This window comes from Faecalispora sporosphaeroides DSM 1294, assembly GCA_000383295.1.
GTDB classification, from domain to species: Bacteria; Bacillota; Clostridia; order Oscillospirales; family Acutalibacteraceae; genus Faecalispora; species Faecalispora sporosphaeroides.
Map to the genome: position 1 here is coordinate 1 of KB911067.1, position 57,671 is coordinate 57,671.

At 54.9% G+C, this 57,671-nt stretch carries 53 protein-coding genes and 3 pseudogenes (1 of these 56 running past the window's edge); 25 read left to right on the top strand and 31 right to left on the bottom strand.

What is annotated here, in order from left to right; translation table 11 throughout:
* From G340_RS18365 to G340_RS0103625, 8 genes and pseudogenes are all read left to right on the top strand, one after another.
* Nucleotides 1-224, top strand: a pseudogene (locus G340_RS18365) (IS110 family transposase); the annotation flags it as partial.
* A 266-nt stretch (nucleotides 225-490) separates the two neighbouring features.
* The gene (locus tag G340_RS17765) at nucleotides 491-661 is read left to right on the top strand and encodes a hypothetical protein (protein ID WP_154653084.1); all 171 of its coding nucleotides are present in this window, start codon (nucleotides 491-493) and stop codon (nucleotides 659-661) included.
* 130 nt (nucleotides 662-791) lie between these two features.
* Complete coding sequence (locus G340_RS0103585; RefSeq protein ID WP_020072290.1) at nucleotides 792-1,148, top strand: hypothetical protein; 357 nt, start codon at nucleotides 792-794, stop codon at nucleotides 1,146-1,148.
* A complete protein-coding gene (locus tag G340_RS0103590; RefSeq protein WP_020072291.1) occupies nucleotides 1,145-1,555 on the top strand; it encodes a peptide deformylase in 411 nt (136 codons plus the stop codon). Before G340_RS0103585 ends, G340_RS0103590 begins: the two co-directional genes overlap by 4 nt.
* Before the next feature lie 142 nt (nucleotides 1,556-1,697).
* Nucleotides 1,698-2,447 (top strand): GNAT family N-acetyltransferase, encoded by a 750-nt coding sequence (locus G340_RS0103600; RefSeq protein ID WP_020072292.1) that lies wholly within the window; start codon nucleotides 1,698-1,700, stop codon nucleotides 2,445-2,447.
* Between the two features lie 523 nt (nucleotides 2,448-2,970).
* Entirely contained in the window at nucleotides 2,971-3,321 is a 351-nt protein-coding gene (locus G340_RS0103610) for a DUF2200 domain-containing protein (RefSeq protein ID WP_027103887.1), read from the top strand.
* A 53-nt stretch (nucleotides 3,322-3,374) separates the two neighbouring features.
* Nucleotides 3,375-3,980 carry a class I SAM-dependent methyltransferase gene (locus G340_RS0103615; RefSeq protein WP_020072294.1) on the top strand — a complete coding sequence of 202 codons (606 nt, stop codon included), beginning with the start codon at nucleotides 3,375-3,377 and terminating at the stop codon, nucleotides 3,978-3,980.
* A gap of 206 nt (nucleotides 3,981-4,186) precedes the next feature.
* Complete coding sequence (locus G340_RS0103625; RefSeq protein WP_020072295.1) at nucleotides 4,187-5,062, top strand: AraC family transcriptional regulator; 876 nt, start codon at nucleotides 4,187-4,189, stop codon at nucleotides 5,060-5,062.
* 81 nt (nucleotides 5,063-5,143) lie between these two features.
* On the opposite strand, the pseudogene G340_RS18370 reads toward G340_RS0103625, so the two are convergent.
* Both G340_RS18370 and G340_RS18565 read right to left on the bottom strand, forming a co-directional pair.
* A pseudogene (locus G340_RS18370) lies at nucleotides 5,144-5,248 on the bottom strand (DNA-3-methyladenine glycosylase I); the annotation flags it as partial.
* 22 nt (nucleotides 5,249-5,270) lie between these two features.
* A pseudogene (locus G340_RS18565) lies at nucleotides 5,271-5,492 on the bottom strand (DNA-3-methyladenine glycosylase I); the annotation flags it as partial.
* A 165-nt stretch (nucleotides 5,493-5,657) separates the two neighbouring features.
* Here G340_RS18565 and G340_RS0103635 point away from each other — a divergent pair.
* A complete protein-coding gene (locus tag G340_RS0103635) occupies nucleotides 5,658-6,308 on the top strand; it encodes a beta/alpha barrel domain-containing protein (protein WP_020072297.1) in 651 nt (216 codons plus the stop codon).
* Nucleotides 6,309-6,500: 192 nt separating this feature from the next.
* Here G340_RS0103635 and acnA read toward each other — a convergent pair whose 3' ends face one another.
* From acnA to G340_RS0103660, 6 genes are all read right to left on the bottom strand, one after another.
* Nucleotides 6,501-9,188 (bottom strand): aconitate hydratase AcnA, encoded by a 2,688-nt coding sequence (acnA, locus tag G340_RS0103640; RefSeq protein WP_020072298.1) that lies wholly within the window; start codon nucleotides 9,186-9,188, stop codon nucleotides 6,501-6,503.
* Between the two features lie 38 nt (nucleotides 9,189-9,226).
* On the bottom strand, nucleotides 9,227-9,988 hold the full coding sequence (locus G340_RS0103645; RefSeq protein WP_020072299.1) for an amidohydrolase family protein: 762 nt from the start codon (nucleotides 9,986-9,988) through the stop codon (nucleotides 9,227-9,229).
* Nucleotides 9,989-9,998: 10 nt separating this feature from the next.
* Nucleotides 9,999-11,300, bottom strand: a complete 1,302-nt coding sequence (locus tag G340_RS0103650; RefSeq protein WP_020072300.1) for an SLC13 family permease — start codon at nucleotides 11,298-11,300, stop codon at nucleotides 9,999-10,001.
* A 330-nt stretch (nucleotides 11,301-11,630) separates the two neighbouring features.
* The gene (locus G340_RS0103655) at nucleotides 11,631-12,347 is read right to left on the bottom strand and encodes a GntR family transcriptional regulator (protein ID WP_020072301.1); all 717 of its coding nucleotides are present in this window, start codon (nucleotides 12,345-12,347) and stop codon (nucleotides 11,631-11,633) included.
* Between the two features lie 36 nt (nucleotides 12,348-12,383).
* Nucleotides 12,384-12,557 carry a hypothetical protein gene (locus G340_RS17770; RefSeq protein ID WP_154653086.1) on the bottom strand — a complete coding sequence of 58 codons (174 nt, stop codon included), beginning with the start codon at nucleotides 12,555-12,557 and terminating at the stop codon, nucleotides 12,384-12,386.
* Between the two features lie 141 nt (nucleotides 12,558-12,698).
* Nucleotides 12,699-13,442 (bottom strand): SDR family NAD(P)-dependent oxidoreductase, encoded by a 744-nt coding sequence (locus G340_RS0103660; RefSeq protein WP_020072302.1) that lies wholly within the window; start codon nucleotides 13,440-13,442, stop codon nucleotides 12,699-12,701.
* 569 nt (nucleotides 13,443-14,011) lie between these two features.
* On the opposite strand from G340_RS0103660, the gene G340_RS0103665 reads away from it, so the two are divergent.
* From G340_RS0103665 to G340_RS0103700, 8 genes are all read left to right on the top strand, one after another.
* Entirely contained in the window at nucleotides 14,012-15,472 is a 1,461-nt protein-coding gene (locus tag G340_RS0103665) for an AlkA N-terminal domain-containing protein (RefSeq protein ID WP_020072303.1), read from the top strand.
* A 14-nt stretch (nucleotides 15,473-15,486) separates the two neighbouring features.
* Entirely contained in the window at nucleotides 15,487-16,026 is a 540-nt protein-coding gene (locus tag G340_RS0103670; RefSeq protein ID WP_020072304.1) for a methylated-DNA--[protein]-cysteine S-methyltransferase, read from the top strand.
* Between the two features lie 413 nt (nucleotides 16,027-16,439).
* The gene (locus tag G340_RS0103675; RefSeq protein WP_020072305.1) at nucleotides 16,440-17,213 is read left to right on the top strand and encodes a nucleotide-binding protein; all 774 of its coding nucleotides are present in this window, start codon (nucleotides 16,440-16,442) and stop codon (nucleotides 17,211-17,213) included.
* Nucleotides 17,191-18,453, top strand: coding sequence for a nitrogenase component 1 (locus G340_RS0103680; protein WP_020072306.1), 1,263 nt, complete (start codon nucleotides 17,191-17,193; stop codon nucleotides 18,451-18,453). Before G340_RS0103675 ends, G340_RS0103680 begins: the two co-directional genes overlap by 23 nt.
* 6 nt (nucleotides 18,454-18,459) lie before the next feature.
* Nucleotides 18,460-19,611, top strand: coding sequence for a nitrogenase component 1 (locus G340_RS16335; RefSeq protein ID WP_020072307.1), 1,152 nt, complete (start codon nucleotides 18,460-18,462; stop codon nucleotides 19,609-19,611).
* A gap of 108 nt (nucleotides 19,612-19,719) precedes the next feature.
* On the top strand, nucleotides 19,720-20,883 hold the full coding sequence (locus tag G340_RS0103690; protein ID WP_020072308.1) for an ABC transporter substrate-binding protein: 1,164 nt from the start codon (nucleotides 19,720-19,722) through the stop codon (nucleotides 20,881-20,883).
* Entirely contained in the window at nucleotides 20,880-21,896 is a 1,017-nt protein-coding gene (locus tag G340_RS0103695; RefSeq protein ID WP_020072309.1) for a FecCD family ABC transporter permease, read from the top strand. The genes G340_RS0103690 and G340_RS0103695 overlap by 4 nt, the downstream gene beginning before the upstream one ends.
* On the top strand, nucleotides 21,893-22,699 hold the full coding sequence (locus G340_RS0103700; RefSeq protein ID WP_020072310.1) for an ABC transporter ATP-binding protein: 807 nt from the start codon (nucleotides 21,893-21,895) through the stop codon (nucleotides 22,697-22,699). Before G340_RS0103695 ends, G340_RS0103700 begins: the two co-directional genes overlap by 4 nt.
* A gap of 136 nt (nucleotides 22,700-22,835) precedes the next feature.
* On the opposite strand, the gene G340_RS0103705 is transcribed toward G340_RS0103700, so the two are convergent.
* From G340_RS0103705 to G340_RS0103765, 13 genes are all read right to left on the bottom strand, one after another.
* Nucleotides 22,836-24,152: a pyrimidine-nucleoside phosphorylase gene (locus tag G340_RS0103705; RefSeq protein ID WP_020072311.1), complete on the bottom strand. Its 1,317-nt coding sequence runs from the start codon at nucleotides 24,150-24,152 to the stop codon at nucleotides 22,836-22,838.
* A gap of 139 nt (nucleotides 24,153-24,291) precedes the next feature.
* Nucleotides 24,292-24,735 (bottom strand): cytidine deaminase, encoded by a 444-nt coding sequence (locus tag G340_RS18380; RefSeq protein WP_326522332.1) that lies wholly within the window; start codon nucleotides 24,733-24,735, stop codon nucleotides 24,292-24,294.
* 57 nt (nucleotides 24,736-24,792) lie between these two features.
* A complete protein-coding gene (gene deoC, locus G340_RS18385; protein WP_020072313.1) occupies nucleotides 24,793-25,461 on the bottom strand; it encodes a deoxyribose-phosphate aldolase in 669 nt (222 codons plus the stop codon).
* 15 nt (nucleotides 25,462-25,476) lie between these two features.
* Entirely contained in the window at nucleotides 25,477-26,403 is a 927-nt protein-coding gene (locus G340_RS0103720; RefSeq protein ID WP_027103852.1) for an ABC transporter permease, read from the bottom strand.
* Complete coding sequence (locus G340_RS0103725; RefSeq protein WP_020072315.1) at nucleotides 26,393-27,520, bottom strand: ABC transporter permease; 1,128 nt, start codon at nucleotides 27,518-27,520, stop codon at nucleotides 26,393-26,395. The genes G340_RS0103720 and G340_RS0103725 overlap by 11 nt, the downstream gene beginning before the upstream one ends.
* Nucleotides 27,504-29,045, bottom strand: coding sequence for an ABC transporter ATP-binding protein (locus G340_RS0103730; protein WP_020072316.1), 1,542 nt, complete (start codon nucleotides 29,043-29,045; stop codon nucleotides 27,504-27,506). Before G340_RS0103730 ends, G340_RS0103725 begins: the two co-directional genes overlap by 17 nt.
* An 88-nt stretch (nucleotides 29,046-29,133) precedes the next feature.
* Nucleotides 29,134-30,213 (bottom strand): BMP family ABC transporter substrate-binding protein, encoded by a 1,080-nt coding sequence (locus G340_RS0103735; protein ID WP_020072317.1) that lies wholly within the window; start codon nucleotides 30,211-30,213, stop codon nucleotides 29,134-29,136.
* 148 nt (nucleotides 30,214-30,361) lie between these two features.
* Nucleotides 30,362-31,072, bottom strand: a complete 711-nt coding sequence (deoD, locus tag G340_RS0103740) for a purine-nucleoside phosphorylase (RefSeq protein WP_020072318.1) — start codon at nucleotides 31,070-31,072, stop codon at nucleotides 30,362-30,364.
* A 17-nt stretch (nucleotides 31,073-31,089) separates the two neighbouring features.
* Nucleotides 31,090-32,259 (bottom strand): phosphopentomutase, encoded by a 1,170-nt coding sequence (locus G340_RS0103745; protein WP_020072319.1) that lies wholly within the window; start codon nucleotides 32,257-32,259, stop codon nucleotides 31,090-31,092.
* Between the two features lie 2 nt (nucleotides 32,260-32,261).
* Nucleotides 32,262-33,263, bottom strand: a complete 1,002-nt coding sequence (locus G340_RS0103750) for a LacI family DNA-binding transcriptional regulator (RefSeq protein ID WP_020072320.1) — start codon at nucleotides 33,261-33,263, stop codon at nucleotides 32,262-32,264.
* Nucleotides 33,264-33,632: 369 nt separating this feature from the next.
* Nucleotides 33,633-34,469 carry a YjjW family glycine radical enzyme activase gene (locus G340_RS0103755; protein WP_020072321.1) on the bottom strand — a complete coding sequence of 279 codons (837 nt, stop codon included), beginning with the start codon at nucleotides 34,467-34,469 and terminating at the stop codon, nucleotides 33,633-33,635.
* Nucleotides 34,466-35,971: a YjjI family glycine radical enzyme gene (locus G340_RS0103760; protein ID WP_020072322.1), complete on the bottom strand. Its 1,506-nt coding sequence runs from the start codon at nucleotides 35,969-35,971 to the stop codon at nucleotides 34,466-34,468. Before G340_RS0103760 ends, G340_RS0103755 begins: the two co-directional genes overlap by 4 nt.
* 72 nt (nucleotides 35,972-36,043) lie before the next feature.
* Entirely contained in the window at nucleotides 36,044-36,751 is a 708-nt protein-coding gene (locus G340_RS0103765; RefSeq protein WP_020072323.1) for a Crp/Fnr family transcriptional regulator, read from the bottom strand.
* A 242-nt stretch (nucleotides 36,752-36,993) separates the two neighbouring features.
* Between G340_RS0103765 and G340_RS0103770 the strand changes: the two genes are divergently transcribed.
* Nucleotides 36,994-38,244 (top strand): PfkB family carbohydrate kinase, encoded by a 1,251-nt coding sequence (locus G340_RS0103770; protein ID WP_326522314.1) that lies wholly within the window; start codon nucleotides 36,994-36,996, stop codon nucleotides 38,242-38,244.
* Nucleotides 38,245-38,364: 120 nt separating this feature from the next.
* On the top strand, nucleotides 38,365-39,291 hold the full coding sequence (locus G340_RS0103775; protein WP_020072325.1) for a pseudouridine-5'-phosphate glycosidase: 927 nt from the start codon (nucleotides 38,365-38,367) through the stop codon (nucleotides 39,289-39,291).
* Between the two features lie 352 nt (nucleotides 39,292-39,643).
* Here the strand turns inward: G340_RS0103775 and G340_RS0103780 are convergent, their stop codons facing one another.
* Nucleotides 39,644-40,297 carry an HD-GYP domain-containing protein gene (locus tag G340_RS0103780; RefSeq protein WP_326522315.1) on the bottom strand — a complete coding sequence of 218 codons (654 nt, stop codon included), beginning with the start codon at nucleotides 40,295-40,297 and terminating at the stop codon, nucleotides 39,644-39,646.
* A 158-nt stretch (nucleotides 40,298-40,455) separates the two neighbouring features.
* Between G340_RS0103780 and G340_RS0103785 the strand changes: the two genes are divergently transcribed.
* From G340_RS0103785 to G340_RS0103805, 4 genes are all read left to right on the top strand, one after another.
* On the top strand, nucleotides 40,456-40,800 hold the full coding sequence (locus G340_RS0103785; protein WP_020072327.1) for a helix-turn-helix domain-containing protein: 345 nt from the start codon (nucleotides 40,456-40,458) through the stop codon (nucleotides 40,798-40,800).
* A 416-nt stretch (nucleotides 40,801-41,216) separates the two neighbouring features.
* The gene (locus G340_RS0103795; protein WP_020072329.1) at nucleotides 41,217-42,311 is read left to right on the top strand and encodes a class II glutamine amidotransferase; all 1,095 of its coding nucleotides are present in this window, start codon (nucleotides 41,217-41,219) and stop codon (nucleotides 42,309-42,311) included.
* Nucleotides 42,311-43,819, top strand: a complete 1,509-nt coding sequence (locus G340_RS0103800) for a glutamate synthase-related protein (protein WP_020072330.1) — start codon at nucleotides 42,311-42,313, stop codon at nucleotides 43,817-43,819. The genes G340_RS0103795 and G340_RS0103800 overlap by 1 nt, the downstream gene beginning before the upstream one ends.
* 128 nt (nucleotides 43,820-43,947) lie before the next feature.
* Nucleotides 43,948-44,679 carry a GltB/FmdC/FwdC-like GXGXG domain-containing protein gene (locus G340_RS0103805; protein ID WP_020072331.1) on the top strand — a complete coding sequence of 244 codons (732 nt, stop codon included), beginning with the start codon at nucleotides 43,948-43,950 and terminating at the stop codon, nucleotides 44,677-44,679.
* A gap of 285 nt (nucleotides 44,680-44,964) precedes the next feature.
* On the opposite strand, the gene G340_RS0103810 is transcribed toward G340_RS0103805, so the two are convergent.
* From G340_RS0103810 to G340_RS0103835, 6 genes are all read right to left on the bottom strand, one after another.
* Nucleotides 44,965-45,375: a (deoxy)nucleoside triphosphate pyrophosphohydrolase gene (locus G340_RS0103810; protein ID WP_020072332.1), complete on the bottom strand. Its 411-nt coding sequence runs from the start codon at nucleotides 45,373-45,375 to the stop codon at nucleotides 44,965-44,967.
* A gap of 259 nt (nucleotides 45,376-45,634) precedes the next feature.
* A complete protein-coding gene (locus tag G340_RS0103815; RefSeq protein WP_020072333.1) occupies nucleotides 45,635-47,200 on the bottom strand; it encodes an acyl CoA:acetate/3-ketoacid CoA transferase in 1,566 nt (521 codons plus the stop codon).
* Nucleotides 47,201-47,212: 12 nt separating this feature from the next.
* On the bottom strand, nucleotides 47,213-48,334 hold the full coding sequence (locus G340_RS0103820; RefSeq protein ID WP_020072334.1) for a 2-hydroxyacyl-CoA dehydratase subunit D: 1,122 nt from the start codon (nucleotides 48,332-48,334) through the stop codon (nucleotides 47,213-47,215).
* A 17-nt stretch (nucleotides 48,335-48,351) separates the two neighbouring features.
* On the bottom strand, nucleotides 48,352-49,632 hold the full coding sequence (locus G340_RS0103825; RefSeq protein ID WP_020072335.1) for a 2-hydroxyacyl-CoA dehydratase subunit D: 1,281 nt from the start codon (nucleotides 49,630-49,632) through the stop codon (nucleotides 48,352-48,354).
* Nucleotides 49,629-50,420 (bottom strand): acyl-CoA dehydratase activase, encoded by a 792-nt coding sequence (locus G340_RS0103830; protein ID WP_020072336.1) that lies wholly within the window; start codon nucleotides 50,418-50,420, stop codon nucleotides 49,629-49,631. Before G340_RS0103830 ends, G340_RS0103825 begins: the two co-directional genes overlap by 4 nt.
* A 32-nt stretch (nucleotides 50,421-50,452) precedes the next feature.
* The gene (locus G340_RS0103835) at nucleotides 50,453-50,902 is read right to left on the bottom strand and encodes a VOC family protein (protein ID WP_407635352.1); all 450 of its coding nucleotides are present in this window, start codon (nucleotides 50,900-50,902) and stop codon (nucleotides 50,453-50,455) included.
* A gap of 161 nt (nucleotides 50,903-51,063) precedes the next feature.
* Here G340_RS0103835 and G340_RS0103840 point away from each other — a divergent pair, with 161 nt between their 5' ends.
* Nucleotides 51,064-52,506, top strand: coding sequence for a hypothetical protein (locus tag G340_RS0103840; protein WP_020072338.1), 1,443 nt, complete (start codon nucleotides 51,064-51,066; stop codon nucleotides 52,504-52,506).
* A 210-nt stretch (nucleotides 52,507-52,716) separates the two neighbouring features.
* Here the strand turns inward: G340_RS0103840 and G340_RS0103845 are convergent, their stop codons facing one another.
* The 3 genes from G340_RS0103845 to G340_RS0103855 form a co-directional block, all read right to left on the bottom strand.
* Nucleotides 52,717-54,276 carry an L-lactate permease gene (locus G340_RS0103845; RefSeq protein WP_020072339.1) on the bottom strand — a complete coding sequence of 520 codons (1,560 nt, stop codon included), beginning with the start codon at nucleotides 54,274-54,276 and terminating at the stop codon, nucleotides 52,717-52,719.
* Between the two features lie 115 nt (nucleotides 54,277-54,391).
* A complete protein-coding gene (locus tag G340_RS0103850; protein WP_020072340.1) occupies nucleotides 54,392-55,939 on the bottom strand; it encodes an acyl CoA:acetate/3-ketoacid CoA transferase in 1,548 nt (515 codons plus the stop codon).
* Between the two features lie 99 nt (nucleotides 55,940-56,038).
* Complete coding sequence (locus G340_RS0103855) at nucleotides 56,039-56,818, bottom strand: enoyl-CoA hydratase-related protein (protein WP_020072341.1); 780 nt, start codon at nucleotides 56,816-56,818, stop codon at nucleotides 56,039-56,041.
* 405 nt (nucleotides 56,819-57,223) lie between these two features.
* Here G340_RS0103855 and G340_RS0103860 point away from each other — a divergent pair, with 405 nt between their 5' ends.
* Nucleotides 57,224-57,671: the start of an acyl-CoA dehydrogenase family protein gene (locus G340_RS0103860; RefSeq protein WP_020072342.1), read on the top strand. It continues 695 nt past the right edge of the window; 448 of the gene's 1,143 nt are visible here — the first part of the coding sequence; the start codon lies at nucleotides 57,224-57,226; its stop codon lies off the right edge, out of view.

Consider the following 57,671-nt stretch of genomic DNA (forward strand, 5'->3'; position numbering starts at 1 on the left):
GAGGCTCACCGCATTTGCGAAAGACCTTGTTTCAAATTGTCAGTACGCACCTGAAACGCTCTCCACAGGACGAGCCGGTATACCAATTTCTTGACCGCAAGCGTGCCGAGGGTAAGCCTTATCTTGTTTACATGACCGCCGCTGCGAACAAATTCCTGCGCATTTACCACGCCAAAGTCAGAGACCATTTGAACGCTTTGGAGCAAATGCACTCGAATACATAGTCAGTCTCTGGATTTCACTTATTCAGGTGGGCGCATATTGTGGCCGCCTTTTTGTTATACTCTTTTTTCTACACTGAATTTTCTTGAATTTGGGGCTTGACTTTTGTTAGCAGGACTCCCCTCATTAGTGACACACCATACCATCAGATTGAGAGAATAGCTACATATCTTTTATGCCCTCAAAAAGAGCGTCAAATAGAAGGTTACTTGCCAACGACGGCGTGTTGAGGTAAACTGGAAACAGCAAGAAATCACACTATTAACCCATGCTGTTGTATGCCCGGCAGGGGTGGGGATCTATCGCCCTTCGAGCCACCAGCATCGGCGCATGGTTTTCCATGCAGGCCTTTGCAGAAGAGAAGTTTGAAAAGGCTCTGTTTGTTTCCCCGGTATTGGGCATGGAGAAGCTCATTCGCAACATAGCACGGATAACCTGACCGACCGGGCTACGGTTGATGAGTTTGTCCGTCGCTTCGGCTGCGGGCTGACCGTCATGGAGGATGGCGAGCATTGGTTTCACACTCCGGAGCAGCTGGCGGTTTTGCGAGACTGGGAGGAGGAGCATGCATGACAGAACAGAAATGGGTAGATGCTCTAAAGGTGCTGACTTCGATCATCGCGCGCTGTGAGCGGACACTGCCCAAGTTTGTCCCCGGCACCTCGCAACACACGTTGCTCAAAAACCGCATTCAGGCCCTGAAAATTGGATCAGTTTTGCTTGGTGGTGGCGATGTGGCAAAGGATTTCGACCAAACCCTCACCGCAGCATTGGAGCCTTTGGCCTCCATCATTCGCAAATGCGAAAAAGCCCGGTCAAAGTACGAGCCGGGCAGCGGGCAATATAACCGCTATGGCGACACAATTCGAGCAATAGAGCTATCACAAGAGCTTATTAAAAACGAGCTGCACAGGAGGTCTATATGATTCGGAAAATCATGCGAGAAACCGTGTTCCTTACCCAAAAAGCTGAGCCTGCAACGCTGGCTGATTTATCAGTGGCGCAGGATTTGCTGGACACCTTGGTCGCTAACAAGGACGGCTGCGTGGGTATGGCGGCGAACATGATCGGTGTAAACAAACGAATCATTGCCTTTGACAACGAGGGCAGCTATATGGTCATGTTTAACCCAGAGATTGTCAAAAGGGTCGAGCCTTACGAGGCGGAGGAAGGCTGTCTTTCCCTGACCGGCACGCGAAAAACGAAGCGGTGGAAATCCATTAAGGTGCAGTACCAGAACGAGCGCTTCAAGACTCGTTTCAAGACGTTCACCGGCTGGACGGCGCAAATTATCCAGCATGAGATTGATCACTGCGAGGGAATTGTTATCTGAGAAGGGTGCTCCATGCGGCTGCACTATCCTGGGGCGTGACGCCCGGCGAAAAAATGTCAGAGCTTGCGCAAATCCCGGCGGACACGGGATTTGCCGGTGTGCAAAAGTTGTATAAAATCTGAGCAAAACGGAGCGAGGGAGTATGGAACATCAATTTATCAACCTGACGGCGGAAAACCTTGCCGTCGAACACCTGTGTTGCATCATCCGCAGCAAAAAGCCCCATCCGGGCGTGGAGGCCAAGCGGAAGTGGCTAACCCAGCGGCTTTCCGAAGGGCACGTTTTCCGCAAGCTTGACGCAAAGGGCTGTGTTTTTATCGAATACGCGCCGCTGGAAACGGCGTGGGTACCCGTTATCGGCGAGAATTATCTCTACATCTACTGCCTGTGGATTAACGGCGAATACAAGGGCAAAGGATACGGAAAAATGCTGATGGAATATTGCCTTGCCGATGCCAAAGTGAAGGGCCGGTCCGGTGTATGTATGTTGGGCGCGAAAAAGCAAAAGACTTGGCTTTCCGATCAAGCCTTTGTGAAAAAATTTGGATTTGAAACGGTGGACTCGACGCCCGGCGGCTATGAGCTGCTGGCGCTCTCCTTTGACGGGACAACGCCGAGATTTGCGGAAAACGCCAAGAAAGAGCAGATTTCATCCGACGAGTTGACGATTTATTACGATCTGCAATGCCCATATGTTCCACAGGTGATCGAAAAGGTCGGACAGTATTGCGAAGCCAGTGCGGTTCCCGTGTCGCTCATTCAAGTGGATACCTTGCAAAAGTCGAAAGCGCTGCCCTGCGTATTCAATAATTTTGCCGTGTTTTACAAAGGCAAATTCGAAACGGTGAACCTGCTGGACATTGCCTATCTAGCACGCATCCTTAAGAAATGAGTTCACACCCACCGAGCCACATCTTTTCATATACAGACTCAATCCTTAACCAAATCCCAAAAGCCGAAAGAAAGCTATGAAACACGCAGGGCTGCAAAGCGCCAAAGAGTAAGGACGGGAGTGCTACAAAGCAACAAAGAGTGTGGGAAAGCGCCCGCTGAAGGCAGAGGAGTTTGACGCAGAGCTGAACGAGATCTTCAAAAAAGCTGCTTGGATTATCGACGGAAATTACCTGCGGACGTTGGAACCTCGTTTGCAAGCGTGCGATACTGTGTTTTTTATGGACTACCCGCTGGAAGTATGCCTCTCTGGCGCGGCATCCCGTATTGGAAAACGACGGGAAGACCTACCATGGGTGGAGACGACATTTGATGAAGAATTCAAACAACGGATTCTGGATTTTCCCAAAGATCAATTGCCGCAGATTTATGATAACCTAAAGAAATATGAGAAAAGTAAAGATATTATCATCTTCAAGTCGAGAAAAGAAGCTGATGATTACCTAAGATGGAGAATTGCCGAAATGGATAACGATAAGGTATATGAAATGCGCTTTTCCAAGGTTTACCCGCTTCTTGTCAATAAGGCCTTAAAAAAGGGGCGAACCCAAAGTGAGGTGGATGAGATCATACGCTGGCTGACGGGGTATGATCAAGCGGCATTGGAAGCCATTCGGGAAAGTGATATGAACTACGCCGCCTTTTTCCAAAATGCCCCCGCGCTGAATCCTAATCGAAAGCTCATCATGGGTGTGGTCTGCGGAGTCAGAGTTGAGCAAATCGAGGAGCCGCTGATGCGGGAGATTCGCTCTCTGGACAAGCTGATTGACGAACTGGCCAAGGGAAAGGCGATGGAGAAAATTTTACGCGGATAGGCGGTTTGCGTACCTATTTGCGCACAAAAATTTGATTGTCAGGAGCCGTGAGTATGGAGAAACGAACCGAGCGATCCAAAAGAACATACGACCGGATGGCGGCGGGATACGACACCTCGCCTGAGGGCTATTACACCCAACCCCATAAAGCGGAGCTCATCAAGCAGGTGATCCTCCGTGACGGGGACAGCGTTCTGGATGTGGCCTGCGGCAACGGTACGCTCTTAGGTGCGCTTTCTAAGAAAGCAAGCGTTCACGGGTTCGGCGTGGATTTGTCCAAAAATATGATTGCCGCCGCCAGAGAGCGCTATCCTGCCTGTACCTTTGCGGTAAGCTCCTGCGTCCCCCTCCCCTTTGATAACGAAAGCATGGATGTCATAACGGTGTCCTGTGCATTCCATCATTTTGAAGACCCGCGTGCCTTTGCGGGCGAATGCATGCGGGTTTTAAAGAAAAGCGGAATGGTTTACATGGCTGAACCGTTTTTCACCCCTGTAATACGGTGGCTTGCCAACACTGTGGTTTTTCCGTTTTCCAAGTCCGGCGATGTCAAGGTGTACAGCGAGCGGGAGCTGCGTGGGATGTTTGAAGCGGCGGGGTTTCGTAGCGCAGAAACCTACATAAAAGGCACTGTACTGTTCTTCTCGGCAATAAAATAATGCCAGTTGCGCTGGAGGGCCGCTTATGAACGAACTGCTGAAATTCTCCAACGGGACAAAGTTTCGGGCATGGCTGGCGGATCGGTTGAATCACAACTTAAAGTCTATGTAAGCGGCGGCATACCCTGTCATCACACCGCACGGAAAGTCAAGAAAGCCGGTCACTGTACTGGTAGAATCATCACATACGGAAGGAGGTTGGAAAGATGGATTGGATTACGGGGATACAGCGCTCCCTGGATTACACGGAGGCGCATTTGACCGAGAAAATCGACTATGAGGCGGTGGCGAAGCAGGCCTTTTCGTCAGCCTTTCATTTTCAGCGGATGTTCAGTATGCTCTGCGGGTTTTCTCTCGGCGACTATATCCGCATGCGCCGCCTGACGCTGGCAGCCGAGGATTTGTTGCGTACTGATCATAAAATCATTGACATTGCGCTCAAGTACGGCTACGATACCCCCGAAAGCTTCTCCCGCGCGTTCCAGCGGTTTCACGGGATTTCCCCCACCGAGGCGCGCCGGGGAGGAACCATCAAATCCTTTTTCAGCCTGTCCGTAAAACTGATTTTATCGGGAGGCAGTACCATGGATTACAGAATCGAGAAAAAAGACGCGTTCCAAATCATCTGCAAGAAAAAGCAGGTTACCAAGCCCCAGGGAGACACCGCAGCAGCGGACATCCATGTATTCTGGGACGAGTGTACAAAGGATGGCACAATCGAGAACATTTGCAAGTATGGCCGCTTTGACAAGCTGAACGGCGTACTGGGCATCTGCTTCTCTAGCGACATGGCTGACTCCGCTTTCCCCTACGGCATCGGCGCAGAGTACAACGGTACACCGCTGCAGGGAGAAGCGCTGACGATTCTGGAAATTCCTGCATATACCTATGCGGTATTCCAGTGCAAGGGCCCGATGCCCGAGGCATTCAAGACCACCTATCAGCGCATCGTCACCGAGTTCTTTCCCCAGAGCAACTACGAATACGGCAATGGCGTGGAGCTGGAGGTCTACCCCTCCGACAAGGTGGATGACCCCAATTACACCTGCGAAATTTGGATTGCGGTGAAGGAGAAGAAGTAAAAAAGCATAAGCATATGGGCTGGGCAGTGATTCGCTGCCCAGCCCATATTACGTTTCCAATCGAATGCCCTGACTTCTATTCTATTTTCTCTTTGGTGTTTTGCTTTCCATCTCCTGAAAAACAAAGCAATCGGAAAAATGGTCGTTCACCATACCCGTAGCCAGCATGAACGCATACATGATCGTTGCGCCAACAAACTTGAACCCCCACCTTTTTCAAATCCCTACTAATTTGATCCGAGAGAGATGTGGTCGCCGGCACATCCTCAATGCGTTCCCAGGGTCCTATGATCGACGTGTTATCCACATAACGCCATAGGAACGTATCAAACTCCCGTGTTTTTTCGCAACCTCCAGAAAGGCTCTGGCACTGTATGTTTACGTCGATGGGATCTGTCTTCGTCGAAGCTGGGGCGGTAAATATGAGAATGTCAGCATTCCGGTTTCAATCGCCTATCAGCGGATACACAGGGACGCCCCAAGGCGAAATGAAGTGACAGGCCCGCTTTTCTATGGTACAATCTGGGTAATCCCTGTTTTACCAAAGCGGAACAAAATCCCGGCAGTCAAAAACACACTTGGTCGGAGGAAGCGCATGTTTGCAGTCAACACCTATGAACAGATCGAAAAAATAGAGCGCGGGCTCGGGGAACAGCACATCGTGATCCTGCTGTTTGTTCGGCCGAGCTTACAGGGTGCCAAAGAGATCATCGATGAATTCGATTATATCCATTACAACTCCGGGAAGCTCTGCTCGATTTACGCAGTGGGTTACACCAATGATTCGCAGTTGGCCAGGACAAGCGGGTATCGCAAGCTGGACCGAAAGTACGGCGCCGACTGGTATTTCAGCGATAAGGCTTTTGTCGACTTTAAAAACAATCTGGAAAGCCGGCTGAACTGGAAATACTCCGGCGAAATCGAATTGATCGTTCTTCAGAGCAACCCCAACGGGAGCAAAATTCTGAACTTTCAGAACTATGTCGCCATTGACGTGAATTACGGAATCCGGAAAGAATACATCGATTCCTTCCCCAGACTGATGGAATCGCTGATCCGAAGCGCGCGTTCGGAGGTCACCGCGACCGAAGTGATGAAAAAAGTAGGGCATTCCCGCATCAGCGTGAAAAACGTGATTCTGAACACCATTCAAGAATGCAAAAAAGTACCGACTCCCGTAAGGAACATTGTGAAGGACCGGCTGTTCTACCTGACCTCGGGCCACCCGTTCGGCAACCGGCAATAAAATGCTCCCAGCGCACTGCGCATCTCACCCATATTGTCAAATTTCATCTTCCGGCACCTGAACCGGATGAGCAAAAGACCCTGAAAACGAAGCCTCGTTTTCAGGGTCTTTGATTTGACTGGAGGCCGATCCCCGGAGAAGCTGCAAGATCGATTGGCAGCGCACGGGGAACCCGCAGTCACGCGTAACCCGTTATTTGGATTCTGTCTTCTCTTTCAGAATCATCGGCAGGATTCCGTCGTTCCGGTAATACCGGATGTCCGCCTCGGAATCGAAACGGGCCACGGCTTCAAACGAAAGCTTTGTGCCATCCGGCTTTTCGGCGGTCACCTGCACGCGCTCCCGCACCCCGGGAGCTGCGGGCATGTGGATGCTAAACTCCTCCTCGCCGGTCAAGCCAAGCGACGCGGCGGTCTGATTCGGCAGATACTCCAGCGGCAGCACGCCCATCATCACCAGATTGGAACGGTGGATGCGCTCGTACGACTCCGCAATCACGGCTCTGACGCCCAGCAGCTTCACGCCTTTTGCCGCCCAGTCTCTGGAGGAGCCCATGCCGTAATCCTTCCCGGCCAAAATCACGAGCCCGATTCCATCCTGCCGGTACAGGCAGCCGGCGTCGTAAATGCTCATGATCTCGCCGGTAGGCAGGTAACGGGTAAAGCCGCCTTCCCTGCCGCCGGCCAGCTCGTTGTGCAGGCGCGTGTTGGCAAGGGTGCCCCGAACCATCACATGATGGTTCCCCCGGCGGGTTCCATAGGAATTAAAATCCTTCTGCGCTACGTCGTGCTTTTGCAGGTAAGCTCCGGCGGGAGAATTCAGCGCAATGTTCCCCGCGGGCGAAATGTGGTCGGTGGTGACGGAATCGCCCAATTTGGCAAGCACCCTCAATTTGCTCAGTTCAACGGCGGCCGTCCTGCCGGCAATCAGGTTGTCGAAATACGGCGGGTTCGCAATGTAGGTGGATTTTTCGTCCCAATTGTAGGTGTGTGTGCCAGCAACCGCAATCTCGTTCCAGCGCTGATTGCCGCTGGCAACCTCGCTGTACGCCGCACGGTAGCTTTCAGAGGTGACATAGTTTCTAACCTGCTCGTCGATCTCTTCCGTCGTGGGCCAGATATCCTTCAGGTAGATTTTCTCACCGTCGGCGTTGACTCCAACCGGTTCCACCGCCAGGTTTTTGCGCAGATTTCCCGCCAGCGCGTAGGCGACCACCAGCAGAGGAGAACCGAGGTAGTTGGCCTTGATCAGGGGGTGAATGCGGCTTTCAAAGTTGCGGTTGCCGCTGAGCACCGCTCCTGTCACCAGATTAGATTTTTTCAGGGCCGCCTCGATTTCGGGCTTTAACGGGCCGGAGTTGCCGATGCAGGTGGTGCAGCCGTAAGCCACGATATGGAACCCGACTTTCTCCAGGTACGGCACCAGTCCGGCGCTTTCCAGGTAGCGGGTAACCGCCTGCGAGCCGGGCGCAAAGGAGGTTTTCACCTTGGCGGAAACGGTCAGCCCCCGTTCCACCGCCTTTTTGGCCACGAGCGCGGCGCCGAACAGAACCGCCGGGTTCGAGGTATTGGTGCAGCTGGTGATCGCGGCGATCAAGAGATCGCCTGTTTTTAAAACTTCCTGCTTTCCGTCCAGCTCAAACGCGTATTCTCTGTCCAGCTCGTCCTTCGAGAGCCCGAAGCCCTGATTCCCCATGGGGCTGACGATCGCGCGTTCAAACGCCGTCGGGAGCTGATCCATCGGCACAAGATCCTGCGGGCGCTTCGGGCCGGAGAGATTGGTTGAAAGCTGAGAAAGATCCACCTCTATCACCTTGGTGTATTCCACAGCGTCGTCCGGGTCGTAGAACAGGCGGTTCGCCTTCAAATAGGCGGCGATCTTTTCAATGTCCTCCGGATTGCGCCCCGTCAGCTCCAGATAATGCAGGGTTTCCTCATCGGGCGGACAATAACCGCAGGTGGAGCCATACTCGGGCGCCATATTGGCGATGGTGGCGCGGTCGGCAAGCGAGAGGCTTTCGTATCCGTCCCCGAAATACTCGACAAATTTTCCCACCACATGATTTTCTCGAAGCACCTGCGTGATTTTCAGCGCCAGATCGGTCGCCACAACACCGGCGGGCAGCCGGTTGATCAAACGAACGCCGATGACCTCCGACATGGGGAATACGGAAGGCTCGCCGAGCATGCAGGCCTCGGCTTCAATTCCGCCCACTCCCCAGCCGAGCACGCCCAGACCGTTGATCATCGTGGTGTGGGAATCGGTTCCAAAAACGGAATCCGGCTGAAGAAACGGTACGCTGCCCGTTTTTTTCTCTGTCACCACGGGAGAAAGGTATTCAATGTTAATCTGATGAATGATACCGGTATCCGGCGGAATCACCCGCAGATTTGAAAATTCCTTCTGCGACCATTTGAGCATTTGGTAGCGCTCCATATTCCGCTCAAATTCCAAGCTGGTATTGCGGGCCATCGCCCCGGAGGAGCCGGCCATATCAATCTGAACAGAGTGGTCGATAACAAGATCCACCGGGATTTCAGGATTGATTTCACTTTCTTTCAGCCCCAGCTTAACGGCGGCGTCTCGCATCGAGGCCAGGTCAACGACGCAGGGCACGCCCGTGTAATCCTGAAGCAAAATTCTGGACGGATAGAACCCGATTTCGGAGCCGATGTTCTCTTTCCAGTTCAAAACCTTTGAGGCATTGGCCCGCAGCTCTTCTTCCGACTTTGAATTTCTTACCGCATTCTCAAGTACGACACGAACAGAATACGGCATCTTTTTCAGGTCGGCGCCAAACCGCTCCGCCGCCTTTTCCAAATCGCAGTATTCATATTCCTGTTCCTTTACCCAAAGCTTTGAGATAAAAAAATGATGCAATCTACTTTCCCTCTTTCCCGAAACTATTGCTGCCTGATTTATAAATACCAGGAAACACCATTGTGATATAAAACGTTCTGTGCATGCGCTTCGCCCAGCGCCTCCTGAATCAGCCGGATGTCCTGAACGGAGAAACGGTACCTTGCTCGTGTGGAAGGAAGATCCGACCCGAAGAGCAGCCCGCCGGGATTCTCCCGATAAAGCTCCGCCAAAAGCCGCTGCACTTCTTCGCGGCTGTAATCGACCCGGCCAAACCCGGTTGCGCGGATGGGCACGCCTTCGCTGACAAAGCGCTTGAGTCGTTCCGCTTCGCACTTGCGCATCCCCAGATGGTCGATGGAAACCTTAGGCAGCCGGAACACAAGAGCCAGAAACGCTTCGTCCATCTGAGAAGCATCCAGATACAGCTCTGTTTTCCAGCCGCACAAACCATAAACGCGGTTCGAGAGCTTCTCGATCTCCTGTAACGAAAAATGGAAGCCGCGGAACAGGTTGAACCGGATGTTTTTGATCCCGATCTGATCCAGTCTGAGGATTTCCGCATCGTCTGCGGCAGGGTCGAGCTGGGTAACGCCCACAAAGCGTTTGCCGAGCTTTGCGAGCGCGCCCTCAAAATAAGACTGGTCGAATCCCTGAAAAGAACCGGACACCACCGCACCGCCAGCCAGCTCCAGACCCATCGACTCCAGCTCCCTGCGGTATTCCTCCACCGTGTAGTAATCCGGCACAAAGCCCTGATTCTCCACAAGCGGATACTGCGGGTCGATAATGTGAAAATGGCTGTCAAAAATTTTCTGCAAGAGTATCACCTCATCTGTAAATAAGCATCAAAACGGCAGTCGCAACCATTGCAAACAGCAGGCAAAGGGGCGTCGCCTTATACAGCAGATCGTTGTAGAACCTTTGCTGTTCCTTCTCTTCCAGTCCGCTGGAGCCCAGAATCAGGCTGCCGCCGGTGGAGAACGGCGCGAGCGCGGTGGACTGAGCGCCGATAATGATCGCCACTACAATCAGGGACGGGTTCAGGCCGGTTGCCGCGACAATTCCGGGGATCATGGGGAACATCAGCGGGGCAACCACGCCCAGCGTACTGCTGAAGATGGACATGATACCGGCGACCACGCAGACCGATACCGGCACCAGCGGAGCGGGAATCTTGTTGATCAGGCTGGCCAGCAGGTCGATGGTTCCGGCCTCCACGGCGACGTCGATCAGCATGCCGACGCCGCATACCAGCCAGATGGTATTCCACGGCACCTTCTCCAAAACCTCTTTGGGTTTGTCCGCAAGATGCAGAAAATACGCGACGATCGCAAACACCACGGACAAAAAGCTGATATCGATTCGTTTGCTGACATAAACCAGCCATTCCACATCCTTAAACAGGTTGGCCAGCGCGGGAATGAACAGCACCATGATCATCAGCAGCAGAATCAGCACCAGATTCGTCTTCTGCTTTGGGGTAAACGGCTCGGGCTTTTCAATCTTCAGCTCCTGCGCGTTTCCTTTTTTTCTGGAGAAGAACAGGAGCATGGCCATGACGATGATCGGATACACAAACGAAACGACGAAAATATCCTTTGTCATTACGGCGGCCTGATCCACCAGGCTTGTTTTGCTCAGGATGGATTGAAACAGCACACCATGAGCGCTCGCCATAAAATTTGCGCCGGACAGGGCGCCCAGAGAAACCGCGATAGAGGCGTGCAGCCTGTTCATGCCGGAGGTTTTGCACAGCGCCATCGCAATTGCGCCCATGATGGCGACCGAGGTAAAGAACGCCGCGCCCAGACCGGAAACCAGCGCCGTGATGAAATAGAGGATCATCGGCAGAAAAAAGCTGAACTTTCTGGCTTTATAGAGCAGAAGGTTTGCCAGCTTATTCAGCGTACCGTTTACAACGGCAAAATTGAAGAAGAGAGAAATTGCGAAAATAACCAGGAACAATTTTGTGGGCCAGGTTCCCAAAAGATCGTTGACCGACATGCCCAGAACAAAGCAGCCGATCAGATACGCAAACGCCAAAGCAATCAGGCCCGTGTTAATGTCGAATTTTTCGCCCAAATAAATGGACAAGATAATCGCTAAAATAATCAACAGAGAATTTAGCATAAAAATTATCCCCTCAGATATGTATTTTTTGCTATAGCGTGTGTATTGTAGCATGGCGCAAAATCAGATACAATAGCAAATCCCGTCAATTTCTGTTCCTAAAGTGCACATGGTGTTTTTAAACTGTATATTTTGCAAAATAATATCTTAAAAGAATAAAAAAAGAAGTTTTTCACGGTTTTTATTGACAAATATATACCTCAAAGCAGCTGATGAGAAAACGAATTTGTTAAAAATAACAAGAATTGAATTTTGCAAAGATAACCAAAAAAGCCCCTGTTTCTTTGTGGAATAAACACCACAAAAAAGCAGGGGCTCCCTTTGTGCGGTTCAATCGGAAGATGCGCCGTGCAGCCGGCGATTGTCTTCAAAACGGCCGATCGTTTCCCGCTCCGAATTGGCGATATGCTGCTCTACCTCTTTGGCCAATTCCACGCGATCTGCGGCACGCATATGCTCTAGGATTTTCGTGTGCTCCAAAATCGCGCGCAGGCGCCGCTCCTTGGTATAAAAGGAATAGGTGCGAAAATTCTTCAGGTATTCCGAAAGCTGCTCCAGTAAAAGCGTTAACCGGGGCATGCTGGCCACTTTCATCACATAGGCGTTATACTCGCTGAACCGTGAGAACACCTCTTCAATATTGTCCTTTTCCTCCGCCCGCTTCATCTGATCACATAAGGACTCCAGATGAAGCAAATCCTCATCCGTCATATTCTCAAAAAACACATCAAACAGAACGACTTCCAGCGCTTTGCGAATGCGGTAGATTTCTTTGATGCTGCGCAGCGAAATATTATTGACAATTACGCCGTAATTGGGCACGGATTCCACCAGCCCCTCTTTGTTTAAGCGATCGATCGCCCCGCGCACCGGCGTTCTTGAAATATTCAGCTGATCGGCCAAAGATTTTTCATTGATTCTTTCTCCCAGTGGGAAGGTGCCGTCAATAATCGCATCCCGCAAGGCCTGATAAATAATATCTGAAAAGGGACGCCGCTGTGAAAAATCAACGGAGGCAATGATTCTCTGTTCATAGTCATATTTCATCTGTCCTTGTCCCCCTTTCATGAAATTGATTTTTTATCATTCCACAGAAAAATTATAAAAGAAATTTACAAAAATTGCAATGCCCCTGTTTTTAAAACAACTCTCTTCCAATTCGCCCGGCCGCCTTACCATACCGCTGCGTTCGGGTACGGCCACACCAGGATCACCACCAAGCTTGTTTTTTGCTGATTTTGAGCTGCGCTTGGCCAAAACAACAAGAGGGGCCGAAAAGAGCGCACTCTTTTCGGCCCCTCTTACCCGGGTTCCACCACCCGTTCCTAAAAGCTCAACCTGCCGGGCGGGGCGGCAACCGCGTAATCGGAGTGAAATACCGCTGTTTTGCGGGCTGTGTCAGCAATCGACTCCGCCGTCAACCCGCAGAAGCTGCCCTGTGACAAAGGAGGAATCCTCCGTCGCAAAAAACAGCGCCACGGTTCCGATTTCTCTGCCCTGGCCAACCCGTTTCAGGGGGGACATTTCCTTCATCCCTCCCACGGCGGCTTCGCCGCCCACGCTGTCGAGCATCGCCGTGCTGATCGCGCCGGGGAGAATGGCGTTCACCCGGATTTCCGGGCCCAACTCGCGGGCCAGCGCTTTGGTCAGCCCGTTCATCGCGTGCTTGGTGGTGCAATAAGCCGCAGCGCCCCATCTTGCCGAGGTTCCCGCGATGGATCCCGTATTGATGATATAGCCCTTCCCCTTCGCTTTCATGATGGGCGCGACCCTTTTCGACAAAAGCAAAGCGGCCGTCAGGTTGACCTGGATGGCCTTATCCCATTCCTCCACAGAAATATCAACAGCACTCTTCGTGCTGAGCAGCCCGGCGTTATTGAACAGGATATCCACCGTTCCAAACCTTTCCAGCGTTTCATCCACGATTTTATCCAGCGACTGCCTGTCGGAGAGATCGGCGATGACATAGGCAGCTTCTCCCCCTCTTTTTTGGATTGTCTCCACAACCTCCTTCGCCCTTGCTTCATCTCTTCCGGTGAGTACGACCTTCGCGCCCTCTTCCGCAAATACATAAGCAGTATCCCTGCCCATCCCTGAAGTCGCGCCGGTAATGATTGCTACTTTTCCGTCTAATCTGCCCATTTCCTTCTCTCCTTTATGTTGGTATCGTTTGGTTGTCTGCGATGGATAATTTTATAACAAACCAATTCGCTATAATAGTATAATGTTTCCGAAAAGATTTCAATATCGGGAGCGTTTTCAGTTGATAGAAGTTTGGCATAGCTTTATTGTATTTATTGCCTAATTTTATTGAACCCATTCTTTTTCACTTTATTTATTTCTGGAAATTAAATAAGATTTAAATTCGTTTTTTCGTCAATGAGGTTCCCAAAAATCGCGCTCTGCAGCGGTGTACACAGAGCCGTGAGCGCAGAGGGGCGGTATGCCATTTTTAAGATGCAGGTCCGAAAACGGCTGGCTTTTGCAGAAATAGATGTTATAATAACCTCACGGCATCAACGAAAGCGAGGCTTCGCGTGCCGGAGAGAGCACGGAACCATTCGCTCTGCGACAGGAGCATCCGGGCTTGCCCTTCGATCAGTTTGCCCGATAGAGAATGATATCATAACCTCACGGCACGAAAAAAGATTTTCGACGCCTGAGAGAGCCATTTTAAATTCAGAAAACGGCAGCCCAAAGGAGGTGCGCTGATGCAAACGGCTGAAGACCGGGCTCGATACGCGGCGTTTGAAGCCAAAGACGCACGGTTTGACGGACGCTTTTTTGTGGGGATATCCACCACGGGCATTTATTGCCGCCCGGTGTGCCGGGCAAAGCTGCCAAAGCCCGAACACTGCTCTTTTTATACCACCGCGGCCGCGGCGGAGCAGGCCGGCTTTCGCCCCTGCCTTTTATGCCGCCCGGAGCTTGCCCCGGGCAGCGCGCGTGTGGACGCCGTTTCGTCTCTCGCGCAGCGGGCCGCAAGACTGCTGGAAGAAACCTGCGGGGGCGGGCAAAGCATGGCGGAGCTGGCCGGACAGCTCGGCTGCACAGACCGCCATCTGCGCCGGGCATTTGCGGCGGAATACCATGTCACTCCGATTCAATATCTGCAAACCTGCAGGCTGCTTCTCGCCAAAAATCTGCTGACGGACACAGCGCTTTCGGTCACCGACGTCGCGATGGCCTCCGGCTTCGGCAGTCTTAGGCGCTTCAACGACCTGTTCCAAAAGCATTACCGGCTCGCGCCCACCGCACTTCGCCGGCAGGCTGCGGACAAAAAGGAAGCGCACAGCGAAGTGACCGTGGCACTGGGGTACCGCCCGCCTTACCAGTGGCGGCAAATGCTGGATTTTCTGGCACTGCGCGCGGTTCCCGGTGTGGAAACGATTCACGGCGGGGAGTACCTGCGCACCGTGTGCCTGGAACACGGCGACCGGCAGGTGTACGGCTGGGTGCGGGTCGGCCATCGGCCGCAAAAAAGCGCGCTGACCGTCACACTGAACGATTCCCTGCTGCCGGTACTGCCACAGGTGCTGTCGCGGATTCGCCACCTGTTCGATTTATACTGCGACCCAGATGCGGTATACGACGGCCTTGCTTCCATGAACCGCATCCGCTCCGGCCTTTGTGTGCGGGGCGCCCGCGTCCCCGGCAGCTTCGACCCGTTCGAGATCGCGGTGCGGGCGGTGCTCGGGCAGCAGATTACCGTAAAAGGCGCGCGCACGCTGGCGGCAAGGCTCGTGGCGGCTTACGGCGTTCCCATTCAGACCGGTACCGCGGGCCTGACTCACGCCTTTCCCTCGCCGAATACGGTGCTTGCCTTCGGCGGATCAATCGGTGACCGCCTCGGCCCGCTCGGAATCGCCGGAGAGCGGGCAAATACGATTCTGGAGCTGGCACGGGCCTTTCATCTGGGGAGCATCGATTTCAGCCTCTGCCCTCAACCGGAAGCAGAGCTGCAAAAGCTGATGAAGCGCCCCGGCATCGGGCCTTGGACGGCACAGTACATCGCCATGCGCGCAATGGGATGGCCCGACGCTTTTCCGCACACGGATTACGGCATTCAAAAAGCACTCGCGCCCCGCACATCAAAAGAAATATTGGATTTGGCGGAAACGTGGCGGCCCTGGCGCAGCTACGCGACGGTGAATTTGTGGAACGCTATTTAAAGCAGGAGGAAAATATGTACTATTCCGCACAGCATTCGTCACCTGTAGGAACGCTCACGCTGGCAAGCGACGGCAGCAGCCTGGTCGGCCTGTGGCTGCAGGGGCAAAAATACTTTGGCGGCACTGTGGCGCAAGCCATGGCCGAAAGCCCCAGGCTGCCGGTCTTCAACGCCGCAAAAGAGTGGCTGGACAAGTATTTTTCAGGCCAAAAGCCCGCAATCGCCGAGCTGCCGCTGGCCCCATATGGAAGCGAATTTCGCAGGGCGGTATGGGAGATTCTCTGCTCGATTCCCTACGGCGAGGTCATCACCTACGGCGAGATCGCAAAGGAAATGGCGGCCCGGATGCATCGTGCGCACATGTCCGCGCAGGCAGTCGGCGGGGCGGTGGGGCATAATCCCATCTCCATCATCATTCCCTGCCACCGGGTTGTGGGGTCAAACGGCAGCCTGACCGGTTATGCGGGCGGCATCGAGAAAAAAATCCGGTTGCTGGAGCACGAGGGAGCAGATCTGTCGAAGCTGGTTCTCCCGGCCAAAGGAACCGCCTTGTAATGATCATATCATCTAATAATTTTTTTTGAAATCTGGATAAAATAGGTAAAATAGGATTTCTTTTATTGGAATATTGACTTTTAAAAAACGCTTTGCTATGCTAATTTATAAAGTTAGGTTTAACTAACATATTTTTTTCGTTTTTATTCTTTGTCGATTCATTCAGATATTCGGCGGATAAATTTGCACTTGATTACGCTCTTATGTTAGCAAATACTAACTGGATAGTTCAGGCGATACCGTCAATTTATTTGAAAACCGTCCGGTTCTCAGGCTGCGGCCCCGCAGCGCGCCTTTCGGGTGCTGATTGACGGTGAACGGCAGCAAACCGCCGGCTGTGCCGGCTTCGCATGCCTCTTTGTGCGTTTTAAGGTTTGTTGCGGATACGACACATAGGATTGGATGTGACAAACTTGTATAAAATTGCCATTTACGGCAAGGGTGGAATCGGAAAATCCACCACGACCTCGAATCTTTCCGCGGCACTGGCTCTGCAGGGCTACCGGGTGATGCAGATTGGATGCGACCCCAAGGCCGACTCCACGAAAAACCTGATGAAGGGCCGCCGAATCCCCACGGTGCTCGATCAGATTCGTGAAAAAGGGAACAGCCTGAGGCTGGAGGACATTGCGTTCTCCGGATTTTCCAATGTGATCTGTGTGGAATCCGGCGGGCCGACCCCGGGCATCGGGTGCGCGGGCCGCGGCATTATTACGGCTTTCAACAAGCTGGAGGAGCTCAGCGCTTACGAGGTATATCAGCCGGATATCGTCTTCTATGATGTGCTGGGGGACGTGGTATGCGGCGGCTTCGCCATGCCCATCCGCGGCGGGTACGCGGACCGCGTTTTTATCGTGACCTCCGGCGAAATGATGTCTTTATATGCGGCCTGCAACATCTCGCAGGCGATCAAGAATTTCGGGAACCGCGGTTACGCGGAATTTTCCGGCATCATTCTCAACTCGCGGAACATTGAAAACGAGCTGGAGCTGGTGCAAAAGGCGGCCGGGGAAATCGGCGGCGACATTGTAAAGGTGATCCCGCGCAGCCCCGACGTACAGCGCGCCGAAAACGAGGGGAAAACCGTGATTGAGGCGCTCCCCGACTGCGATATGGCAAAGGAATACTTGGACCTTGCTTCAAAGGTAATGGAGGTGTGCGGCCATGAATCGCTGCGGATGCTTTGAATCCACGCTGCATTATGCCACCCCTGCCCACGGCGGATGGGGTGTTGTCCGCATGGGGATGCTCGCCCCTGAAAGCTACCAGCTTTTCATCTGTCCCTTTGCCTGCGGCCGGCACGGCGCGCTGGGCGCACTCAAGCAGGGACTGAAAGACCGAATTTCTTACTATTATGTGGATCAGAGCGACATCATCAACGGGTACGACGATCTAATTCTAAACGCGGTGGAGGAACTGCTGCGCGCGTTGAAAAAACGCCCGCGCGCCATGTTCGTATTCGTCAGCTGCCTGGACGACCTGATCGGCACGGACTGCGACGCAGTGGAGGCAGAGCTGGAGCTGCGTCACCCGGATATCCAGTTCCGCATGGCGCACATGAACCCGATCACTCTTGGTTCGGACGAGCCGCCGCCGATCGGGATTCAAAAAAGGATTTACAGCCTGCTCTCTAAGCAGCCCGAGCGCGACGGCGGGGTCAACAGCATCGGCAACCTGGTCGCGGTGGACCCGGCGTGCGAGCTGCACAAAATGCTGGAGCAGGAGGGCGTTTCCACATTGCGCCACGTCAGCCAGTATCAGGATTTTGACAAGTGGCAGGAAATGGCCAGAAGCTCCGCCAATCTGGTGCTCATGCCTCCCGGAATGAAGGCCGCAAAAGAGATGGAGGCACGCTGTAAAATTCCCTTCCGGTTTTTCCCGGTCAGCTATGATCTGGACGCGGTTGCCGGGCAGTACCGGGGCATCCACGAGTTTCTTCGCCCAAACACCGCTCCCGCCTATGATGTGGAAGCGGACAGACAAGCCGCCGAAAGGGCCGTTGCGCACGCGGTGAAAAAGCTGGGCGGGCTGTCCCTGATTCTCGATTCTTCCGCCGTGGTGCGTCCGTTCAGTCTGGCGAAGGCACTCGACAAATACGGCTTTACTGTTCACAGAATCTTTGCGCAGGAGGTCATTCCGTCCGACCGCGAAGCCTTTGAATGGGTAACGGAGCATATGCCGAAGGTGGAGATTTTACAGCCGGAGCACAACGACATCGTGAAATTCGACAGGCGCTTTCCGGGCAGCCTTTCCATCGGTGTGAACGCCGCTTACATTTCCGGCTCCGAGCATGTGGTTGATTTGTTCGCCGACGAGGGTCTGTTCGGGTATTACGGCATCCGAAGGCTGATGGAGCTGATGGAGGAGGCCGCGGAGACCGCGATCGACCTGCGCGCGCTGATTGAAGACTATGGATTGGTGGTGTGATCAGAATTGGGTAAACTCTGCGTGAAGCTCCCCCCCTTCTCTCCCGACTATTCGGGGGTGTGCTCGGCAATTTTTGATCTGAACTGCGTCGCGGTGATCCACGATGCTTCCGGCTGTACCGGCAATTACACCGGGTACGACGAGCCGCGCTGGTACGGGTCGAAAACCGCGATTTTCTGCTCCGGCCTGCGCGAAATCGATGCGATTCTGGGCGACGACGAAAAAATGATTCAAAAAGTGCTGGACGCCGCCGAAAGCCTGCACCCGGAGCTGATCGTGCTGATCGGCAGCCCGGTGCCCATGGTGATCGGCACCGACATGAAGGGCATCGCCGCCGACATTGAAGCCCGCACCGGGATTCCATGCCTTGGCTTTGACACCACCGGAACCAGATATTATTCCGACGGTATTGCGCAGGCCTGCCTTGCGCTGATGGAGCGCTTTACCCAAACGCCGGAGCGGAAAATACCGAACGGCGTGAACCTGCTGGGGCTGACCCCGCTGGATTTTGGGAGCGGCGCGGCAAGCGACCTCAAAGCGGCCCTTGCGCAGAACAGCCTGGAGCTTGTCTCCAGCTTTTGCGACGGCCTGACGATGGAGGCGGTTCAGAAGGCTGCGCAGGCTTCTCTGAATCTGGTGGTTTCGCAGTCCGGCCTGCGCCCCGCCCGCTATTTGGAAAAGCGGTTCGGCATTCCCTTTCTTGTTCAAATCCCGATCGGGAAAAGCGCGCAGGAGAAATGGCTCGAAGCCGTACATAGCTGTCTGAACGGGCAAAAATCTCTGGTTCCGCACACAGCGGGCGAAGACGCTGAAATCCTTGTGCTGGGGGACGAAATCCTCTGCCGAAGCCTTCAGTTGGGGCTGAAAGCCGACTTTGGCCTTGCCGCCGACTGCGGCTGCCTGTTCGGCACAGAGCCCGAACTCCCGGGGGCGAATATTCTGAATTTGGAGGACGAGCAGAAAATCGAAGAGACCGTCAACTGCGGAAAATACCGCCAAATCATCGGCGACCCGATGCTTCGCATGCTGATTCATCCGGAAACAGAGGTGGATTTTTTCGATTTGCCCTCGTACTGCATCTCCAGTAAAATGTCCGGCACACCGCCGGTCAGCTGCATTGGGGAACGGTTCAACGCGTTCCTTGCAAAAACGAGATAATGATCGCCGAACGGCGTTTATTATAATAAATTAAAGAAACCGGCGGCAGCCTGAACGCTTTCCCTCCTTCGCATTCAGACGAACACCGGTCAGGAAAGTTGGTAGAACATGTTCAAGCTCTCAAAAAGAATTCTATCCGCGGCAGTCAGCGCACTCCTGCTGACCTCGGCCCTCGGGGGCTGCGCGGGAACCGCAGGGCAGTCCTCCTCTGAGGCAGCCGCCCCGTCTGAGGCGGTTTCTTCCGCACAGGCAGGCACCCGTACAGTGACGGATCACGCGGGCAACACGATTGTGCTTCCCGCCGAGATCAACCGCATCGTTATTTCCTCCATCATGCCCCTCCCCTCCGTCGTGGCCCTGTTCGACGGCGCGGCGGCAAAGGTGGTCGGCATGGATCCCTCCTCCATGGCGGCGGCCAAAAACTCCATTCTGCCCAAAGTCCACCCGGAAATTCTGAACGCGAGCACAGACTTTCTGAAGGACGGCAGCATCAACATTGAAGAGGTGCTCAAGCTCAAACCCGACGTCGTGTTCTATTCCGCGGACAACACAGCGGACTACGAAACGCTGACGAAGGCCGGCATTCCCGCCGTGGGCTTCAGCACCAGCAAATTCAAGTTTGACACGGTGGAAACGTTCGACAACTGGGTCACACTGCTCGGCGAGGTGCTCGGCCAGGCCGACACAGCCAAACAGATTGCGGATTACGGCTATCAGGTAGAGGACGAGATTGCCGGCACCATCAAGGCGGCCGGTGATTCCCTGAAAAAGCCGAAAGTGCTGATTCTGTTCCGCTATGACAACGGCACAATCAAAACCTCCGGCAGCAATTTCTTCGGCCAGTACTGGCTCGACACCACCGGCGCGGAGAATGTGGCGAAAGACCTCAAGGGCATGGCCGAAATCAACATGGAGCAGATCTACCAGTGGAACCCCGACAAAATTTACATCACAAACTTTTCGCCTTACCAGCCCGACGACCTGTACGGCAACTCCATCGAGGGCTTCGACTGGAGCAAGGTAAAGGCGGTGCAGGACAAAAGCGTCTACAAATTCCCGCTCGGCATGTACCGCTGGTTCCCGCCGGCCTCCGACACGCCTCTGGCCATGAAGTGGCTCGCCGCGAAAAACCAGCCGGAGCTGTTCAAGGATGTCGACATGGAAAAGGAAGTCAAGGAGTACTATCAGAGATTCTACCACTATGATCTGAGTGAGGAAGAGCTCCGGCAGATTTTCAACCCCTCCAGCGAGGCTTCCGGTTTGAAGAAATGAGCAGGGCGACGCTGACCATTCGCAGCAGAATCCTTTTGCTGCTGCTTCCCTTTGCGGTTGCGGTCATATGCCTTGGCATCGGGCGGTATTCCATCAGCGTTGCGGACACCGTGAGGGTTTTGTTCTCTCCCCTGACGGGAACCGCCGCGGAAATGGATTCCACTCAGCTCTCCGTGCTGTTCGGCGTGCGCCTGCCGCGCGTGATTCTGGCGATGTTCATCGGCGCGGGACTGGCTGTTTCCGGCGCGGCCTTTCAGGGGCTGTTCACCAATCCGCTTGCCACCCCGGATACGCTCGGGGTGGCGAGCGGCGCTTCCTTCGGCGCGGCCATGGCCCTGATGTTCTCGAAGAATCTGCTCGCGGTTCAAATCTCTGCCCTGATTTTCGGCATGTGCGCGATCATACTGACCACTCTCATCAGCCGACAGAAGGGCAAAAGCACGATCATCATGGTCGTGCTGAGCGGCATGGTGGTTTCCTCGCTGTTTCAGGCGCTGGTATCGCTTGTGAAGTACGTGGCCGACCCGCAGGATGTTCTGCCGAGCATCACCTACTGGCTGATGGGCAGCCTGACGGGAATCAGCTATTCCAGCCTGATGCTGGGGCTGCCGTTCATCCTGGTGGGAACACTGGTCATCTTCTTTTTGCGCTGGCGGCTGAACATTATGGCGCTCAGCGACGACGAGGCCCGCTCTCTGGGGGTCAACGTCAAGCGAATCCGCCTGATGATCATGTTTGCCGCCACCTTTGTCACCGCGTCGTGTGTTTCCATGTGCGGGCAGGTGGGCTGGGTTGGGCTTCTTGTTCCGCACGTTGCCAGAATGCTGTTCGGCAGCAACAATAAAAACGTGGTGCCGGTCAGCATCAGCTTCGGCGCCGTCTTTCTGGTGGTGATCGACACTTTGGCCCGCAGCGCCACCGCGGCGGAAATCCCGATTTCCATTCTGACCGCCGTCATCGGCGCTCCATTCTTTATTCTCCTTTTAAGAAAGACGGGAGGAACTCAGCTATGACTTTTGAAGTAAAAAACGGCTGCTACCGCTACCCCGGCACAGAGCGGCAGGTGCTGCAAAACATCTGCCTGCAAGTGGAAAGCGGCAAGGTTCTGAGCATTCTCGGCTCGAACGGCGTGGGAAAAACCACCCTGCTGCGCTGCATGATGGGAATGCTGCAATGGGACAGCGGCGAAAGCCTGCTGAATGGCACCCCGCTGCGGCAAATACCGGAACGGGAGCTGTGGCAGAAAATCGCCTATGTTCCGCAGGCAAAAACCTCCGTGTTCTCTTACACGGCAAAAGAGATGGTCACGCTGGGCAGGTCGGCCCACTTAAAGATGTTTGAGCTGCCGGGCGCGGAGGATGAAAAGCTGGCGCTCGCCTGCATGGAATCGATCGGCATTCTCGACCTGAAGGACAAGCAGTGCAACGAAATGAGCGGCGGTGAATTGCAGATGGTGCTGATCGCCCGCGCCATGACCTCGAACCCCGCCATGCTGATTTTGGACGAGCCGGAATCAAACCTCGATTTCAAGAACCAGCTCACCGTTTTAAACTGTATTCAGGAGCTGTCGCGCCGGCGCGGGATTTCTGCCGTGATCAACACGCACTACCCCGACCACGCCCTGCAGATCGCGGACGACGCGCTGATTTTAAACCGGGACGGCACCTGCGTTTACGGGAAAAGTACCGAGGTCATAAGCGAAGAAAACCTGAACCGGGCCTTTTCGGTTCGGGTGTGTATCCGCAGCGTGGAGGTGGAGAACGAAGCCTTCCACTGCGTGATTCCCATCAGCTCAAGGTCTGCGGCCGCACATTGAAACAAAATCTGTAAAACACGGCAAAAGGCCGGGAACGATGCGTTCCCGGCCTTTCTTATGCCGATTGCAAATGATCTGCCAGCAAATCTGCCGGGCACCTGCAAACCGGATTGATTTTTTATCGTTGGCTGACCTGTCAATAGCGCTCCACACCGTCGCGCGTGACGCGCGCATAGATGAGCGGAATCTGTTCCGGCGCCTCGCCGCGAATGGTGACGGCGCTTTCAAACAGGCGCTCCGCCTGCGCGCAGCGGGAGGAATCGGACGTGTAAAACACGGCGAGCGGCTCGCCCGCCTGCACTCTGTCGCCCACCTTCTTTTTCAGGATGATTCCGGCGCTGTAATCGATGGGGTCATCCTTCTTCTCGCGCCCGGCCCCAAGCTCTACGGAAGCAATTCCGCATTTTTCGGTATCCATGGCGTAGAACCAGCCGTCCTGTCGGGCGTAAACCTCGTGGTGCACCTTGGCTTGCCGGAATTTGCTGTTGTCGTCCAGAACGGCGATATCGCCGCCCTGCGCCGCCACCATTTCTTTCAGGCGCGCATAGGCTTCGCCGTTGCGAAGCTGCCCCTCGGCCATGCGCTTGCACTGCTCAATGCTGCCCTTGCCCGCAAGAAACAGCATGTTGGCGGCCAGCTCAATGCAGATCTCCGTCAGGTCGGCGGGTCCGCGGCCCTTGAGCGTATCGCACACCTCGCAGATTTCGAGCGAATTGCCGATGGCGTTGCCGAGCGGGCGGCTCATGTCGGTGATCAAGGCGACCGTTCTGCGGCCGACGTGCTCGCCGATGGAGACCATCGCCTCGGCCAGCCGGATGGAATCCTCCACCGTTTTCATGAACGCGCCGCTGCCCTCCTTAACGTCCAGCAGGATGCAGTCGGAGCCCGCCGCGATCTTCTTGCTCATGATGCTCGAGGCGATCAGCGGGATGCTGTCTACCGTGGCGGTAACGTCGCGCAGGGCGTACAGTTTTTTGTCGGCGGGCACCAGATTGCCCGACTGGCCGATCACGCTCACACCGACCCTGCGCACGATGTCAAAGAAGCGCTCGCGGTCAAGGAACGTCTGCATACCGGGGATCGACTCCATCTTGTCCACCGTTCCCCCGGTGTGCCCAAGGCCGCGCCCGCTCATTTTCGCAACCGGAACGCCGAGCGACGCCACGATCGGCGAAATGACCAGCGTGGTTTTATCCCCAACGCCGCCGGTGCTGTGCTTATCCACCTTGATACCCGGGATAGAGGAGAGGTCGACCGTGTCGCCGGAGTTCGCCATACACATTGTGAGCGTGGCGGTTTCCTCCTCGGTCATCCCCTTAAAATAGATCGCCATCAAAAGCGCGGAGGCCTGATAATCCGGAATGTCGCCGGAAACATAGCCGCGGATGAAAAACTCAATCTCTTCTCTGGTCAGCTCCCCGCCGTCCCGCTTTTTCTCAATAATATCATACATTCTCACTGTGGGTCACCCTTTTCCAAATCGAATCGTCAAACTGATCGCTGCATCCCTTTGAAAACGGGGCAACGATATTGGCTGTTGATTTCTCGCGAAGCAGCAGAAACCGCTTTTGGTTCGCCTGAGAAAATCCGTATTACCTGTTTAAATCCTTGCCGCTGAAGCCGAGCGGCAGCAGCTCCTTCAGCGTGTAAGACTGCCATTCCTCCGGGCTTTTCGCCAGAAGAATCCGGAAGGTGTCCGGGTCGCAGAATTCCATCATCACCTGCCGGCATACGCCGCAGGGCGCGCAGTACTCGCCGATGGGCGCCCCATGCCTCCCGCCGACAATTGCAATCGCGGCAAAGTCCCGCTCGCCGATGCTCACCGCCTTAAAAAAGGCCGTGCGCTCCGCGCAGTTGCTGGGGGTATAGGCCGCATTTTCAATGTTGCAGCCCTGATACAGCTTCCCGTCGGCAGTCAGAAGCGCCGCGCCCACAGCAAATCCGGAGTATGGCGCGTAGGCCATTTCGCGCGCTGCAATTGCCGCTTTCACCAGTTCTTTGTCGTCCATCATAAGGCTCCTTCTCTCTGCTGTGATGGCAAAGGGCGGATCATGATCCGCCCTTTGCCCGTTGAAAAAACATTCGGACCGCACTCAATACTGCCCGCCGGAGTCCTCGTTTTTCAGAATCTGAATGATCCGGCTGGTTCCCAGCCTGAAAGCGCCAAGCGAAAGGAAGCGCTCCGCATCCTCCATACTCGCGATTCCACCGGCAGCCTTGATTTTGATGCCGGGGCCGACATGCTTCGCGAACAGCGCCACATCCTCAAAGGTTGCGCCGCCGGTGGAAAAGCCGGTGGAGGTTTTGATGAAGTCCGCGCCGGAGCGTGTGACGACCTCGCACATCCGGATTTTCTCCTCCTCCGTGAGGAGGCAGGTCTCCACGATCACCTTCAGGATGCGCCCGCCGCAGGCCTGTTTGATCTGTCTGATCTCTTCCGTGACCTGATCGTAAAGCCCGTCCTTGATCCATCCGATGTTAACGACCATATCGATTTCATCCGCGCCGTTGTGAACGGCATCCTGCGTTTCAAACACCTTCACCGCCGTGGTGGAGTAGCCGTTGGGGAAGCCGATAACCGTGCAGACGCGCATGGCGCCGCCCACATACTCTTTGGCCTGCTTCACATAAGAAGCCGGAATGCAGACCGACGCCGTGTGGTAACGCATCGCGTCGTCGCAGAGCTCTTGGATCTGCTCCCACGTGGCCGCCTGCTTGAGCAGGGTATGGTCTACCGTACCGACAATTTTTGCAAGTTCCATACGTTTCTCCTTCTGTCAGCGTTCGCCTTTTTCGTAGGGCACTCCATCTGCCTTCGGGGCGACGGAACGACCGACGAAGAGGACCAGCACAATAATGGTTAATACATACGGCAGCATAGCCAGAATCTGGCTTGGGAGCATCACGCTGCTGTCGCTGCCGCCAAGCACGACCGTGAGGGCCTGCGCCAGACCGAACAGCATGCACGCACCGTACGCACCGAACGGCGTCCATTTGCCGAAGATCACCGCCGCCAGCGCGATAAAGCCCTGGCCGCTGATGGCTGTCTGGTTGAACTGAGAGATAATCGCCAGCGTCATGGAGGCGCCTCCGAAGCCCGCCAACACGCCGGACATCAGCACGCAGAGATACCGCGTGCGGGTGACGTTGATTCCTAGGGTATCCGCCGCCGCCGGGTATTCGCCGACCGAGCGGATGCGAAGGCCCCATTTGGTTTTGTAAAGCACAAACCAAATGATTACCGTGGCAATCAGGGCGAGAAGAACGGTGACATCCACGTTCAGGCTCTCTGCCGGGGTGCCATGAAACGCGTTTTCGCCAAACAGCTTCGGCAGCGTCTTTACGGGGGGCGTCATCGCCGCGTTGTCAAACAGCAGGCGGCAGAAGAACAGCGCAAAGCCGGGGCCGAGGAGGTTGATGGCGATACCGGAAATCGTCTGATCCGCATTGAAGGTGATGGACGCAATGGCGTGCAGAAGAGCGATCACCGCGCCCGCCGCGCCCGCGGCCAGAAAACCGAGCCAGGGGTTGCCGGTATAAAAGCTGACCGACGCCGCGGTGAGGGCTCCCATCGTCATCATGCCCTCAATGCCGATATTGGTCACACCGGAGCGTTCCGAAATCACGCCGCCCAGCGCGCCGAACACCAGGGGGGTGGAATACATCATCGTAATCCCAAGCAAAAGCAAAATGCTAGTTAGCATGTTCGGCACCCCTCTTTCCCAGTCTGTCTGCCAGAATCGGAACAATCCGAGTCAGGGCAACAAAGAATACAATCGTACCGATCATGATATTGATAATCTCGGTCGGGGCGCCAACCACCTGCTGAACGCTCTGCCCGCCGTACAGCAGCCCGCCGAACAGCAGCCCGGCAAACACACAGCCAACCGGGGAGGAGCCGGCGATCAGGGCCACCGAAAGACCGTTGAAGCCGTTGTTTTCAAACGCGGCCAGCGTAGAGATGCCGTGCGGCGCCGTGCCCGTAATCGCAAGCGCGCCCGCCAGGCCCGAAAGCGCACCGGCAATCAGCATGGAATCGATGATGTTGCGGCTGACGTTGATGCCGGAGAATTCCGCCGCGTCGCGGTTAAAGCCGACGGCGCGCAGCTCGTACCCCTTTGTGGAACGGTACAGCAGAACCCAGATCACCGCGACCATCACAATCGCGATTAAAATTCCGAAATTCACGTCTGTACGAACCAGCGTGTCGTACAGCCACTGGTGGGGTTTCAGCGCCGCCACCCCCTCGGGGGAGGTTTTCCACTTTGGCAGCAGCATCGTGTAGCTCGACGCGTTCACCGGCAGGCTGGCGGTGGAATTCGGCTTATGGTATGCCTCTGAATTGACGATAAAGTTGCAGAAATACAGGCCGATCCAGTTCAGCATGATGCTGGTAATAACCTCGTGAATCCCGAATTTTGCCTTCAGCAGGCCGACGATTCCGCCGAACAGGGCGCCGCCCAGCACACCGGCCAGCACAACGATCGGAATCTGGAGCACCGGGGCCAGATCGAGCTTGACGCCCACAAGGACGGAAAACACGGTGCCCGCGATATACTGCCCCTCGGCCCCAATATTGAACAGGCCCGTTTTATAGGCAAACGCCACGGAGAGGCCCGTCAGAATAATGGGCGTCGCCTTGATGACGACATTGGAAATGTACTTTGGCTTGGAGAAAATCCCGCTCGCCAGGGCGCTGAACGCCTCAATGGGATTGTACCCCGCCAGAACCAGAACAATCGCCGCTACCAGAAAGCCGAACAGCACGGCAATCAGCGTGGAGGTGATTGGTTTTTTCAGTATCTTAACCAGCGTTTTCATTCCGCTTGCCTCCCGCCATTAATAGTCCGACCGTGTTTTCGTCGGCTTCCTTCTGTGTGAAGGTGCCGGTGATCGACCCGCCGTAGATCACGCAGACGGTATCGGCCACATTCAGAATTTCATCCAGCTCCAGCGAAACCAGCAGAATGCCCTTGCCCTTGTCGCGCTCCTGCACCAGCATTTTGTGTACATACTCGATCGCGCCCACATCCAGACCACGGGTGGGCTGCACGGCGATAAGCAGGTCGGGGTCGTTCGAGATTTCTCTCGCGATGATCACCTTTTGCTGGTTGCCGCCCGAAAGCCCGCGCGCCGGGCGCTCCTCGCAGCCGGCCGGGCGGATGTCGTAATCCTCCACAAGGCGCTTGGCGAAGGCCGAAATTTTATCCAGCAGCAGCATGCCGCGTCTGCTGAACTGGCTGCTGCGGTATTTTTCAAGCACGGTATTTTCCGCTACGGTAAACGGCAGCACCAGTCCGCGGCGCTGGCGGTCCTCATGTATGGTTGAAATTTTATGTTCAATGACGTTGCGCGGAGTCGTATTCTGGATTTCGGTTCCATTGATCCGAATGGCGCCGCTTTCCACCTTTGTCAGACAGGTAATCGCCTCTACCAGCTCTTTCTGACCGTTTCCGTCAACGCCGGCAATTCCGATAATCTCGCCTCTGCGTACGCGAAGCGAAAGGTTCTTGACCGCTTCGAGTCCGCGTTCGTCCTTTACTGTCAGATTTTCAATTTCAAATATAACCTCGCCGGGCTCGGCGGGGGTTTTGTCTACCACCAGCTTCACCTGGTGCCCCACCATCTTTGTCGCAAGCTCTTCCTCGCTCACATCATGAACCGGGAACGTATCGATATACTTTCCGCGGCGAATGATCGTGCAGACGTCGGAGGATAATTTGATCTCTTTGAGCTTGTGGGTAATGATGATGATGGTTTTTCCATTGGCCGCGAGCCCGCGCATGATCTCGATCAGCTCGCCGATTTCCTGCGGAGTGAGCACCGCCGTCGGCTCGTCCAGAATCAGGATATCCGCGCCGCGGTACAGCGCCTTTAAAATTTCCACGCGCTGCTGCATTCCAACGGAAATATCTTCAATTTTTGCATCGGGGTCCACCTCAAGGCCGTATTCCTTTACGATCTTCAGAACCTCTTCGCGCGCTTTCTTCATGTTGAGAACACCGAACTGGCCGGTTACTTCCTTGCCGAGAATGATATTTTCCGTAACCGTAAAATTGTCTACCAGCATGAAATGCTGGTGCACCATTCCAATGCCGCGCGCAATGGCATCGTTCGGGTTTTTGATGGCGACCCTCTCGCCGTTTAAAAAGATTTCCCCGGCATCGGCCTGATACAGGCCGTAAAGCACATTCATCAGGGTACTTTTACCGGCGCCGTTCTCGCCCAAAATGGCGTGAATCGATCCTTTTTTGACATCCAGATGCACCTGATCCAAAGCGCAAAAGGAGCCGAATGTTTTCACAATACCGTGCATCTGTACTGCGTATTCCGGACTGATTTCCATAGTAAATCTCCCCTAACCTTCCGTTCCCTCTTTTACGGGGAAAGGCGCCCGAAGGCGCCCCTCCGTAAAAAAGTGCAGATGCAATCGATTATTTCAGGTTTTTCACAAAGGTATTGTAGTCGTCTTCACTTGCGGGGGGAACCAGCTTGCCGTCTTTGATCTGATCTTGCAGAGCCACGGCAGCTTTGTAGGTTTCTTCGCCCATGAGCTTGTGCTCCTCGGGGATGCCGGCCGCGTCTTCCTTCACGCCCAGGCTGATGGTGGTGCCGCCGGTTGCCTTGCCGTCCATAATCTCTTTCGAGACTTCTTCAACAGCCTTGTCAACCTTCTTCAGAGCAGAGGTCAGAACATTGTTGGGAGCGAGGAACGCCTGGTCCTTATCGACGCCGATCGCGTATTTGTTCGCTTCCTTCGCGGCCTCGATAACGCCGGTACCCACATTGCCCGCGGCATGGAATACGATGTCGCATCCGCCGGAGAACATCTTGGAGGCGATGGCCTTGCCCTTCGCGGAATCGACGAAGCTTTCGGCATACTGGGCAACTACCTCGATCTTTTTGCCCATTTCCTTCGCGCCGTAAGCAACGCCGGCCTTGTAGCCGTATTCAAACTGACCGATAACGTCGCTCTTGACGCCGCCAACAAAGCCGACCTTGTCGGTTTTGGTGGTTTTTGCCGCAATGTAGCCTACCAGGAAGGAGGGCTCCTGCGCGCGGAACACCACCGCAGTCAGGTTGGAGGGGGTCTCTTCGTACTGGTTGTCCACAATTGCAAACCGAACGTCCGGGTTTGCCTTTGCCGCATTCAGAATCGCGTCACCCATCGCAAAGCCGACGCCCCAAATCAGGTCATTTTGGTCGTCGACGGCCTTATCCAGGTTTGTCGCATAGTCGGCTTCCTGCTTGGACTCCGTGTAGCTGACGTCCGCACCGACATCGGCCTTTAATTTCTGCAGGCCCTCCCAGGAAAGCTGGTTAAAGGACTGATCGTTGACACCGCCGGTATCGGTAACCATGGAAACCTTGTAGGTGGCCTTTGCCGCGCTGGAGGGGTCCCCTGCGGGCGCGGCGCTCGAGCCGGCCGCCGAAGAAGCCGCTCCACCGCTGGAGCACGCCGTGGCGGATACCGCCATCGCTGCTGCAAGTAAAAGTGCAATGATCTTTTTCATACATTTTCCTCCTGATATATTTTTTTGAATATGATATACCGCCAAAAAGCGGTATTTCTGGCTTTGAGGACGGGGGATGAGAATCCCCGGAAGCCGAACGCCGCCAAAACCGACAGAGCGCTCCGCTTTAAAAACCAAAAGAAAACGGTCAGGCAAGGGCGAGGGCAATCTCCATCATCTGGGTAAAGCCGGTCTGTCGCTCCTCTGCCGGGAGGGATTCCCCGGCCAGCGGGCGGTCGGAGATGGTGAGCAGGCAAAGGGCGTTTTTCCCCGCGCGGGCCGCGTTCATATAAAGCGCTGCGGCTTCCATTTCCACCGCAAGAACACCCATTTTCTTCCATGCCGGGAGGGCATCTTCATTGTCGTCATAGAACGTGTCGCTGGAAAGGACGTTGCCGACCTTCATCGGGATTCCCAGTTCTTCCGCTGCTTTCACTGCGCGGCTCAACAGGCCGAAATCGGCAATCGGCGCATAGGTGCCGGGCAGACGGTACTGGTCGGCATAGCTGGAATTGGTGCAGGCGCCCATTCCGGCCACCACATCGCGAAGCTGAACCGTGTCAGCTAAGCCGCCGGCCGAACCAATGCGGATAATATTGTCTACGCCATAGAAATTGAACAGCTCATAAGTGTAAATTCCAACAGAGGGCATGCCCATGCCGCCGCCCATCACAGAGACGGGACGCCCCTTATAGGTGCCGGTAAAGCCCAGCATGTTGCGAACCGTATTAAAGCAGGTCACGTTTTCCAGATACGTTTCGGCAATAAACTTTGCGCGCAGCGGATCGCCGGGCATTAAAACCGTTTTGGCAATCTCGCCTTCTTTTGCGGCGTTATGGGGCGTTGGTACATTTGACATCTTTGTTTCCTCCATCTTCAGCGTAATATTTCGTTCAGACTGGATTTTCCGGTAATGCGCGGCTCAATTTCAAAATACTCCAGAATTGTTGCGCCGATATTGGCAAAAGTGGGCCCTGTCCCAAGGTTCGCACCCGCTTTGACCTGTTTGCCGGCAATGACCCACGGAATGTATTCTCTGGAATGGTCGGTAGACGGTGTGGAGGGGTCACAGCCGTGGTCGGCGGTGATCATCAGCAGATCGTAGTCGCGCAGGCCCGCCAGAATCTGCGGCAGCTTCTCGTCAAAATAGGCAAGCGCCTTCGCGTAGCCGTCCACGTCGTTGCGGTGGCCGTACAGCATGTCGAAATCGACCAGATTGATAAAGCACAGGCCGTTAAAATCCTTTTTGAGATATTCCAGCGTACGCTCGATTCCGTCCGCGTTGTTTTTGGTGCCGATCGCCTCAGTAACGCCCTTTCCGGCGAAAATGTCGTTGATCTTGCCCACGGCGATCACGTCGAAGCCGCGCTCGCTGAGCTGGTCGAGCATCGTCACGGCGGGCGGCTCCATTGAAAAATCGTGTCGGTTCGAGGTGCGTGTAAAATTCGGGTATTCGCCGGTAAACGGGCGCGCGATCACCCGGCCCACACCGTGCTCGCCCCGGAGCATTTCCCTCGCGATCCGGCAATAGCGGTACAGCTCCTCCGGCGGCACAACGGACTCGTGCGCCGCGATCTGGAACACGCTGTCAGCGGAGGTGTAGACGATCAGCGCGCCGGTTTCCACGTGCTCTTTCCCATAATCACGGATGACGTCGGTGCCGGAATAGGGCTTGTTGCACAGCACGCGGCGGCCAGTTTTTTCCTCAAACTCGCGCATGATCTCCTCCGGGAAGCCCTCCGGGTAGGTAGGCAGGGGCTTTGGGGAATAAATGCCCGAAATCTCCCAGTGGCCGATCGTGGTATCCTTACCCTTGGACGCCTCCTGCAAACGCCCGAAGGCACCCGCGGGAGCGCTCTCCTTTGGCCGGCAGTCTACCCCGTCGATATTAAAAAGGCCGAGCTTCTGCAGATTGGGCATATGAAAATACGGGCTGGCCGCGCACGCGGCCAGCGTATTGCTGCCTTCGTCGCCGTATTCCGCGGCATCCGGCTCCTCGCCGATGCCGCAGCTGTCCAAAACAATCAAAAACACCCGTTTATCCATGATCATACTCCTTCTTTTCGTCTGGTTGTCTCCCGGATTTTCAAAGAAACCGGCAGCATGTTTTCCCGCTGTTGGATCGTGCCGTGCTCCGTCTGCTCCACGATAAGCTGTACGCACAGCCGGCCGATCTCTTCAATCGGCTGCGCCACCGTCGTGAGGGTCGGGATCATCAGGCGGCTCAGACCCACATCGTCGTAGCCCACGATCATCACGTCCTCCGGAACCCTGCGGCGCTGCTCATAAAGCACTTTGTACAGGGCGAACGCCACCAGATCGGTAGAGGCAAGAATCCCGTCCGTATCGGGATACCGCTCGAACAGCTCCCGCGCGCTTTGAACGCCCTCGTCGTAACTGTACCGGCAGCTCACAAACAGCGGCTCGATCCGGTGCTCCCTGCAAACGTCCACATACCCCCGGTAGCGCTGCTGGCTGCTGGAATACTGAATTGGCCCGCGCATGAGCACCAGCTTTCTGCACCCGCAGTCGATCAGGTGCTCTGTGGCGATCCGTGCGCCGGTGTAATTGTCGGACTGAACGGAGGCCGCGTAAAAGGCGTCCGCGCTTTTGTCCATGAGTACAATCGGGATCGGGCAGCTGCGGATCTCCTCCTCCAGGTGCTCGTTGTTCGCGGTGATGATGATGCCGTCCGCGTTCATACCCGTCAGCATCCTGATATACGATGCCTCTTTTTCGGGATTTTCATCCGAATTGCAGAGGATCATTTTATAGCCGCTGCGAAACGCTTCGTCCTCAATGGCCCGGCCCACCTCGCTGAGAAAAATATTGAGAATGCTCGGAACAATATAGCCAATCAGCCGGGAGGATTTTTTATAGAGGGATCGCGCGATTTCGTTGGGGTTATACCCCGTTTTGCGGATGGCTTCCTTCACCCGCCTTGTTTTTTCCTCGCTCACTTTAGCCGTACCGTTGATCACGCGCGACACCGTTGCGTTGGAAACGCCGGCCATGCGGGCAATATCGCTGATATGAACCAAAATGCTCACCCAAAACCTTCTTATGTATCAAGGTTTCACTCTCCGCACGGGAAGCGGCAGGCAATTACAAAACGTTCGCCCTGACTGCAAAGACGTGCCCGCCGGCACCGCAAAGCTTGAAACCGGTTTCATTCAACGGCCGGAATGGTCTGTTTGTCTACATTATAAACCACTTCTGCCATTTCGTAAATTAAATTTATAGAATTTTATGGAGTTTTTCTAAAAAGATCGATTTGATTCCAAAAGACAGGAACCTTACACCGTGATGCTTGAGGCGAAAGAGGCCCTCCGCCGACCGGGGAGAAAGGGTTGCATTTTCCCTCTCCCCGTTCTGAAACGAAAGGAATGCCTTCGGCAGATTGCGCCTGCCGACCGCCGTTATTTTACAACGATATTGCGGAACCCGACGGAAGCGGCCAGCTCCGCGAGCTGCTTCATCCTCTTTGCGGGCGGGGCGGAAAATGCCGCGAACGTGCCCTTCACGCCGTTATTTCGGAAGGAGATGAGCAAAAGGCGCGTGCTGCCGGTCAGCGGGCCGAGCAGCTCCGCGGTGCCGCGAATCGCGTCCTCGGCGTCGACATACCCTTCCACGTTGACAATACGCACCTCCTCGAGCTTCCCGCAGGAGGACAAAAACAGGAGGTTCTCCTTAACGGCGGCGTTGTCGCCGCCCGTGAGCGCCCGGAACACCCCCGGCGACCATGCCTTCACATCCAGCATCACGCCGTCGCAAACCTTCATCAGCTCCGGGTATTGGGCAAAGGGTACGGTGCCGTTGCTGTCCAGCAGGCAGGTAAGGCCCTTTGCTCCTGCAAGGGTGAACAGCTCCTGCAAAAACCGGGGGTACAGCCCGCACTCCCCGCCGGAAACGGTGATCCCGCGGATGAACGGAATGTTTTTTTCCACTTCCTTCATCACGGCGGGGGCGTCCATCCAGCGGATTTTCGGGGACGCGCGGTGCGGACATACCTCGATGCACGTGTTGCAGGATACGCATTTGGATTCGTCCCACACCACAGCGCCGTCTGCCATGGAGAGCGCGCCCTCGGGACATCGCGGCACGCAGACGCCGCAATTGTTGCAGAGATTCTGCGTTTCGGGATTATGGCAGTAGCCGCACGCGATATTGCATTTCTGCAAAAAGACGGAGGTGCGGCTGCCCGGGCCGTCGACCGTGCTGAACGGGATAATCTGGTTGACAGGCACTTTTATCATGCCATTCGGACCTTTCTTTCGGCAAGGTGATTTTTATCATAGTTTGGCGCGCCAAGCTGCGTGGTATTCTGCAGAACCGTTTCGTGCTTTCTGTACCTCTCCATTTCGCTGCGCTTGACAAGGAACCCGGTGATGCGGATGAGGTCGGTATCGGCGGAATAGAAGCTCATGTACTGAACGCCCAGGGAGAATGCGCCCTTCACCACATCCAGCAGCGCGGCCGGATTTTGATGGACGTTGCTCGCGATTGGGAAAATATCGCCCACACCCGCGGGGAAATAATGGTGGAACCTTGCGCTGTGGCGCAAATGGTCGGCAAAGGAAGCCGGCTCGTCGCCGATCGGGATGCGCACGCCGGACGTGATGCCCTGGTCGCTGTCGAGCCCAACCTGCGCGTGCAGCAGGAACTGACCGCCGGTAATCGGGGAATACAGCGCCTTGTACTGCGGCACCAGCGTGTTGATTCGCTCCATAATCCGCACGCCGAGGTCGTCGGCCTCCGGGTCATGCCCGTATTTCTTCCCCTGCTCCCGCATCAGCGCGTTGACGCACTCCGCAAGGCCGGTAACGCCGAACATGCCGAGGAAGCGGTCTTTGGAGAGCAGACCCTCCCTGACGAGGAAGTTCGACTCGAAGAAGCCGGATTTTTCTACAATAAAGCGGATGCGCTCGTTCATATAGTCGGCGATCAGGCCAAGGCATTCCGGCAGCAGCTCGTTCAGGAAATGCGCTTCGTCTTTCGCTTCCTTCACCAGCTCGGTGAGCGTGACGCGGGTGAGCGTGTATGCGCCGCCCTGCGTCGGCAGAATGTTGTAGCAGCTCGCCACGCCGTACTGGTCGCCGAACGGTGCCCGGTTGGCCGGGTGGTTGCAGATGGCCGGGTTCGAGCAGTCCAGCGAGCACTGAATCGCCTGCTCCATAAAGGAATCCGGCGTGACGGCCGGGTCGTATTTTATGGTAAAATTGGGAACCGTATTTTTCAGCTCCGCTTCCACCTGCAGAATCAGGCGGCCCGCGCGGGTATCCTCCGGCCCGAGATTGGCGTGACAGAACGAGTCGGTGATGGTGCGGTCAAGATACGTGAGAAACAAACGCAGCTTTTCGCGGATTTCCTCATCTGTGTGTCCGTCGAGGTACGGTTCCATCATCTTGTCAAGGCTGCCCAGATACACCGGGAAGTTCGTGATGGACGGCACATGGCGGTACAGGATCATCAGGGAGAAAATCAGTTCGTCCAGCGTTTTGGGCGGGCTCAGCTTCAAAAACTCGCTGCCCTGCTTCACAAATTTTTCGTAATCGGGCAGAATATAACGCGGGCGGTACGGCGCACCCCCTTCAAACAGGTCGTTGATTGCACCGGTTTCAAAAAAATGCTTTGTGCGCGGCGGAATGTTCAGCACATCCAGCGCGTTCTCTGCGCATTTGGCAAGGCCCATCAGCTTTTGCTCGTGGGTCAGCTCACGGGACGTGAGGGTTTTATAGGTGTTCTCCAAATCGATCATGACAATTTCTCCTTTCCGATTCTTCTGTGCGGAAACAATTGCGCGCAGGCGGCGATTCGCTCTGCGCAGGGCTTATTTCAAGAGAAAAGATTCCATCTCTTTTTTCAGGGCTTCGTATTGGGCGGCGGTGATTTGCAGTTTTCCGTTTTTCACGCTCACCAGGTGCTTTTCCACCAGTCGGGAAACAGCCCGGTTCACCGTGCGCACGCTGTTGCCGGTTGTTTCGGCAATCTCCATGCGCGTGTACGTGAGCCTTACGGTTTCGGGCATATCTCCGCATTTTTCATATGCGCGGATCAAAAACTGGACGACCCTTCCGTCCGAATCGAGAAAATGCAGGCTTCGCTCGTTGGCCGTCTGGTTGATGTAGCTGTTCAGAATCCAGCGCACATGCAGAAAAAACAGCTCCTGATCACAGCGCATCCACAGCAGATAGGCATCCACCGGGAAGGCGGCCAGCCTGCACGGGGTAACCGCGCGAACCTCGGCAATATAACGGGGAATTCCGCCGAGCGCCTCGTATTCCCCAAAAAACTCCGGCGCCGCAGCCTCGGTCAGGGTGTAGCGCGAAACGCCGGTCTGGTTGGTAACAACGGACACACGGCCTTTTATGAGGTAGTACACCATATTGGTCGGGTCGTCCTCATGGATCAGGCTTTCGCCCGCCGAAAGGGTGATCGGGTACACCTGGCCGTCTGCCGGGTATTTCGCCAGCATCTTACGAAGCTCTTTGCGGAACGGTTCGCTTTCCGCTTCTAAATATTCGCCAACCTTCACCATTCACCCTCCCCTCTGATCATATTGTATCTCAACCAAGGAGAGAAATAAAAGGACATATGTCCTTTTCTGCGAAATATAGCATATTTTCCATTCAGGCAAACCCGTTTTATGCAAAATGACGGTAATTGCACATTTTCCCGGATTTTCTCATTTTGTTCTTGACAGATGAAGACAGGATTGCTAAACTAAATCTTGAAATTCATAAGCATAAGATTACGAATATAAACATTTGATTATAAACAATGTACTGCAAGCACCAGACTGTCGGCGGCGGAGAAAGCCTTGAAGCCCGTGACAGACCACCGATTTCGCTGCTGCCGCTCGTCAAAGCGGAGACATTGGATTCTCAGTATGAAGGAAGTGATCGGATGATAACAGAAAGAGAACGGCAGATTCTTCAATGGATTGAAAAGGACCCCACCATTTCACAGCAGGAGCTGGCGGACAAAGCGGGAATCTCGCGTTCCTCCGTGGCGGTGCATATCTCGAACCTGATGAAAAAGGGAAGAATCCTCGGCAAAAGCTACATTCTGCAAAAAACGCCGTATGTCGTTGTGATCGGCGGCGCGAATATCGATATTGCCGGAAAACCCTTTGCCCCTCTGGTGCAGAGGGACTCGAACCCCGGGCAGGTTTCGCTTTCTCCCGGAGGAGTGGGACGGAACATTGCGCAGAACCTCGCCATGCTCGACGTGGAGGTCAAGCTGATCACCGCACTGGGCGAGGACGCCTATGCGGCGGAGCTGGCGGGCAGCTGCCGCAGCGCGGGCATTGACATTACGGAGTCGCTCACCGTGCCGGGCGGGTCGACCTCCACCTACGTGTTCATCACAAACGAACACGGCGATATGGAGCTGGCCATCTCCGACATGCAGATTTACGACAACCTGACCCCGCAGTACCTGGAGCGCCGCGCCGATTTGATCGGCAACGCGGCACTGTGCGTTCTCGACACCAACCTGACCGCCGAGACGATTCGCTATATTGCCGAAACCTTTCATGTGCCGCTGTTCTGCGACCCGGTTTCCACCGCAAAGGCAGGGAAGCTCTCCGGCCTGCTGGGAAATTTCCACACACTCAAGCCGAATCTTCTCGAGGCCGAGCTGCTCAGCGGCGTAAAGATTCACGATGAACGCTCGCTGGAGCGGGCGGCGAACGCGCTTTTGCAAACCGGCCTTTCACAGGTGTTCATCTCCATGGGACAAAACGGCGTTTACTGCGCAAACGGCGAGCGGCATGCCACCGTTCCCCCGTACCGGAGCGAGATCGTCAACACCACCGGCGCCGGAGACAGCATGATGGCCGCGGTTGTGTGGGGCTGGCTGCAGAATTTGCCGATGGAAGACTGCGCCCGCGCCGGAATGGCCGCCGCATCCATCTGCATTGAAAGCGCGGGAACCATCAGCCCGCAGATGAGCGGCGAAAACGTACGGAAGAAAATGCAGCAAAGAAAAACCACGCTCCCGCAAAGCGATACCGCCCATCCGCTTTGAAAATGGCCTTTTTACGAACCCGGCGTCCGCTTTTCCGCCTGCGGCGGAGAAGCAACCGAAGGCCCTTTTTAAATGAAATGCGTATCCATAAGCCGGAGCACCGCTGAAAGGAGTATTATTATGAATCAGCTGAAACGATATCTCGAAATTTCGCCCGAGGTCAAAGAGGCACTTGCGGCCAACAAACCGGTGGTCGCGCTGGAATCCACAATCATCTCTCACGGCATGCCGTACCCTCAGAATGTGGAAACCGCTTTAAAGGTGGAGCAGATCATCCGCGAAAACGGCGCTGTTCCGGCGACCATCGCGATAATCGGCGGCAAGCTGCGCGCCGGTCTCTCGAAAGAGGAGATCGACTATCTCGGCAAAAAGGGCCTGAACGTAACCAAGGCGAGCCGCAGAGATTTGCCGGTGCTGGCCGCCCGCGGCGAGGACGGCGCGACCACCGTTGCGGCAACCATGATCATCGCCGCTCTGGCGGGCATTTCGGTCTTTGCCACCGGCGGCATCGGCGGCGTTCATCGCGGCGCCGAAACCACCATGGATATTTCCGCCGACCTGGAAGAGCTGGCCGTCACCCCGGTGATGGTGGTGTGCGCCGGCGCAAAATCCATTCTCGACCTCGGCCTGACGCTGGAATACCTCGAGACAAAGGGCGTATCCGTTCTCGGCTACCAGACGGAGGAGCTGCCCGCGTTCTACACCCGCAAGAGCGGCTTTAAGGTTGATTACCGGGTGGATACCCCGGCGGAGCTGGCCGGCATCTTCCAGGCCAAGGAAGATTTGAACCTGAAGGGCGGCCTGCTCGTCACCAACCCCATCCCCGAGGAATTCGCCATGGAACACGATTCCATTGCAAAGTCCATTGACGAAGCCTGCGAAGAAGCGCACAAGCTCGGAATCAAAGGGAAGGACACCACCCCCTATCTGCTGGATAAAATTCAGAAGATCACGGGGGGCAAAAGTCTCGAAGCCAACATCCACCTGGTGTACAACAACGCAGCGCTCGGCGCGAAGGTTGCCTGCGAGCTTTGCAAATTAAAGTAATCCCCTGATCAGAATGGAAAAGCCGAGAGACGAGAAACCGTCCCTCGGCTTTTTGCTTGGAACTGCCGAATTTCACTTCGGATTTCAAATACATGCCGGGCAGAACCCTCATGCCGAAAAGCATTCTTCTGACGGCCCGGCACGCCCAATCGCGGAACTATAAAACACCGCTCAATATAAAAACTGCTCAGAATTGCTCTGAGCAGTTTTTATGTTCGGGGGTACAGCTTTCGTAAAATAAGAAGTTTTATCGATCTCTGGCAATATTTGATCATTCCGAAAGGGTCTTGGGACGGGCGCTCACAAATTAGTTATCTTAAACTAACTAAAAGAAATCTGTTTGCGCGCAACATTAGCAATCGCTCTGAACCAGCCGCATCTGCGCCCAAACCGCTTTCAGGATAAGATTTTTATTTTGCAGGAATAATTCTGAAAGGACAGGATCAAACTGCGTGTTTGCGCACCTTGCAATCTCGCAGAACGCCTCGTCCACAGGCCGCCTGTGGCGGTACGGCCGCCCGCTGATAATGGCGTCGAAGGCGTCGCAGATGGAGGTCACCCGGGCGACAATGGGAATATCCCCTCCTTTGACCCCGAATGGGTACCCTCTGCCGTCCCACCGTTCATGGTGGCCCAGCGCCGCCTCTGCCGTCAGGCGGAAAACCCGGTCATCCTGGAAGGCGCAGGGATTCATTCGCAGGGATTCCAGGATGTCCTTCCCATAAATAGGATGCTGCTGTACAATCAATATCTCCTCGGGCAGCAGCTTGCCCGGCTTTTCTAAAATACAATTATCTACCCAGAGCTTCCCGATATCGTGGAAAAAGGCGGCTCGTCCGAACAGCAGGCAGTCTGTAAGGCTCACCTCCGGATGCCTGCCGGACGCGATTCCAAAGCAAAACACTCTGGTATACAACTCCACACGGCTCATATGTGCAAACAGATGATGGGGCATTATTTGTAGTATGTGATCCAGAGTCAGGTGAGATCCCGACAAATCATTCATTTTTGTCATCTCCACAATCAAGGTTACCGTTGCCGCCAGAGAATAATAGTTCTTAGTTATTAAACTATTTAGTCTAACTGCCCTTTTAGACCATTATAGCACGGTCGAACTGCACATACAATACAAGTAACAAATATAATTTTGGAGGGAAAGAGATTATGGTGGACTACCTTGATATTGGAAAGCGGATTCGCAGAACACGAACCGCAAAAGGCATTACGCAAGAGAAATTAGCCGAGCTCATTTCCACCGGTACAACGCACGTGAGCCATATTGAAACAGGCAATACCATTCCCAGCCTCAAAACCTTTATTGCGATTGTAAACGCGCTTGAGGTTTCACCGGATGAGCTTCTTTGCGGAAACATTGACCAGTCGGCTTACGTGTTCCAAAATGAAATTTCTAAGCTCACCGCCGACTGCTCCCCAAAAGAAATCCGTGTGATCGCGGAAACAATCACCAGCATGAAAATCTCCTTGCGAAAGGCGTTTGGCAAACCCTAAAAGTTAATTCTGCGGCACGGCACAGAAAAGAAAGCCTGAAGAAAAGCAGGTTTTCTTTTCTGTATTTTCAGGCGTTCGCTCCAGCGGCAATCCGGCAGGGGCGCAGAAAGGCAGACAGCCGATTGATGTTTCATTATACAAAACCCGTTTCACCCTGACGCAACAAGCGGGAGAGAATCTTCCCGCCTCCTGCATTTTTGCTGTTTTCATCTTGCGTAAAATATACAATAATTATCTAAAAATTCAAAAAAAATCAATTCCAATCACAAATATGAATTATAATTTTAAAAATATTTCATATCCACCTTGACAAGTAAGGGTTTCTGGCATATGATGGTGGTGCTTAATTTTGCAGGATTGTCATTGATATCATGCAAAATCAGAAAGATCCTTTACAAGTCAGGGAGGTTGGTAACATGTTGAAAGAGGGCCAAGTCCGGATTCCGTCCGGATGTGCGATCTCCGGAATATTTTCACGGAATGGGAGAAGGCTCGACGGAGAAAAAATCATTGCGTCCATCGAAACGATGCATGTGCGCAGCAACGGCCTGGGCGGCGGATTTGCGGCCTACGGTATTTACCCCGAGCACAGGGATTGCTACGCGCTCCATGTATTTTATGATAACGAAACCGCAAAGGAAGAAGCCGAAACGCTTCTGCTCAAATATTTTGAAATTTCCGTATCGGAAAAGATCCCGACCAGGCCGATGCCGCAGATTACCGACGCACCCATCATCTGGCGCTATTTTGCAATTCCCTCCCCCCACTTCCTTCAAGACAAAGAACTGGAGGAGAAGGAGCTGGCGGTGGAATGTGTCTTTAAAATCAACGCCGATATTGCAGGGGCATATGTGTTTTCCTGCGGGAAGAACATGGGTGTGTTCAAAGCGGTAGGGTACCCCGAGGATGTGGGCCGCTACTATCGGCTGGAGGAATACGAGGGCTATTCCTGGACGGCCCACGGACGTTACCCCACGAATACGCCCGGCTGGTGGGGCGGAGCTCACCCGTTCGCGCTGCTGGATTACACGATTGTACATAACGGAGAAATCTCGAGTTACGACGCCAACCGGCGCTTTATCGAAATGTACGGCTACAAATGCGCCCTGCTGACCGATACGGAGGTTATCACCTACATGATCGACTACCTGCACCGCCGAAAGCAGCTCACCCTGACGGAGGTGGCCGACGTGATCGCAGCCCCCTTCTGGGAGGAGATTGACCGCATGCCGGAGGACCGCAGGCGCTACTACACCAGCCTGCGCAACATTTTCTCAGATATGCTGATTACCGGCCCGTTCTCGATTCTGCTGGGCTTTGAGGGTGGAATCATGGCCCTGAACGACCGCCTGAAGCTCCGCTCGCTTGTGGCGGCGGAAAAAGACGACATGGTTTACATCGCCAGCGAGGAATGCGCCATCCGCGCCATTGAGCCGGAGCTGGATCGCATTTTTGCTCCCAAATACGGCGAGCCGGTGATCTACACACTGAACAAGGAGGCGCAGCTGTAATGTCTATGGATTTTTTATATCCTGATTATACCGTCGTGCGCAATAAGGACCTGTGCACCAACTGTCAAATCTGCGTAAAGCAATGCGGGCTGGGCGTACATACCTACGACGCGAAAACCAAGAGCATGCGGGCCGACAGCACCAAGTGCATCAACTGTCAGCGGTGCGTGGCGTTCTGCCCCACACTGGCCTTGAAAATCGTCAAGTCCGACAACACCTACAAGCTCAACGACAACTGGACTTCCTCCGCGATTAACGAGGTGATTCAGCAAGCGGGCTCGGGCGGCATGCTGCTCTCCTCCATGGGCAATCCCCGCAGCTACCCCATTTACTGGGATAAAATCCTGATCAACGCCTCTCAGGTGACGAATCCTTCGATCGACCCTTTGCGCGAACCGATGGAGACCCGCACCTTTCTCGGCAAAAAGCCGAGCAAAATAGAGCGCGACGAGCAGGGCCGCCTGCAATTTGATAAGGCTCCGCCGCACCTGACGCTGAAGGTTCCGATTCTGTTCGCAGGCATGAGCTACGGCGCGGTGAGCTACAATGTGCACGAAAGCCTGGCGCGGGCAGCCGAGCAGCTCGGCACCTACTACAACACCGGCGAGGGCGGCCTGCACGAGAACCTTTACAAATACGGCAAGAACACCATCGTTCAGGTGGCGTCCGGGCGCTTCGGCGTTCACAAGGCCTATCTCGACGCCGGGGCCGCAATCGAAATCAAGATCGGCCAGGGCGCGAAGCCGGGCATCGGCGGGCACCTGCCGGGCTACAAGGTGGGCAGCGAGGTTTCAAAAACCCGCATGATCCCCGAAGGCAGCGACGCGATTTCCCCCGCCCCTCACCACGACATCTACTCCATTGAGGATCTGCGGCAGCTGGTCTACTCCCTGAAGGAAGCGACCGCCTACACCAAGCCGATCATCGTCAAGATCGCCGCGGTTCACAACGTGGCGGCCATCGCAAGCGGCATCGCCCGCAGCGGAGCGGACATCATCGCCATCGACGGCTTCCGCGCGGGTACCGGCGCCGCTCCCACCCGCATCCGCGACAACGTGGGCATTCCCATTGAGCTGGCGGTGGCCGCGGTGGACGACCGCCTGCGCGAGGAGCACATCCGCAACAATATTTCACTGGTGGTTTCCGGCGGCATTCGCAATTCGGCCGACGTGCTCAAGGCCATCGCACTGGGCGCGGACGCAGTTTACATCGCGACCCCCGCGCTGATCGCGCTGGGCTGCCACATGTGCCGCAGCTGTCAGACCGGCAAATGCAACTGGGGCATCACCACCCAGCGCCCGGATCTGGTGGCGCGCCTTGACCCCGACGAGGGAACCCGCCGGCTGGTGAATCTGGTATCCGCCTGGCAGCACGAAATCATGGAAATGATGGGCGGCATGGGCATCAACTCCATTGAAGCGCTCAAGGGCAACCGCCTGATGCTCCGCGGAATCGGGCTGAACCAGAAAGAGCTCGACATTCTCGGCATTAAACACGCCGGAGAATAACAGACCATTCCACCGAAAACGGAGCGGGATCAGGGCGCGGTGATTGCCCCCGCCGGGAGCGGGAGAAGCCCTTATCCGCTTTTTGAAAACAATATGACGAAGCCACAATTCTACAGGAGGTGCTGGTTATGAGAATCAACGCAACGAACAATTTGAATTTCCGGGTGCTCAACGAGCAAATCAGGAACACAGAAGACAAAAACGTGATTATCGACAACTGCCTGGGGCAACGATTCATCGGCAGCGGCATGGGGCAACGGAAGCTGACCATCAACGGCACGCCCGGCAACGCCCTTGGCGCCTACCTGAACGGCGCCGATATTGAGGTAAACGGCAACGCGCAGGACGCCACCGGCGACACGATGAACAACGGCAGCATCGTGATCCACGGCAACTGCGGCGACGCAACCGGATACGGCATGCGCGGCGGTGAAATCTATATTAAAGGAAACGTCGGCTTTCGGGCCGGTATTCATATGAAGGCGTATCAGGAAAACAGCCCCGTCATGGTGGTCGGCGGCAGCGCCGGGAGCTTTTTGGGCGAGTACCAGGCGGGCGGCACCATCATCGTGCTGGGCCTGAATGAGGAGGCAGAGGCCCCGGTAGGCGCGCAATGTTGCACCGGAATGCACGGCGGTTGCATTTTTCTGCGCTGCGACTCCCTGCCGGAGGATCTTCCCGCCCAGGTTGTCTCGAGAAAAGCGACGAAATACGATCTGGATCACATCGACGGGTACCTAGAAAGCTTCTGCGAGCATTTCAGCGTGGAGAAGGAGCAAATTCTGGAGAAGCCCTTCTATGTTCTGGAGCCGAATACCAATAACCCCTACCACTCCATTTACACCACTTATCTGTCGTAACCCCCCATCCCTTACCAATTTTTTGTTTTTCAGCTGAATGAGGATGCTGAAAGCCTTCTCCGGCAAAGAAGCCAGCCCCCTCCGCGCCGTAAGGGCGGCAAAAGGGGCTGGCCTCTTTTCGGGCGCGGCCGCGATTGTATTCTCTTATTTGCCTGCAACAATTTCCAAAAACAGCAGGAAGGGTGCTCCCAAACGGCGTCACCCTTCCTGCTGTTTTTGACCGTGCCGCATGACCGTTCCGTTCCCCTTCCATACGGCAGATCAGTCGGGCGTGCCGCTCCGCTTTCAGAGCGGCGCGGCACGGGAAACGCTTTCATTATATTGTATAATTTTCTCCAGTAGTTCCACATCTGCCGGGCAGAACTCGTATTGCGGGATTTCCTCGGGCGTGATCCAGCGGATATCGTTGTGCTCCAGCTTCTGCGGTGTCCCAGATGAAATCACAGCGTGCAACAAAGTCAGATGCACCGTAAGATCGAGGTAATCGTGCGTCACCTCGCAGAACACGCCGCCGGGCCGCACCGTAATCCCCAGCTCCTCTTGGCATTCCCGAATCAGCGCCTGCTCTTTTGTTTCCCCAGGCTCAACCTTTCCCCCGACGAACTCCCACAGCAGCGGCCGGGCCTTGCCGGCCGGGCGCTGGCAGATCATAAACCGGTTCCCGTCCCAGATCAGGGCGGCGACCACCTCTGTCATTGCTTTTCACTCCCTCCTGATTTTATCCTTCTCTTGCCTCATTTTCGCTTATCATGCTCCATTTGTCAATGTAAAGGCTATATAGCCCGTGTGCACCGCAAACAAAACTGCTGAGGTAATTCAAAAGAGCATCGGCATTCCGACAAGGCGGGGTTACAGCCGCCAAAACGCCGGAATGCCGATGCTCTTTTCGGGTAACAATCGAATGAACACACCCCTGATGAGGTGTTGTATGTGAACGGGACTCAGAGCGCGGCTTTCAGGCCATGCCCATCTTTCCCTCGTCGAAGATACGGGAATCCATCAGCGGAATTTCTCCGTTGATTTTGTCCAGAATCGGTGAGAATTCCATCTGCTGCAAAATTTGGGTTTCAAGGTCTATGCCCGGCGCGATCTCAATCAGATGCATACCGTCCTCCCGCAGCTCCAAAACGCAGCGCTCGGTGATATACCGGACATGCTGCCCGTTTTTGACCGCCATATCGCCGCTGAAGGTCACCTCTTCCACTTTCTTGAGGAATTTCTTCTGCTTTCCCTCCTGGTCAATCTGTACCTTGCCGTCGGCGACGCGAACTTTTAGGCCGCCGGCGGTAAAGGTGCCGCAAAAGCACACTCTGCCCGTGTTCTGAGAAATATCTATAAATCCGCCGCAGCCCGCGATTTTGGGGCCGAACCGGCTCACGTTGATATTGCCCTTCTCGTCACACTCCGCCAGCCCCAAAAACGCCAGATCCAGACCGCCGCCATCGTAGAAATCGAACTGGTAGCCCTGATCCAGCACCGCTTCTGCGTTTTGCGAGGAGCCGAACCGGGGCCCGCCCTGCGGAATCCCGCCGATCAGGCCGCTCTCCACCGTCAGGGTCATCCGGTCGCCGATGCCCTCCTCCGCGGCGGCCGCCGCTACATATTCCGGCGCGCCCACGCCCAGGTTTACCACATCCCCGGGCCTTAGCTCCAGCATTCCCCGGCGGCCGATGATTTTCTTGGCGCTCATGGGGAAGGAAGCGGTGGCGGCAACATTGGTCAGAATACGGCGTTCGCCGCAAATGGACGGATCGTAGCCGCAGCCCAGGCACTGCTCGTGATCATCAGCCGCGGCAACCACCACATAGTCCACATAGATGCGCGGTATTTTGATCAGCCGGGGGTCCAACGTTCCGGCCGCCACAACCGCCTCAACCTGCACCACCACAATTCCGCCGCTGTTTTTCACCGCCTGCGCCACCGAGGTTGCCTCCAAAGTGGCAACCTCCTTTTCCAGCGACACATTGCCGGTTTCATCCGCGTAGGTGCCCCGCAGAAAAGCGACTTGGATGGGAAAGGAGGGGTAGAAAAGATATTCCCTGCCCCCAATGCGGATCAGCTCCACCATATCCTCCGTGGTAACCTCATTCAGCTTTCCGCCGCCGTTGCGCGGATCCACAAACGTACCGAGCCCCACTTGCGTAACGGTGCCGGGCTTCTTTCCCGCAATGTCGCGGAACAGGTGGCACAGCGCGCCCTGGGGAAGGTTATAGGCCTCGAGCTCATTGCGAAGGGCCATTTCCCCCAAACGGGGGACGGTTGCCCAGTGAGCGGCCACAAACCGCTTGAGCAGGCCCTTGTGCGCGTAGTGCTCGCCGCCGCAGCCCTTTTTGTTCCCCTGGGAGCTGGCGTAAACATAGGTCAGGTTCTTCGGGTGCCCTGTATCCAAAAAGCGCTTTTCCACCGCTTTGTTGAGCGCCTCCGGAATACAGCTGGAGACAAAGCCGCTGGTGGTCAGGGTGTCGCCGTCCTGCAGAAGGTTCGCCGCTTCTTCGGCAGTAATGATTTTGACCTTCTCCATCTCGCCGCCCCCTTACAGAATTTCCGCAAAGCTTTGCAGACGGGTTCGCACCTGCTCGAAAGCGGTGGCTTCCTGATCTACCTCGATCATCAGGTGGAGAATGCCGGCCTCTTCAAACTGCCGCAGGTAGATGGGGTAATCCCATTCTTCCGGGTCGCAGAATTTCATCATTGCCGCCACCACGGCGTCCGCGCCGGTTTTGCGCACCATATCCACGAGCATGGGGCCGCGCCTTTTCCGGGTATCCACAGCCAGAGAGCACCCGTACATATTCTGCCATACGCGGGCCAAACGGTACAGCGGAGCTTCGTTCCCGTCCGGTACGTCCACGCGCACCTGTCGCGATTCCTGGGCCAGATCATCCGCCGCGACGGCCAGCTTCAGCTGATCCAAAATTTCCAGCAGGCCGTCCGGCTCCGCCAGAATACCGGTCAGGATGATTTTTCTGCCGTCCCAGGGCTGCGGCTCGATCGCCTGCAGCGCTTCGATCAGGGAGCGCACCATAGCCGTATGGCGGGATTTTTCCACAAACATGCGCGATTTGAACACCGCGTGACGGTCAACGGCGGAAATCAACTGGGGATACTGGGCAGCCAGCTGAGAAAACTCGCGCATGACGGCCCGGTTTTCATTATAAATCCGGATGGAATTTTCCAGAGCGGCATTGGTGATCTGCACGCCGGTGATCTTCTCCAGCTTTTCTTTCAGGATGAGATATTCGTGCTCCAAAAAACGGTTGGCAGCTTCCAGCCCCCGGTTTTGCGGGTGGGTAAAGACCAGCACGGGGGATTTTCCCTTCCACTTCTGGCTCATACACTTGAGGGTGTCGCACGGGACGGAGAAAACGACGGCGGCCAGGTCGTCGTAAGCGCCCTCGCACTCCAGCTCCATCACCTGCTGCATGATGGAACAGGCAAACGCCGGCAGGTATGCGCGGGCCTTGGTCACGGGCCGGTTTGCTCCCCAAAGCCCAATCGGCAAATAGCCCGTAGCGTGAACCAGCTCCTCCGGGGAGTACACGGGCAGAATGCCGATGGCGCCCTTCCCGGTTTCAGCCCGATAGTCCTCCATCATTTTGCGGGGATTGGCGGCAATGTCCCGAAACTGCTTGAATAACGTATTTATCTTTTGCATGCTGTTTTCTCCTCTCCTTATTCCACATCTGCCGCAGAAGACCGCTTCTTCATCATCTCTCCCAGCGTCTGCACACGGGTGTCGTACTGGGCGGGGGCAAAGTTCTGCGGATCGGTCTGGTCGCCGTCGAAGCTGGCGTAAGGCAGGCCGTTTTTCTCATGGATTAATTCCGCGGTTTCCACATTGAGGAAGCTCATCAGCTTACAGCTTCGGTTGAGGTGATAGAGCACCCCATCGCTCTGGCTCTTTTCCATAATTCCCAAAAGGACGTTGACCTTGTTCTCCAGGCACGTATTGATGTATGTACGGGTATAGGCCTCGGCCATGGAGTGAAGCGATTCATCCTCGGCGTCGTAAGTCAAATCCCACATATTGGGGTAGGCGGAGCCCGTCATGATGGTCCCCATATTTTTCAGGGATTTGAAGGTGTGCCCCAGATAAGGCCATACCGCAATGCCTTCCCACGTGATGCGGCTCTGTTCCGCTCCCTTGAAGGCGTACTCGCCGTTTTTGTATTTCTCCTCCAGCTCATCCGCGAACTTGCGGAAGGTGATTTCTGCGTAATCCCGGCTGCGCGCGCAAACGACCAGCGCCATGTAATTGAAAAGGTCGAAGCCGTTGAGCGGAGAGGGCTTGAACCGGCTCATAGAGGCGATCCGGTTCCACTGCGCAATGGAGCGCTGCGTCTGCTGGCGAACCTCGTGGAACTTTTGATAATCGAAGGGACGCCCGCAGATCACCTCCAGCTGAGAAATGGCGTTTCGGAACTGGTCGGCGATGTATTCCTTGGAATGCGCGGGAACGGGCATGGTATGATTGTAGGGAACATCGATCACGATACAGGGAATGTTCAGCTCCGCGGCCAGATTCTCGTACCATTTAAGCAGTGTGTTGCAGATGTTGTTGCAGGTGATCACCAAATCGGGCAGCGGAACACGGGCAGCCGGGGAGTTGGCCAGCGCCTCTGGAGTTTTGCCGGTGATGGCTTCCTCCTTGAGCAGCTTCATGTAGCCCATGTTGACCCGCCCGTAGGAACAGCAGTCCACCGAATAGCCGTCGCGGTCGGCCACCTCCAGCATATCCAGCGAGCCTTTGCGCGCACCGATGCCGGCGGCGTGTGTCTCCGGGTATACCATTGCAATATCCATGGCCACACACATCTCGGGCGGGGCCACAGAGGCCGACCAGCAGACCAGCTTGCCTTTGGCTTTGGCCTGCCTTGCCTCCTCATCCAGCTTTGCCTGATAATAGGCCAGCAGTTCTTTCGCAGTCATTTGGCTGATTGCTTTTTCACTCATGCTGATTTCCCCTTTCGTTTTGCTTCTTCATAAGCCAGGCGGGCGGCTCCCAACGCACCGGTGAGCTGAGGGCTGCGCGCAACCGCAAGCCTTTCGCCGAGCTCCGTTTGAATCGCGTCGGCGACGCCGTTATTCAGCGCCACCCCGCCGCACAGAACTACCTCGTTTTCAATGTCCACCCTCTGGGCCAGCGCGCAGGCCTTCGCCGCCACGCTGTGGTGGACGCCGGCGATAATATCTTCTTTCGATCTGCCCTGAGACAGGAGCGAGATCACCTCCGACTCCGCAAATACGGTGCAGGTGCTGCTTACCGAGGCCGGGTGCTTGGAGCGGAAATGGTACTCCGCCATTTCCCCCAGCCCCACCTCCAGCACACGGGACATAACCTCCAGAAACCGCCCCGTTCCCGCAGCGCACTTGTCGTTCATGTAAAATTGGTGGATGTTGCCCTGGCTGTCCAGCGAAATCGCCTTGACGTCCTGTCCCCCGATGTCGATGATGGTTCGCGCCGCGGGATTCTGAAAAAATACCCCTTTGGCATGGCACGAAATCTCACTCATCTGCAGATCGGCGACTGCCAGCAGCGAGCGGCCGTATCCGGTGGAAAGGATAAACGCCATATCTGCCGGCGAGAGGCCGCTTTGCTCCGAAAGCCGGGCCAGCAGCCGTTTGGGGCCGCTGGTGCCGGTGCCGGCCGGAACAACGGCGGCGGCAGCCACCTTGACGCCGTCCTGCAGAACAACCGCCTTGGAGGAAGAAGAACCGATATCGATGCCCATTGTATACATGCGGCGGCTTCCCCTTTCCCTATTTCATCGGCTTATTGGCTTTTTCCAGCCCCCGCGCTGCGGTCAATGGGGGCCACCGTTTGAACCAGCTCGATCAGAATGCCCTCCGAATACCGCGGCCGCAGAAAATTGACAATGATGTCCGACGTGCCCTCCACCGCCTCCGGCTCCAGCATCTCCAGGCCCTTGTCACGCAGCTCCTGGCTGGCGGCCTCCACATCCTCCACCTCAAAGGCAAGGTGGGCAATGCCCCCCTTCCCGTTGTTGAATTTGGTCAGCACCCCTTCGTGGGGAATGATGAATTCAATCGGGCTTTCCAGCCTCGGCCCATATTTGGTGAAGATCAGATCGGAGTGGTAGCTTTTGACGTACCCGCGGTAGTCCACCTCCAGCCCCAGCAGATCGATCAGGTGTTCCGCCTGCTCCACCGTAGGCAAAACGACGCCGACATGATGCATACGCATTGGTTTCAAATCGCTCATCCTTCCTGTTGTTTGTTGATTAATTTTGTGTATATTGTAGCATCACTGCTGCCGTTTAAAAATGAAATGCAATGGATTTATTTTGAATGAAATTGAATTCTATTTGAAACTATTTGCTATTTATGGTATTCTAAACAGGAAATAATTTGGGAGGAATGACGATGACGGACTATGGAATCATGCTGCGGCGCTTGATTGATTTTACCGGGAGCAAGCTCTATGCTGTCGCCGACGAAATCGGATACGACGTCTCATATGTGAGTAAGTGGTGCAACAAGGATCTTCTTCCTGCGCCCAAAACGGCTGCCACGGTAAACAAGGTTCTGGTTGGTTTTTTTGCTGACTGCATTCGGCAGGACGGGCGTGAAGCCGAATTTTTCACCGCGTTCCCGGGCTGCGTGGACGGGCACACGGTAGAGCAGCATATCTGCGCCCTGCTGACGAAGGCTTACGAATCGTCCGCTCACACAAGGGCGCCCTCCGCCTCTTCCAAAATCGAGCTGCTGACACATCGCAATCACATGCTGAGCGCTTTACAGAAATTTGCCTGCCAGCGCCTTACGGCGGGAGACGAGATATTCTGCAGCATCGATTTGCTCACGCTGCTGAAAAGCCGGGACTTTACCGTGCTGGATCAACTGGCAGGTGAAAAGGAACTTCATTTTCACGCCGTGATGAGTATGGAGCGCTTTCAGAAAGACCCTATGAAAAACCTGGGCCTGCTTTACGGCTTTTTAACCCGTTACCCCGCGCTTTCCCTCACGCTTTACGACGGCTCCGGACTTGAGGGAGAAGGGATTCTCGCGGTGAGAAACGGCTGCGCGCTCATGGCGGCGCTGAGTCAAAAAGGGGAGCTGGACGCCCTTTTGGTGCTGGAGCCCGGCGAAAACGCCGTTCAGCTTTGCAAAACGGCCGCGGCCCGCTTAAAGGAGTGTCCCCTGCTGCTTTCGCCCGCCACGCCCGAAAGCATGAATCACAACGGTTACCGAACCGATTTTTACAGCAGGGATCAATACAAATTTTTTTCTCCCTATGGATTTGAGTTTCTTCTCCCGGAGTCGATCTGCGACAAGCTCATTCAGGCCGGGGAGGCCGATGCGCCAAACCCCGCCCTTTCCAGGTTCATCCGCAGGCTTTTTATCACTTGGGAAGAAGTGTTTGAGAAAAGCCACATCGATTTTTATCTGCTGAAGTCCTCTGTTCTTCGGTATCTGGAATCCGGCGAGCTCCTGTTTGCCGATATCATGTACCAGATGACCCCCTCGGAACGGCTGGAGCATCTGGAAAATATCAAAAAGCAGGTCATGCACAATCCCGGAATCCGCTTCATCGTGCTGGATGACGACACGTTCTCCCCCGGCTTTGAGCCTATCTTTTCGGCATATATCAATCCCCAGAAGCTGTTTCTCAAAAATCCCGCCGCCTACCAAACCGGGAAGGGGCCGCTGTTTTACACGGTGCTGAACGAAACGCTGCTTCACGCCGCCGGCCAGTACATGGATTCCATTTTGAACCATTCGTCCTGTAAGGTGTACGATTCCAAAAGTGTGGAGGAGCTGGAGAACCGCTACGGCGGCATGCTCTACCGCATGCTCACGCTTTGAGCCGAAAGAAAAGCAAACCGCAGAAATTGGTTCCGCTGTTTTCTGCGGAACTCGACGGCAATCTCTTTTTGATGAGAAGCCTCCCGGCGATAAACTTTGCATTGAAAAAAGCACCTGACCCCAATGAAGAAACTGGGGTCAGGTGCTTTTTGCGGGAACGGCTGTGCCGCGTGCGAACAAAATGCGCGCCGCTGCAAAACGGGTGGATTCTCACGGGGCAAACGCCAGCAGTCCCATTCCAAAAAAGGCGATCAGCCCGTATATTACGATGTAAAGCAGATAGTATTTGAACGTTGTGCGAAGGATCTCGCTTTCTTTTCCGGTATTCCCGGTTGCTGCTGTCGCTACGGAAATATTCTGCGGAGAAATAATTTTGCCCGCCGTTGAGCCCATGGTATTTGCCGCAATCAACCAGATTTCCTGAACTCCGATGGCTCGTGCGGTTTCTGCCTGCAGCGCGCCGAACAGAACGCTGGAAGAGGTAGCGCTGCCCGTCACAAAGGTTCCGATCGAGCCAATCAGAGGAGCGACCAGCGGGAACGCCGTGCCGGTAACCGCCACCAGAAAGGCCGCGATGTCGCGCGTCATACCGCTGTATCCCATCACCTTTGCCGCTGCCAAAATCGTCATTAGTGTGATAATCGTTTTTGACATTTGCTTTAAAGTCTGGCCCATCACTGTCAGCATATCGGATCCGCTTGCCTTTTGCAGCAGCCCGCCAATGACAGCCGCGATCAGAATCAGCACGCCGGGAGTGGACAGCCAAGAGAACGTATAGGGAGAGGCCCCTTCTCCGGCATAGATGATAATGCTCGTTTTGACTGCGGACAGCACCTCGTAGACCGGAGGCACCAGCTTGGAGACAGTCAACAGGAAGACGAAGATCAGAATGAACGGCGCCCACGCACGCAGGGCCTCACGAAGACTCAGATGCTCCTGATCTGCGGCCTGTGCTTCTTCGGTGGGAACAACCTTGTACTCCTCGGGCGTGTTTTTGCAGAGAATTTTCGCTGCCAGAACCGTCAGCACCATGCTGGCGACAGATCCGGTGACCGCAGGCAGCTCCGCGCCGATAAAGCGGGAGGTAATCAGCTGCATGATTGCAAAGCCAAGACCGGAAATCAACGCAATGTGCCAGCTGGTTTTCAGGCTTTTCAGCCCTCCACCTGCAATCACGACCAGCAACAGAGGGGTGAATACCACCATAATAAACAGCTGCAGCGACACGACCGTTGCTGTGGTGATCGGGTCGTAGCCCGTGATCGAGGCAACCGTAACGGTGGGAATGCCGATGGAGCCAAAGGCCGTGGGGGTTGCGTTGGAAACCAGGCAGACAACCGTTGCAAAGATCGGGTTAAAGCCCAAGCCGCACAGAATGCTGGCAGGGATTGCAACAGAGGTGCCAAAGCCCGCCATGCCTTCCATAAATCCGCCAAAGCCCCAGGCAATGATGAGTACCAGAACGCGCTTGTCGTTGGAAACCGACGTCAGCATTTTTTGAATTTTTGCCATTGCTCCGGTTTTTACCGTCAAATTATAAGTAAAAATGGCGGCAATGATAACGATAGCGATAGGCCAAAGAGCCATAACGACTCCTTCCAATCCGGCGGTAAACACTTCGATTGCCGGCGCTTTCCAGTATACAAGCGCCAGAAGGATCGCAATCACCAGTGCAAGCGGGCAGGCCTTGTAGGCAGGCATTTTTAAGTAACAAAGAAAAAAAACAAGCCATAAAATCGGCAGAAGAGCCAATATAAATTTTAAGAACATAAATCTACCTCATTCAGCAGTTTTTCAAAGCCGTATTTTCACTCGGCCATTCCAGAGGAAAGAGAGAGGGGCCGCTGGCTCTGAAAGCCCGAGAGACAGCGGCCCGATATTCCGGTTATTTCAATCCCATCAGGCTGTCGGAGAAAATGCGGGCATCCATCAGGCGATTGTCTATCTTAGGCTGAAAATCCATCAAATCAAGGATCTGCGTCTGTACATCGATTCCGGGAGCAACCTCCGTCAGGAACACTCCGTCAGAGCGCAGCTCAAACACAGCGCGCTCCGTAATGTACAGAACCGGCTGATTCACCTTTTGCGCATAGACGCCGGAAAAGGTGATCTGCTCCACCTGATCGATGAATTTCTTCTCTTTGCCCTCCTGATCAATGACGAGCTTCCCATTTTCCACATGAGTTTTCAGGCCTCCTGCGGTAAAGGTACCGCAGAAAAATACCTTTTTGGCATTCTGCGTGATGTTGATAAATCCGCCGCATCCGGCAATTCTGGGGCCGAACTTGGAAACATTGATGTTTCCAAAGCGGTCGGCCTGCGCCAGCCCCAGAAAAGCGTAGTCGACACCGCCGCCGTCGTAAAAGTCAAACTGATAGGGTTGATCCAGAATTGCCTCTGCATTGACCGAACCGCCGAATTTCGGGCCGCCCTGCGGTACGCCGCCCACAGGGCCGGCTTCTACGGTAAGAGTCATGTAATCGCCGATTCCCTCTTCGTTCGCCACCATGGAAATGTATTCGGGGATGCCGATCCCAAGGTTTACGATGGAATTGGGGATCAGTTCCATCGCCGCTCTGCGTCCGATGATTTTTTTGGCGCTCATGGGCGGGTGATCCAGACTGTCCAGCGGAACCCGGTATTCTCCGCTCATAGAGCCGTCGTATTTGCATCCGACGCATTGCTCATGCTCGCTCGGATTCTGCGCCACCACAATGGCATCTACATAAATTCCGGGTATTTTCACCAGCTTGGGGTCCAGAGATCCGTTTTCAACAACCTGTTCTACCTGAACAATGACCTTGCCTCCGCAATTATGTACAGCCTGTGCGATAGAAGTGGCCTCAATGGACGCAACCTCGCGGCTCATGACGACGTTGCCGTTTTCATCCGCATAGGTGCCCCGGATAAAACCGATGTTCAGCGGGATCGCTTTGTAAAGGAGCTTTTCCTGCCCCAGAATTTCCACAACCTCTACCAAATCCTCTTTGGTAATGTCATTGAGCTTGCCGCCCTCCAGACGGGGATCCGCGAAGGTATTCAGGCCCACATGGGTAATGGTGCCGACCCGGTGCCCGGCAATGTCGCGGTAAAGCTGAGAGAGCGTTCCCTGCGGAAGGTTATAGCCCTCGATCTTGTTTTGCAGAACCAGCTCCCCCAGCTTCGGCACCATGTTCCAGTGCCCGCCGATGACGCGTCTGGTCATTCCCTCATGGGCAAAATGGTCTGCGCCGCTGCCGTCCCGGTTCCCCTGGGCGGCCGCATAGAAAAGAGTCAGGCTCTTCGGTGATCCGGTTTCCAAAAATCTTGCCTCCAAAGCACGGGTCAGCGCTTCGGGCATTACGCTTGCAACAAAACCGCTGGTGGTAATGGTATCCCCGTCCTTTACCCAGCCGGCGGCATCTGCCGCAGTAAGAATTGGCTTTTTAGACATGATACTCCTCCTCCGCATTTTTCCTTTGACCCAAATCAGCCGGATCAAAGCGATCATACTCCGGAATGATTTCCATCCGTTTTGCCGTATGCTTTCGGATTATTTGCCGATGAAGTGCTTTTCCTTGCGTTTCTCGAGGAACGCAGTCATGCCCTCTTTTTTATCCTGTGTGGAGAAGGACAGGCCAAACAGATTGGCTTCCAGCTTCAGGCCGCTGTTCAGGTCGGTATCGCTGCCGGTGTTGATGGCTTCCTTCGCCAGGGCAACGCCGACCGGCGCATTCTTCATGATGCGCCCTGCCATTGCCCTGCAGTAGTCCAGCAGCTCTGCCTGCGGAACCACCTTGTTTACAAGGCCGATGCGGTAGGCCTCCTGTGCGTCGATCATATCGCAGGTAAAAATCAGCTCTTTGGCGCGCCCTTTGCCCACCAGGCGGGAAAGGCGCTGTGTGCCGCCAAAGCCGGGCAGAATCCCCAAACCGCATTCAGGCTGTGCGAATTTGGCGTTTTCAGAGGCAATACGGATATCGCAGGCCATTGAAATTTCGCAGCCGCCGCCCAGGGCGTATCCGTTTACGGCGGCAATGCTTACCTGCGGCATCTCTTCCAGATGTGCAAAGGCTTTTCTGGCCAGCTGGCCCATGGCGCTTCCCTCTACGGGAGTAGCATTTACCATTTCGGAAATATCTGCGCCGGCAACAAAGGATTTTTCACCGGAACCGGTCAGAATCACCACCCTTACATCGTCGCGTTTTTCGATTTCTGAAAGGCAGGTGTCCAGTTCACTTAAGGTTTCGCTATTGAGTGCATTGAGAGATTTCGGCCGGTTGATGGTCAGCAGGGCAATGCCGTTTTGAATTTCCAGAAGCAGATTATTCATAACAAAAACCTCCGTAAAAAAATATAAAATTTAGATGAAGTATACAACTTCTCTCTTTGAGGCCTATTTTATAACGCATTTTATCTCGTGTCAAGAACATTTCCGATTCGTAAAATTCGTATAATGAAGTGTTTTTTGTTCAAAGTGTGGTACCTACAGGTAGCACCACTATATATTGCGTATCTTGGTAATATCTGGCTGAAAAAGCTTCTGAAAAAAGCTTCATTATTTTTTACAAGAAAAAAAGTTTGTTCCATTTCTAAAAAAATATCTTGACATGTATTTTATTTTATGTTAAATTCGCCTTGTAAACAATTCTTATGCAGAAATGTTTTAAATAAGAATTGTTTCGACACAATAAGTCACTCTTAAATCATGGTTTACCAAATGAAAGGAAGGATGATTATGAACTTTACACTGAATGATGAACAAAAGCGCATTCAAACCCTCGCCCGCGAATTTGCGGAAAGAGAAGTGAAGCCCGGCGCGATTGAGCGCGACGAAACTTCTGTTTATGATGTCGGACTGTTCAACAAACTGGGCAAGCTTGGCTTGATCGGCCTGCCGTATCCCGAGGCAGTGGGCGGCCAGGGGATGGGCTACCTCGAATACGCCCTTGCCGTTGAAGAAATCTCGAAGGTGGACGCTTCCCTGGGAATCTCCTACTCGGTGGCAACCTCTTTGTATGGCGGCACCGTTTACAACTCCTCCGTTTCTGAAGAGGAGAAGAAGAAGTTCATGGCTCCGGTTCTTTCCGGTGAACATTTGGGCGGCTTTGGTTTAACCGAGCATGGGGCCGGCTCCGACGCGGCCGGACAGCAAACCATTGCAAAACAGGACGGCGACTATTACA

Coding starts and splice junctions, on each gene's coding strand:
- G340_RS17765 (WP_154653084.1), top strand. CDS start 491: ATGCTGTTGTATGCCCGGCAGGGGTGGGGATCTATCGCCCTTCGAGCC.
- G340_RS0103585 (WP_020072290.1), top strand. CDS start 792: ATGACAGAACAGAAATGGGTAGATGCTCTAAAGGTGCTGACTTCGATC.
- G340_RS0103590 (WP_020072291.1), top strand. CDS start 1,145: ATGATTCGGAAAATCATGCGAGAAACCGTGTTCCTTACCCAAAAAGCT.
- G340_RS0103600 (WP_020072292.1), top strand. CDS start 1,698: ATGGAACATCAATTTATCAACCTGACGGCGGAAAACCTTGCCGTCGAA.
- G340_RS0103610 (WP_027103887.1), top strand. CDS start 2,971: ATGGATAACGATAAGGTATATGAAATGCGCTTTTCCAAGGTTTACCCG.
- G340_RS0103615 (WP_020072294.1), top strand. CDS start 3,375: ATGGAGAAACGAACCGAGCGATCCAAAAGAACATACGACCGGATGGCG.
- G340_RS0103625 (WP_020072295.1), top strand. CDS start 4,187: ATGGATTGGATTACGGGGATACAGCGCTCCCTGGATTACACGGAGGCG.
- G340_RS0103635 (WP_020072297.1), top strand. CDS start 5,658: ATGTTTGCAGTCAACACCTATGAACAGATCGAAAAAATAGAGCGCGGG.
- G340_RS0103650 (WP_020072300.1), bottom strand. CDS start 11,300: ATGCTAAATTCTCTGTTGATTATTTTAGCGATTATCTTGTCCATTTAT.
- G340_RS0103655 (WP_020072301.1), bottom strand. CDS start 12,347: ATGAAATATGACTATGAACAGAGAATCATTGCCTCCGTTGATTTTTCA.
- G340_RS0103660 (WP_020072302.1), bottom strand. CDS start 13,442: ATGGGCAGATTAGACGGAAAAGTAGCAATCATTACCGGCGCGACTTCA.
- G340_RS0103665 (WP_020072303.1), top strand. CDS start 14,012: ATGCAAACGGCTGAAGACCGGGCTCGATACGCGGCGTTTGAAGCCAAA.
- G340_RS0103670 (WP_020072304.1), top strand. CDS start 15,487: ATGTACTATTCCGCACAGCATTCGTCACCTGTAGGAACGCTCACGCTG.
- G340_RS0103680 (WP_020072306.1), top strand. CDS start 17,191: ATGAATCGCTGCGGATGCTTTGAATCCACGCTGCATTATGCCACCCCT.
- G340_RS0103690 (WP_020072308.1), top strand. CDS start 19,720: ATGTTCAAGCTCTCAAAAAGAATTCTATCCGCGGCAGTCAGCGCACTC.
- G340_RS0103695 (WP_020072309.1), top strand. CDS start 20,880: ATGAGCAGGGCGACGCTGACCATTCGCAGCAGAATCCTTTTGCTGCTG.
- G340_RS0103700 (WP_020072310.1), top strand. CDS start 21,893: ATGACTTTTGAAGTAAAAAACGGCTGCTACCGCTACCCCGGCACAGAG.
- G340_RS0103705 (WP_020072311.1), bottom strand. CDS start 24,152: ATGTATGATATTATTGAGAAAAAGCGGGACGGCGGGGAGCTGACCAGA.
- deoC (WP_020072313.1), bottom strand. CDS start 25,461: ATGGAACTTGCAAAAATTGTCGGTACGGTAGACCATACCCTGCTCAAG.
- G340_RS0103720 (WP_027103852.1), bottom strand. CDS start 26,403: ATGCTAACTAGCATTTTGCTTTTGCTTGGGATTACGATGATGTATTCC.
- G340_RS0103725 (WP_020072315.1), bottom strand. CDS start 27,520: ATGAAAACGCTGGTTAAGATACTGAAAAAACCAATCACCTCCACGCTG.
- G340_RS0103730 (WP_020072316.1), bottom strand. CDS start 29,045: ATGGAAATCAGTCCGGAATACGCAGTACAGATGCACGGTATTGTGAAA.
- G340_RS0103735 (WP_020072317.1), bottom strand. CDS start 30,213: ATGAAAAAGATCATTGCACTTTTACTTGCAGCAGCGATGGCGGTATCC.
- deoD (WP_020072318.1), bottom strand. CDS start 31,072: ATGTCAAATGTACCAACGCCCCATAACGCCGCAAAAGAAGGCGAGATT.
- G340_RS0103745 (WP_020072319.1), bottom strand. CDS start 32,259: ATGGATAAACGGGTGTTTTTGATTGTTTTGGACAGCTGCGGCATCGGC.
- G340_RS0103755 (WP_020072321.1), bottom strand. CDS start 34,469: ATGATAAAAGTGCCTGTCAACCAGATTATCCCGTTCAGCACGGTCGAC.
- G340_RS0103760 (WP_020072322.1), bottom strand. CDS start 35,971: ATGATCGATTTGGAGAACACCTATAAAACCCTCACGTCCCGTGAGCTG.
- G340_RS0103765 (WP_020072323.1), bottom strand. CDS start 36,751: ATGGTGAAGGTTGGCGAATATTTAGAAGCGGAAAGCGAACCGTTCCGC.
- G340_RS0103770 (WP_326522314.1), top strand. CDS start 36,994: ATGTACTGCAAGCACCAGACTGTCGGCGGCGGAGAAAGCCTTGAAGCC.
- G340_RS0103775 (WP_020072325.1), top strand. CDS start 38,365: ATGAATCAGCTGAAACGATATCTCGAAATTTCGCCCGAGGTCAAAGAG.
- G340_RS0103780 (WP_326522315.1), bottom strand. CDS start 40,297: ATGAATGATTTGTCGGGATCTCACCTGACTCTGGATCACATACTACAA.
- G340_RS0103785 (WP_020072327.1), top strand. CDS start 40,456: ATGGTGGACTACCTTGATATTGGAAAGCGGATTCGCAGAACACGAACC.
- G340_RS0103795 (WP_020072329.1), top strand. CDS start 41,217: ATGTTGAAAGAGGGCCAAGTCCGGATTCCGTCCGGATGTGCGATCTCC.
- G340_RS0103800 (WP_020072330.1), top strand. CDS start 42,311: ATGTCTATGGATTTTTTATATCCTGATTATACCGTCGTGCGCAATAAG.
- G340_RS0103805 (WP_020072331.1), top strand. CDS start 43,948: ATGAGAATCAACGCAACGAACAATTTGAATTTCCGGGTGCTCAACGAG.
- G340_RS0103810 (WP_020072332.1), bottom strand. CDS start 45,375: ATGACAGAGGTGGTCGCCGCCCTGATCTGGGACGGGAACCGGTTTATG.
- G340_RS0103815 (WP_020072333.1), bottom strand. CDS start 47,200: ATGGAGAAGGTCAAAATCATTACTGCCGAAGAAGCGGCGAACCTTCTG.
- G340_RS0103820 (WP_020072334.1), bottom strand. CDS start 48,334: ATGCAAAAGATAAATACGTTATTCAAGCAGTTTCGGGACATTGCCGCC.
- G340_RS0103825 (WP_020072335.1), bottom strand. CDS start 49,632: ATGAGTGAAAAAGCAATCAGCCAAATGACTGCGAAAGAACTGCTGGCC.
- G340_RS0103830 (WP_020072336.1), bottom strand. CDS start 50,420: ATGTATACAATGGGCATCGATATCGGTTCTTCTTCCTCCAAGGCGGTT.
- G340_RS0103835 (WP_407635352.1), bottom strand. CDS start 50,902: ATGAGCGATTTGAAACCAATGCGTATGCATCATGTCGGCGTCGTTTTG.
- G340_RS0103840 (WP_020072338.1), top strand. CDS start 51,064: ATGACGGACTATGGAATCATGCTGCGGCGCTTGATTGATTTTACCGGG.
- G340_RS0103845 (WP_020072339.1), bottom strand. CDS start 54,276: ATGTTCTTAAAATTTATATTGGCTCTTCTGCCGATTTTATGGCTTGTT.
- G340_RS0103850 (WP_020072340.1), bottom strand. CDS start 55,939: ATGTCTAAAAAGCCAATTCTTACTGCGGCAGATGCCGCCGGCTGGGTA.
- G340_RS0103855 (WP_020072341.1), bottom strand. CDS start 56,818: ATGAATAATCTGCTTCTGGAAATTCAAAACGGCATTGCCCTGCTGACC.